Source organism: Arthrobacter sp. NPDC057009, from assembly GCF_042673905.1.
In the GTDB taxonomy this organism is placed as follows: domain Bacteria; phylum Actinomycetota; class Actinomycetes; order Actinomycetales; family Micrococcaceae; genus Arthrobacter.
In genome coordinates this window covers 1-55,322 of the sequence record NZ_JBHUSB010000010.1, presented here as the reverse complement: position 1 = coordinate 55,322, position 55,322 = coordinate 1, and the positions used below count along the sequence as shown (strand labels likewise).

Genomic DNA, 55,322 nt, shown 5'->3' with positions numbered 1-55,322 from the left:
GGCGGGGATGAAGCGCTGCCACATGGCTTCGCGGGCCTGCGGGTCGGGCAGGCCGATGGGGATCACGTAGTCGAACCGCCCGTGCCGCAGGAAGGCGGAGTCGAGCGCGCGGATGAAGTTGGTGGCGCACACCAGCAGGCGGCCCGGCTGCTCGCGGAAGGCCGGGATGATCTTGAGCAGTTCGTTGGTGACGCCCTGCAGCGGCGAGGGCGGGTCGCCGGCGCGCTGGGACGCGATCTCCTCCACCTCGTCGATGAACACCACCGCGTGCTCGAGTTCCGAGATCTCCAGGAAGGTCTCCCGCAGCGCGCCGGCCAGGCCCTTGGGGTCCGAGGCCAGCCGGGACGGAAAGACCTCCACGAACGGCCACTCCAGCCGGGAGGCGATGGCCTTGGCGAACGTGGTCTTGCCGGTGCCCGGCGGCCCGAACAGCACCACGGCCCGCGGCGGCACCACACCGAATTCGTCGGCGAGGTCGGCCTCGGCCAGCGGCAGGACCAGGCGGCGCTCCAGCAGCTCCTTCTCACGGCGCATGCCGGCCACGTTCTCCCACAGGTTCCGGGCGAGGATGCGGCCGCCCAGCTGGCCCAGGGGCTCGAGTTCCTGGCGCTGCACGGGGATGGTGCGCTCGAAATAGCGCAGGTTCTTCTTGAGCACGAAGCCGCGGCTCAGGAAGGCCTCCACCCGGGTCTCCAGCTCGGGCATCAGGGCGGAAAGCTTGTTCAGTCCGTGCGGGGCCATCCGGTTTTCGACGGCGGCCAGCAGCGAGGTGCCGATGCCCCGGCCGCGGAACTCGGGCAGCGTGGCCAGGAAGACGATCCAGCCCTGGTCATGCGCGGCACGGCCGACGGCGGCGCCCACCACCTGCTCGCCCTGCACCGCGACCACGGCGTGGTCCTTTTCGCAGGAGGCCAGCACCTCCGAGAGTGCATAGACAGGCTCGACGTTGGTGGCCTTCAGCGACTCCCAGAGGTGCAGGATGCCGTCCAGGTCCGCGGAGTGGAAGTCCCGGATCCGCCAGTTGGTCATGAGGTATCTCCCGTGGTTCGACGTTGAGCCATTTTTGAGCTGCCTGGTTTTCGGGCTGCTCAGCCGAGCATAGGCGATGGCACGCCGGCACGGGGTTGCAGGTGCGTTGCGTTACGGGGACGCGTCAGCGTGTGGCCGCGTCTGTTGTTGTGCCGTGCGCCATGCCTTGGTTGGCATCCTTGGAGGCGGCGCCCCTGCGGAAATGGTGGGTACGGTGGTGGTCATCCTTGGTGTGCACCACCAGGACCGGGCACTCGGCATGTGCCACGCAGGCGGTGCTTACCGAGCCCAGATGCAGCCCCATGAACCCGCCATGGCCGCGGCGCCCCACCACCAGCATCGCCGCGCCGGCCGACGCCTCCACCAGAGTCGCCGGGGCCGGGCCGCGCACCAGTTCACTGGTCAGCGTTTCAGGGACATCCGGCCCGTACGCCTTCTCGAGGGACTCGGCAAGGACCTTGGCCGCCGAGGCCTCGAACGCCTCGAAATCCGGCGGGATGTACCCGGCATACATTTCCGGGAAGTGCCAGCAGGCCACGGCATGGACATGGGCGCCCAGGCCGGGTGCCAGCCGGGCCGCCAGACGGAGGGCCTCCACCGAGGAGTCCGAACCGTCCACGCCAACAACCACTTTGCCTTCAGCATCCATCGTTGTTCTCCTTTGCAACATCGACTTTGCAACACTGGACTTTGCAATCCGGGCCGGACGCCCCGGTTACGGATAGCGCGGTTACCTCCGCTGCAGCGGCTGCATCTGCATCTGCAATGCGACGCCGGCGGCCGCGGCGTCCCGGAACCGGGCATCGATCTGCACCACGTCCCGGCCTGCCCGCTGCAGCAGGCTGGCCGCCACGCCGGCACGGTAGCCGCTGGCGCAGTGCACCCAAAGGCGGCCATCGGGCAGGTCGCCAAGGCGGTCCAGCAGCTCGTGCAGCGGGACGTTTATGGCACCGGCGAGGTGGGACTTGGTGAACTCGTCTTCACGTCGGACGTCAAGGATGATGTCGCCGTCGGGCTTTTCATGGACGACGGCGGGCCAGCCGGCCCGGGGATAGGAGGCAACCGGAGCGCGCGGGGCGAGTTCGCGGGGTTCTGTTCCCACCGCGGCATCAGGACGGTCGATGCCGATGCGGGAAAGGTCCCGCACTGCGTTTTGCAGGTCTTCGCGGTCACCAACGAGCGTCAGCTTCTCGCCCCACGGCAGGACCCAGCCTAGGTAGGAGCTGAAGCTCCCGCCCGAGCCGTACTCGAAGCTGACGGTGCCCTGCAGGTGGTTGCTGGCGAACAGCATGCGGTGGCGCAGGTCAACCACCCACTCGCCCCTGGCCAGCCGGTCCGTCAGTTCCTCGGCGCCGAGTGACTCCGGCAGGCTGAGGTCAGCCGGCTCGGGGCCGGTCATGTTGATGGGGGCCATGTGCGCGTAATAGGACGGGTAGGCGGACAGATTGGCCATGAGCTCCGCCGCGAAGTGCTCCGGATCGGGGTCCGTCAGTGCGTGGTTGGCTGTCCGCTGCTCCGCGATGGTTGAGGCATCCGCGCGGGTGGCCGGGCCGATCGAACAGAACGAGCCGAACCCGTGGGTGGGGTAGAGCGCGGCATCGGGACCGGCTTCTTCCGCGAGCCGGTGCACGGACGCATACTGGTCCCGTGTCAGGCCGGGGGTGTCTCCGGGGCCGAGGAGATCGGTGCGCCCCACGGAACCGAAGAGCAGGCTCCCGCCCGAGAACACTGCACGGGCACGTCCATCCGTGACGATGTAGGACAGGTGCGTGTGGGTGTGTCCCGGAGTTGCCACGGCCCGGAGGATGAGCCCGCCGATCTGCACTTCCTGCCCGTCCGCCACGGGTTCCCGTTCATAGCCCACCGGATCAGCGGCGTTCACCAGATACTTGGCGCCGTGGGCGCGCGCGAGGATCAGGCCGCCGGTGAGGTAGTCGTTGTGGACGTGGGTTTCGGCCACGTGGGTGATCTGCACCCCGGCCTTCCGTGCGGCCTCCTCGATGCGGTCCGTGTCCCGCTGGGCATCAACCACCAGCCCCACGCGGCCGTCGTGGACCAGGTAGCTGCGGTCCCCTAGCTGCGGGGTTTCGATGACGACGACGTCCATTGATCCGGCCCTTCGGTGCACCGGAGCGGCACCGCCCACCGCGGGCCACACCCCGGATGCCTCAATGGTAGGCCGATTGGGATCAGATGTAGCCCGCTGAACTTGAGTTCCCGGCATTTCTGCGCCGCTTTCCCGGTGGGGCTGGCTGCCGGGCCGGGCCGCGGCGTCGGCGTCCTCAGGGAGAGGAAAGCGGTGCAGAAGAGGCCGGTTATGCGGGCTGTCACAGGGTCAGCCGGCTGCTGGTTTGATGTTCTGGTTGACGTGGAACAGGTTGCCGGGGTCGTATTTGGCCTTCACCTGGGCCAGCCGGGCGTAGTTTCCCGCATAGTTGTCCTCGATGTGGGGCTGGTCGTCGGCATCGAGAAAGTTCACGTAGCCCGCGCCGGCACCATGGGCGTGGAGTTCACTGTGGTAGTCCCGCACCCACTTCGTATTCGCTTCGTTGTCGGCGGGGTCCTCCCACATGCCGGCGATGGCCACTGCGAAGTTGACGTCCCTGTACGGGAAAGCCGTCTCATCCCGGCCAACCCGCTGGGCGGCCCCATTAATCGGGTAGTAGTGGTTGGCCGTCTGGACGCTTGGAATGGCCCTTGCGAACTTCTCGGCAACGCGGATGGCGTCATCATTGAGCTGCGGCAGGAACTCTGCTTTCCAGTAGGCCTGCAGGCCCTTGGGAAGCATCGGGTCGAAAAGTGTGTTGAGGACCGTGTAGGGAAGCGGTCCCACGAAAGAGCCGGCAACGGGTGCTATCTCGAGGAACTTCTGCCAGTGGCGCTCGCCCTCGTCATGGGGGCCGGTCCAGCCGCCCACCAGGACCACCACGGGCTTTCCGTGATACTCCTCCGGCAAGAACGGGACGGGTGGCCCCTGGTGGAAGCCCAGGAACACACCCATGTCCTCAGGTGCCGTGGCGATGTACTCCCGGTAAAACCGGGCCACAGTGTCCGCATGCTCCAGCAGGTAGATGATCACGCCGCCGTAGAGAAGATCTACGGGATGCAGGTTGAACTCAAGCGAAGTCACGACGCCGAAGTTGCCGGTTCCGCCGCGAAGCGCCCAGAAGAGGTCCTCATTTTCCCTTGCGCTGGCGACCACGAAGTTCCCGTCGGCTGTCACAACGTCAGCCGACCTGAGGTTGTCGCACGACAGGCCGTACTTCCGGGCGAGGTACCCGATCCCTCCGCCCAGGGTAAGCCCTGCAACGCCGGTCGATCCGATGATGCCGCCCGTGGTGGCCATGCCGAAGGCGCTTGTTGCATGGTTGAAGTCCGCCCATGTCGTTCCGGCTTCGGCCCGTGCCGTGGACGTGGCAGGGTCCACGCGCACTCCTCGGCAGCCGGCAAAGTCGAGGACGAGGCCGCCGTCGCAGGTCCCAAACCCGGGCGCACTGTGGCCGCCGCCGCGCAGTGCCAGGTCCAAGCCTTGGTCACGCGCGAAATTCACGCCGGCAATGACGTCCGCTACTTGCGACACGCGCAGGATCGCCGCAGGGCGTTTGTCGATCGTTCCGTTGTAGACAGCCCGGGCGTCGTCGTAGTCTGCCTGGTCAGTCGTGATGACTTGGCCCCGCACTTTCTCCTGCAGGGTTTGGAAGGAGCTGCTGTCCATGGGGTACTCCGATTCATCCGGGGCGCTGGTCCCGGGACCTGGTACGCAGCCGGGGTGCGGCGGCGCACGGTTGCTGTGATTGCAGCCGGTGTGGGCGGGCATCATGCAGGGGTAACGGCCAGGACGGTGGCCGTCCACACCGGCAGAGACCGGATGCACCTTGGCAGGCGGCAACGTCGCGCGGTCTGCCGTGGCGTGATTCGGATACGGGGCTGATGCCCGCATCGACGGGTGATGGGCGGGCGGCCCAAAGGGTTACAGCATGGCCAGTAAGGTACTCCTGCCCCAAACAGCGGTCAACATCCGAAACCAAACGGCTTAAGCGCGAACGGACACTTGTGGCCCTTCGGGTTGGGGCCACAAGTGTCCGTTCGCGCTATGTTGCTGGGAGGTGCTGCCTCGCGGGTTAGATCCGGTCCGCGCCGCCCGGGCCGGGGCGGTTGGCGACCACGGGGGACATGCCGGTGAAACCTTCACGGGCCTCGGCGATCTCGTGGATCCGCTTGCGGCAGGCATACCAGCCGGCCACCATGAGCGCGATGGCGATGAGCGTGACCACGAGGGTCAGCGGCGAGTCGATGAAGACCATGACCAGCACGCCGACCAGGAACAGCAGGGACAGGTAGCCGGTGTAGGGGGCACCGAACATCCGGAAGGAGGGGCGCTTGAGCCAGCCCTTGTCCGCCCAGCGCTTGAGCTGGAGCTGGCACAGGACGATGGTGGCCCAGGTGACGATGATGCCTACGGAGGCGATGTTCAGGACGATCTCGAAGGCCTGGGACGGGACGAGGTAGTTCAGCGGAACGCCCAGCAGGGAGACGCCGGCGGTGATGGCGATGCCGCCGTAGGGGACGCCGGCCTTGTTCATGCGCTGGGCGAACTTCGGGGCGGAGCCGGCCACGGACATGGAACGCAGGATCCGGCCGGTGGAGTAAAGGCCGGCGTTGAGCGAGGACAGGGCCGCGGTGAGGACCACGAGGTTCATGATGACGTCCACGCCCTGGATGCCGATGGAGCCGAAGAACGTCACGAAGGGGCTGACACCCTTTTCGTAGGACGTGTAGGGCAGTAGCAGGGCCAGCAGGATGACGGAGCCAACGTAGAAGACGGCGATCCGGAAGACCACGGAGTTGATGGCCTTGGGCATGATCTTTTCCGGGTTTTCGGTTTCGCCGGCGGCGGTGCCGACGAGTTCGATGGAGGCGTAGGCGAACAGGACGCCCTGCATCAGGATGATCATGGGCAGCAGGCCGTTGGGGAAGATGCCGCCGTTGTCGGTGATGAGGCTGAAGCCGACCTCCTGGCCGGCCACCGGGGTACCGAAGATGACGAAGTAGGTGCCAACGATCAGGAACGCGACCAGTGCGGCAACCTTGATCAGGGCGAACCAGAATTCAAGCTCGCCGAAGACCTTGACCGAGACAAGGTTCAGGGCGAGCACCACGACGAGCGCGATCAGCGCCCAGGCCCACTGGGGCACCGCGCCGATCCAGGGGACGTAGTTGCCGAAGAAGTTCATGTACAGCGCTGCGGCGGTGATGTCCACGATGGTGGTGGTGGCCCAGTTGATCCAGTAGAACCAGCCGGAGACGAAGGCCGCCTTCTCGCCGAAGAACTCGCGGGCGTAGGAGACGAACGAGCCCGACGACGGGCGGTGCAGCACCAGTTCACCGAGGGCACGGAGGATGAGGAAGGCGAAGAAACCGCAGACGGCGTACGCGATGACCAGGGACGGTCCGGCGGCGTTGAGCCGGCCGCCGGCGCCGAGGAACAGCCCTGTTCCGATCGCACCGCCGATGGCGATCATCTGGATCTGCCGCGGCTTCAGGCTTTTGTGGTAGCCCTTGTCTTCGGCATGGAGAAGGGTCTCAGTGGCATGCGCCTGGGCCGGGACCGTATGGTCCGTGATGGGTTGGTTACTCATGGGGGTCCTTTGATTTCCTGTTGGGGGAGGAATCTTGCTACTTGCTGAGGTTGGCAAGGCGTTCGGGGCTCAGGAGCTCCTGCAGCTGGGTTTCGGTGAGCAGGCCGTGTTCCAGGACCAGCTCGGCCACGCCGCGGCCGGTGGCCAGGGCTTCCTGCGCGATGGCGGTGGCGGTGGCGTAGCCCAGGTGCGGATTGAGCGCGGTCACCAGGCCGATCGACTGTTCCACGGTGAGGCGGAGCCGTTCGGTGTTGGCGGTGATGCCGGTGACGCAGCGGGCCGTAAGCGTGCGGCAGGCCGCCTCGAGGTGCGAGATGCTCTTGTGCAGGCTGTGCACGATGACCGGTTCGAAGGCGTTGAGCTGGAGCTGCCCGGCCTCGGCGGCCATGGTGATGGTGACGTCGTTGCCGATGACCTCGTAGGCCACCTGGCTGACCACTTCCGGGATCACCGGGTTGATCTTGCCGGGCATGATGGAGGAGCCGGACTGGACGGCAGGCAGGTTGATCTCGCCAAGGCCGGCACGCGGTCCGGAGGACAGCAGGCGGAGGTCGTTGCAGATCTTGGACAGCTTGACGGCCACGCGCTTGAGCACGCCGGAGAGGTGGACGAACGCGCCCACGTCCTGGGTGGCCTCGATGAGGTCGACGGCGGTGACCAGCGGCAGCCCGGTGATCTCGGCAAGGTGGCGGCAGGCGGCCTCTGCATAGCCGGCAGGGGCGTTGAGCCCGGTGCCGATCGCGGTGGCGCCGAGGTTGATCTCGTGGATGAGCAGGTCCGCTTCTGCCAGCCGCTGCCGGTCCTCGCCGATGGTCACGGCATAGGTGCCGAATTCCTGGCCCAGGGTCATGGGAACGGCATCCTGGAGCTGGGTGCGGCCCATTTTCACCACGGTCCGGAACTCCATGGCCTTTTCCGCGAACGCCTCCTCGAGTTCCGCCAGCGCTGAGAGCAGCTCGCGGGCGGCGAAGATCGTGCCGAGTTTCACCGCTGTGGGGTAGACATCGTTGGTGGACTGGCTGAGGTTCACGTGGTCGTTGGGGTGCAGCCGCGCGTAGTCGCCCTTGGGGTGGCCCAGGATTTCCAGGGCGCGGTTGGCGATGACCTCGTTGGCGTTCATGTTCGACGACGTTCCGGCCCCGCCCTGGATCACGTCCACGACGAACTGCTCGCTGAGTTCGCCGTTCATCACATCGGTGCAGGCCTGTTCGATGGCGGCGGCGCGTTCGGCGTCCAGCAGCCCGAGTTCCAGGTTGGTCCGGGCGGCCGCGAGCTTCACGGCGGCAAGGCCGCGGACCAGGTGCATGTTAGTGGAGAGCGGCTGGCCCGTGATGGGAAAGTTTTCCACCGCGCGGAGGGTGTGCACGCCCCAGTAGGCGCTGGCGGGAATGTCTCGGTCACCGAGCAGGTCGTGCTCGGAACGCGTGCCGGACAGGGGTGGGGCATCCGGCAGGGTCTGTGTTTCGGTCATGTGCAGTCCTTAAAGAACGTCGTCGGTCGGGGACAGGAAGGGAAAATCTGCGGCCTGCAGCAGGCCCACGGGGCGGCCACCGCCCAGGACCGCTCCGGTGGCGATGCCCGCAAGGGCGGAGGTGTCGACGTCGAGCGCCTCCAGCGCGCGGACGGTGACGGGCATCCGGGCCCGGTCACCGCCGTCGGAAATCTTGACGGCGACGGCGCGGCCGTCCGGCAGGCCCACCAGCTGGATGCCTTCGAAGCCGTCCTTGGCCAGCGCGCCGGGCAGGAGGCGCATCAGCTCCGTGACGTCGCGGCCCTCGCCGGCCACCATCTCCGGGTGGCGGCGCATGGAATGCGCGACGGCGGCTTCCGGGCTTTCGGCGGCGGCTGCACCGCCGTCGAACATTCCGTCCGGCAGGTCGGCGGAGGCGAGGCGGCCGAAGGCGCGGGCCATGCCCGCAAGAGTCAGGGCGAACAGGGGGGTGCCGCAGCCGTCGGTGCTGATGCCGGCAGGCTCCTCGCCGGTGAGTTCCGTGACGGTTTCGGCGACGAGCTGTTGCAGCGGGTGGGACGGGTCGAGGTAGCCCTGTACCGGCCAGCCGTTGATGACGCAGGTGGCGGCCATGGCGGCGTGTTTGCCGGAGCAGTTCTGTGCCAGCTGGGTGGGCCGGCCCCCGCCGCGCAGCCACTCCTCGCGTTCGCGGACGCCGTAGGGGAGGTCGGTGCTGTTTTCGAGGGCCGCGGGGGTGAGCCCGTGGAGCTCCAGGATGCGGCTGGCGCCGTCGAGGTGCCGGGCCGCACCGGAGTGGCTGGCCGCGGTGAGGGCCAGCAGGTCGGCGGGCAGGTCCAGTCCGGCGCGGACCATGGCCACGGACTGCAGGGGCTTGAGGGAGGACCGGGGGTAGAACGGGGCGCGGGGTTCGCCGGCGGAGAGCAGGGTGCGGCCGCCGGGCGCGGTGGCGACCAGGGAGCCGTAGTGCACGCTTTCGACCATGCCGTTCCGGGTCTGGAAGGCGAGGGGCTCGTGCTTCGGAAGACGTGCAGCGGAGGCTGCGGCATTTGCAGGCGCGGCCGATTGGGGGCTTGCGGGCATGGCGGGGGAGGGCATGGAGTCCTTGGGTGGTGGGTTTGCTGCTGGCGTTTACTGGTTGAGGATCGAATCGAGCGCTTCGCCGACGGCGCGCAGGTGCCCGGCCATCGCGGCGCTTGCGTCTCCCGCGGACCCGGCTTCGATGGCGTCGAGGATGAGTCGGTGCTCGACGTCGGAGGCGTGCTGGCGGTCGGCCACCATGTTAAGCGTTTCGGACTGGTGTGCGAGGGCGTCGCGGATGTCCGCCACCACGCTCTCGAACACCTTGTTGCCGCTGGCGCGGGCGATGGCTGCGTGGAAGGCTGAATCGAGCGCGACCCACGCTTCGGGATCTGTCTCCGCGGCCATGGACGCCATCATGCCGCGAAGGACTTCCAGGTCCTCGGCGGTGCGGCGCTCCGCGGCGAGGCCTGCTGCGGGAACTTCGATATGCGGACGCGCCTCGGTGAGGTCCCGGGCCGAGAACTGGCCGAGGATGAGGTCGTTGGTCACATGGTCGGCCACGACGAACGTTCCCCGTCCGGTCTTGGTCACTGTCAGGCCGAGCGCGGTGCAGGAGCGCAGCGCCTCGCGGATCACGGAACGGCTCACCCCATATTGCGAGGCCAGGGCGGCTTCCGAACTGAGCTTGGCGCCGACGGCCAGCTCGCCGCTTTGGATGTCGCCGCGGATGGCGTTGAAGACAGCTTCGGCCGCGCTGAGGCGGGCCAGCGGAAAGGTGCTGGATCCGGGTTGCTGTCCGGCTGTCCGGCTGTCTGACAGGTTCACGGTTAAGAATATGGCACGGGTCACAGCCGGGTGTCAAACGCCTGCCCTGTGGAGTCCGAAGCCAGCATCACGGGGCCGTCTACGGGGCCGTTCTGGTGCGATTGACCCAGACGGTGCGCAGGCCGGCGCGGGCCGCACCGTGGATGTCCCAGGGGTGCACCGCGACCAGCAGCATGTCATTCTCCTGGACTCCGCACTCCTGGGCTGCGTACCGGTAGGAGGATGGGTGGGGCTTCCATGCCTGTGCGTCCTCGACGGAGAGCACTCGGTCGAACTCTCCCCTGATCCCGCCTGTATCGGCTGCGAAGGAGGCGGCCAAGACGGCCGGTACGTTCGTTCCGATTCTGCTCTTGTGCGGAGGGTGAGTCGGGAGTACCTTGAAGCTAAGCAGCAAAACCGGCACGATCGTTCCTAGTCTTGGAGGAGGGGGAGCCGTGGCCAGCCCCTTTCCCGCCCAGCTCGCAGCGGCCGTGCGCACCCGCCGTGCCGACCTCCGGCTGAGCCAGCAGGACCTGGCCGACATGGCCGGAGTCTCCGAACGCTTCGTCCGCTTCGTAGAGCAGGGCAAGCCGAGCCTCCGCCTGGACACGCTGCTGGCGCTGCTGGATACGCTCGGGCTTGAGCTGCAGCTCGCCACCCGGACCAGTGCGGCAGCCCGCGCGCTGGTGGCACAGGCACTGGTGACCCAGCCGCCGTCGGCCTTTCCGCCGTCGTCCGCCCCGCCGGAAGGTGAAGACCCCGGCGAACGGGAGGACCGGCCGTGAGGCACCGCATCGCGGACATCTACAAGCGGGGTGTGCTGGCTGCTCGGCTGGAACGGCACGACGGCGGCACGAAGTTCAGTTATCTTCCTCCCTATCTGCAGAGCGGCCGCCCCGCCGTGGCGAGCTCGCTTCCGCTGTCACAGGAGCCCGTGCTCTCCGGAGCAGGGGCTGCCCCGCCGTACTTCACTGGCCTGCTGCCGGAGGGCCGGCGGCTGAACGCCTTGCGCCGGTCCATCAAGACCAGCGCCGATGACGACCTCTCGCTGCTCATCGCCGCGGGCGGAAACCCGGTGGGCGACGTCCAGATCGTGGGCCACGGGGAGCCGCTGGACCCGGAGGAGCACGCTGTCGAGGTGGATCCGCGCCGGCCTGTGGATTTCGATGAGCTGCTGGGGGACTCGGGCCTGATCGATCCGGTGGCGCTCGCCGGCGTGCAGGACAAGCTCTCCGCCGGAATGATTTCGATGCCCGTGGCCAGCGCCGGGCGCCGGTTCATCCTCAAGCTCAATGCCCCGGAATTCCCGCACGTGGTGGAGAACGAGTTCATCATGTTCCGCTACGCCGCGAAGCTGAGGATTCCGCTGAGCCGGGTGCAGCTGATGCGCGACGTCGTCGGCCGGCCCGGCCTGCTGGTGGAACGCTTCGACCGCGTGCCGCTGGGGAGCGGCGGCACCAACGATGATGACGCAGTGCAGCGCCTCGCCGTCGAGGACGGCGCCCAGGTGCTGAAGCTGTACCCGGCGGACAAGTACAACGTGGGCTTTGGTACGGTGTGCCATGCGCTCGCCGAATACTGCGCGGCGCCGCTGCCGGCGCTGCGGAACCTCGCCATCCAGGCCGCCTTCGCCCTGCTGAGCGGCAACGGTGACCTGCACGCGAAGAACGTGTCCATAGTGCAGCAGCCGCACGGCGAATGGTCCATCGCGCCCGTCTACGACATCCCCTCCACAGTGGTTTACGGGGACAAGACGCTCGCGCTGACCCTCGGGGGAAAGCGCAGCGGCATCTCCCGCAAGCACTTCCTGGCCTGGGCCACCGGGCTGGGGCTGCCTGAACGCACCGCCGCACAGGCCGTGGACCTGGCCCTGAAGGCCGCCGGCCCGCTGCTCGCGGACCTCGAAGCCGGGACGGCCTTTGCCTCTACCGCTGCCGTTTCAGCGGGCTCCCTTTCAACGGGCGACGGCGGCGCCTCGCCTTTTCCGGACATGGTCACCAGAGCGTGGGTCAAGGAGCTCAAGCACCGGCGGAGGCTGCTGGAGGGATAAGACCCGGAAATCTAGGGTTCCACACCGCCGTCGTACCATCGGAGCACCCGCAGTGCCCGAAGCGTATTCCATCGGCTCGGGCGTCCGTCGCCATCCTCCATGGCGAAGTGGATGCGGCCGGGGTGGGTGTTCTCGAGCAGCCAGGTGCCATCCGGGCGCCGTTTTGAGCGGAGCAGCCCGACGGCCTCGTCAAGGCGGCCGTCCGGAGGTCCGCATGAGTCCTGCAAGTACGCGTCCCGGAAGTAGTCAAGAGCGCGCAGCGCGTCATAGAACCAGCGGGTCGGATAGGAAAACCGGAGCCAGTCCGGATCCACGAGTTCCCCAGTGCTCTTGCGCCGGAGCAGCGCACGTTGCAGCAGGTACTCCTCGCCGCGCTTGCGGGCGGCAATGGATTCCGGAGTGCCGCCGGTGCCCCGCTCATGTTCCAGGAGCCCCTCCAGCACGTTGATGGTGGTTGCAAATGACGAGCGCACGGACCCCCGCTCCGCCTCGCAGTTCCAGCCGCCGTCAGTGAGTTGCTCGCCGAGGAGCCGCTGGACGATGCCGCCGACGTTCTCGCCGAAGTACGCCCCGAGGGCCACTGCCTTGCCATTGATGCAGGGCTCCACCTCGCCCTCAAAGAAGGGTTGGCCGCCCTCCTCCCAGCGGCTGTTCTCCCGAACTTTCCGGACAGCGGCGCGGGCTTCCCCGCTGCCAGGGTCGAGTCCGAGGTCGCGCAGAAGCAGCAGACTGTAGGTCGTGGCGGTCCACGGTTGGCCGGCCTCGGACCCATACGGAACCGGGAAGAACGTGCCGCCGTCCCACTGGCCGTCCTCGCCCTGCAGGGCGAGCAGGCGGGCACCCCAACCTTCCACCGCCACACGGGAACGTTCGGCGCGCACCTCTTCCGCGGGTGCATCCGTCAGGTCGCGCAGGACCTGCCACCGGATCGAAGGGTCGGAATCGAGCAGCCAGTCGAGCACGCTTTTCACCCGGCAGGGGCCGGCAGCTAAAGGTGCTGGATGCCCGCGCGCTGCATGGCGTCCTTGTAGACCTCCACGCTCTTGTTCAGGAGCTCCTCCTGCTTGGCCTCGGAAACGGCAAAGGCCCGCCCGCCGAGCGCGCTGGCCTTATAGATTTTGATGCCGTTGTTCTTGAGTGAGGAATGGTAGGTCTTCTCGAAGAGCGTCAGGAAGGTGGCGGCGTCAGTCCCGTGGGCGATGATGGCCGAGACCCGCCTGTTGATCTTCATGAACTGCCGGAAAGGACGGAGTCCATCGGTCTTTTCCTGGACGCTGAGGGCCGAGGGCATGTCCGGCTCCCGCACCCACGGGTAGGCATTCCACGGCATCACATACCGCGGATCCAGCTCGGCGAGCTCGTAGATCTGGGTGGCCCGGCGGGCGGCCTCGTCGTCGTTGAAATGGGACACGAAACCGGACTCAGTTCCCTTGCCCGGGCTGACCTGGAGGCTGACGATCCGGCATTCGTCCTCGTCATGGACGGGATCGATATAGGGAACGATCGATCCCGGCTTCTTCTCCATGAGTTCATCGCACAGTTGCGTCACTGCCGCGATGTTCGGTTCCTGTAACAGGGCTTTCTTTTCGTCCCAGTCAATCGTCACGATTACTCCCTAGCTGCAGAGCTTCCAAGAATCAGGCGTCTTAGGCCACTCTACGCTTGTGCCGGAGTGGGCGCGCGGGCAATTCCGACGGCGGCAGCCAGGTTACTCGGCCGGCAGCAAGGTTAGAGGTCGAGGCTCCAGTGAACCCGGATGGCCTCTGCGACCGGGCCGGTGCTGACATCGACCTGAAGCGCAACGGGCGCCGTTCCCGTCTCTTCGATGATGGCGTCACGGTACACGCGGCCGCACGACGGGCACAGGGTATAGAGGTCCTCGTCCTCGGGCCACATGGCCAACCCGGCGGGGACAGGTGCGTCACTGCCGCGGTAAACGGGGATGCCCTCCGAGTTGGCCTGGATCAAGCCCTCATTGCCGACGGTGTTGCCGCAGACGCAGGTGATGGTGGTGACATCATGATCGATGACCTGGGCGAATTCAGTGTCCATGTTGACCACTCCGGCGGTGAAGAGAACATCCGTTCTGGTTGTAGCTTATGCCTGCTGCTCCGGTACGGGCAGGGGTCCGCGGGAACGCCTCTCTTCCCAGCGCTGGCCAGAGGGTGCATCCTGTACGTGACACGGTTCCGACAACGAAGTCGGGGAGGCGTTGACCCATGAACGTTAAGATCCGGTCCCTGCGAGTGGCCGGACCGCGCCGCCTTGGGCAGCGGTGGTCCGCCGGGGGGACGTGAGCGCCGATGGACCATACGGCCCCCCATCATCGCCTCAAGATGGTGGTTCACATCGATTCCAACATGGCGCGGGCCTGCATTGAGGTCCGCGGGACCCTGACGCCGGCCAACATCCGGGCACTCTACGTGGTGGCCAAGCGCGCCAGGACGCTGCTGCCTGGCAAGGAGATCGTCCTCGACCTGACTATGGCCCGGGCGACGACGGAGACCATCACCGCGCTCCACGATCCGGTGCAGATCACCGAGCTCAGCGGTGAAGGCACGTCCGACAAGCCATGCCGGCTCAGCATCCTGGATCCCCGGCCAGGTGCCCGCGGGCTTGACCATAAACATCCGGACCATAGGCACGGCGACCACGCCCACGACGGGCACAAACACGCCGACCACAAGCTCACGGATAAGCCCCGCCGCAAGGCACGGGACAAGGAGCCGGCATGAAACCCGGTCGCATGGTGATGCTCGTCCTGGGCACGCTCGCCGCACTCCTTGGCCTTGGCCTGCTTGCCGGTGCTGCAGGCGTTGGCTGGCTCAACTTCCAGCAGCGGGACGAAGGGTACTTCAGCACCCAGTCGCACCGCTTCGATGCGTCATCTTCCGCAATCACCACCACGGGCCTGGACGTCATGGTCACCGGCAGGCTGCCGGACGTCATTCCGGCGGATACCGCCGGCAGCATCCTGCTCCGCGGATCGGCAGCCACGCCCGGCAAGGGGATCTTCATTGGCGTCGCACCCCAGCAGGACGCGGCGCGCTATCTCGAGGGAGTCAAGCGCTCTGAAATCCGGGAACTGAATTTGCGGCCCTTCAGGGTCGACTACAACGAAGTGCCCGGGACCCGGACCCCTGCCCGCCCCGGAGCCCAGGACTTCTGGGTTGCGTCCGCCGAGGGCACCGGTACGCAGGAACTCAAATGGAACATCCTTCCCGGCAGCTGGACCCTGGTGGTCATGAATGCCGACGCCACCGCGCCGGTGTCCGCGGATCTGCAGGCCGGCGTCCGCTCAGACCTGCTCTGGCCGCTGTTCCTCTGGCTGCTCATTGCCGGGATGGTGCTGCTGGTTATCGGGGTGCCACTGATCGTTGCCGGGGCCATGGGGCTGGGGCGGCACGGGCCGCCGCCGCACGTTCCCCCGGGACAGCACCTTCCCCCGGGACAGCATCCTGCCGGACAGTATCCGCCGGGCCAATATCCCGGAACCCCGACGGCGGCACCTCCCGCCGCTGCCGGCGTCACCGGTCCGTTAGCCAGCTCAGCCGTCCCGGGCGGAGGTGAAGGCGCGCGGCAGGGAGGTGCGGGCGTTCCGCCCGGAGCCGGCGGACCTCCGGGCACGCCGCCGGCTTCCTACCCGGCGCCGGGCTATCCGGCCTCGTACCCGGCGCCTGGTTACCCGGCGCCCGGCTCTGCCGCCGGCGGCGGGGACGGCGCACCGCCGCCCGCCGTCGTCGTCGACCAGCTCGAAAACCCGAGGTACCCTGCCCGCCTGACCGGCCACGTGGACCCGGCGCTGTCCCGGTGGATGTGGCTGGTCAAGTGGTTCCTGGCCATCCCGCACCTGATCGTTTTGTTCTTCCTCTGGTTCGCACTGATCGTCACCACGATCGTGGCGTGGTTCGCGATCCTGTTCACCGCCCGCTACCCGCACTCGCTGTTCAACTTCAACGTGGGTGTGCTGCGCTGGAGCTGGCGGGTGTCCTTTTACGCATTCACGGCGATCGGCACGGACCGTTACCCGCCCTTCACGCTGGCCCGCACCGACTACCCGGCCGACTTTGAGGTTGATTATCCCGACCATCTCTCGCGCGGCCTGGTGCTGGTCAAGTCCTGGCTGCTCGCCATCCCGCACCTCCTGATTGTGGGCGTGCTCGCGGGAACCTCACGCACCTGGGTGGCGGCGTCGGACGACGACCTCGCCGGCGCGGGCAGCTACTCGGTGGGCAGCGCCGTCTCCCTGCTCACGCTCCTGGCCTTCATCGCCGGCGTCATCCTGCTGTTCACCGGGAGGTACCTGCGGAGCCTGTTCGACCTGCTGGTCGGGCTCAACCGCTGGGTCTACCGGGTCGCTGCCTACGTGGCGCTGATGCGGGATGAGTATCCTCCGTTCCGCCTGGACATGGGACCCGTCGATCCCGGCGGACCTCCCGCGGCCAGTCCACAAACCACACCAAGGGGCCCATCATGAAACTCACCGTCAATACCTTCGTGAGCCTGGATGGTGTCATGCAGGGCCCGGGCGGCAGGGACGAGGACACCAGCGGCGGCTTCGAATTCGGCGGCTGGCTGGTGCCGCTCTTCGACGATGACCTGGGCAGGATGGTGAACGGGTGGTTCGCCGAAGCCGACGCCATCCTCCTTGGCCGCACCACCTACCAGATGTTCCAGCCGTACTGGGAGCAGGTCACGGACCCGGACGACTCAGTGGCAAAGGCGCTCAACAGCCTGCCCAAGTACGTGGTGTCCTCAACACTCACCGACGCGACCTGGAACAACACCACCATCCTCCCCGCGAACTTCCTCGAGGCCGTTGACGACCTCAAATCCGGCCCGGGACGGGAGTTGCAGGTCCATGGCAGCCACCGGCTGGTCCGCGCCCTGCACGACGCCGGGCTGGTGGACGAATATCGGCTGGTTATCTTCCCCGTGGTGCTGGGACAGGGCAAGCGGCTTTTCGAACCCGGCATCACGCCGTCGGCCTTTACCCTTGCCGGGAGCAAGGCGACGTCGTCGGGTGCTGTCCACCTGACCCTGCTGCCGGCGGCGTTCGGCGCCGCTGACCTGGAGGTGGGGGAGTTCGAGGTGCGCGAGGGCCGCGAGCAGGTCAAGGACTGACGGAAGCCGCATCCAGACGGCGGGTCAGCCCAGTCCGCGCAGGCGCTCCATTTCGCGGCGGTCCTTCTTGGTAGGCCGCCCGGTTCCGCGGTCCCGCTGCGGCAGCCCGAGCGCCGGCGCCACCGGCCGGGGCGGGGTATGGTCCGTGAAACAGTGGGAGGCTGCCTCTGCGCCGACACGCTTGGCAATGAGCCGGCGCACCTCGAGGATGCGCTCATAGCCGGGCTGGCGGACCCGCACGGTGTCGCCGGGCACGAGTGACTGCGAGGCCTTGGCCGGGTTCCCGTTGATGCGCACATGCCCGGCGCGGCATGCGGCGGTGGCGGCGGACCTGGTCTTGTAGGCGCGGATGGCCCACAACCAGGCGTCGACGCGGACGGTGCTCGGGGCTGAAGGAAGGCTGCTCATGATTGCAGCCGAGTATAGCGGGGCGGCAGTGCACCTATCCGCCGGAGACAGCCGAACTTACGTCCGTCGGGCTGTCATATTCCTTATCCGGAATGTTCTGCAGGGCATCGAGGACGTTGCTGTCGGCGCCGGATTCCTTGGCCCGGCTGATAAGGGTTTCCTTGCTGGCGGGGTAGTCGATTCCGCCCAGGAACTTCTGGATCTGAATGGGGTTGGGGGCGTCAGCCATGTCCGTACCTTTCGGCTAGTTGTTGGGTGGTTCCGTTCTCTGCAAGCACGACGTCGAAGGCCTCCACGCGGCGGTCCGTAACCGTGGTGGGGGATTCCAAGTGCACGGCACCCGAAGGAAGGATGCCCGCGCCGCCGAATTTTTCCATCACCCGCCACTGGGCCACCACGTCTTCGCCGCAGTGTTCGGGCGGCAGGCAGGTCCAGAACCGGAAGCCGCCGGCGTCCTCGAGAGCCTGCCTCCGGAACATGGTGCATCCGCCCAGCCATGCCACCTTGTACGGAAGCCATTGCCCGGACCTAAGTCCCAGTTCTGCGCTCACGTGGCTCAGGTTGGCCGCGCTGTGCAGGGGCCAGCGCTGGAAGCCCTCCTCGCCGGGACGGATGCGCTCGGGGGTCACGGGCCCCTGCCACGGTGAGAAGGTAATGGTCTCCTCGGGACGCCGGTCGCCCAGGTAGGAAAGACCCTGAGGGGCCATGCCCACAAAGCCGCACCCCAGGGCATCGAGGGCCTCGCCCATCCTGGCCAGCGCGCCCGGTTCCAGCCACACGTCGTCGTCGAGGAACAGCACCTTGTCCGTCCGGGCCTGCTCCAGGACGAACTGCCGGTGTTCGGCAAGGCCGCGGCGCGGGAGGTGGCGGTGCAGCTCCACGGTGGTGCCTTGGGCACGGAGGACCCGAAGCAGGGTGGCGGCCGGCGGATGCTCCCAGGCCGGCGGCCCGTCTGACTGGTCACTGACCACTACCCGGAAGGCAGGGCCGTCCTGCGCCGCGAGCCCCGCAAGCGTAACCGCAAGTTCGGCAGGCCGGTTGCAGGTGGGGATAAGGACATCCAGCGCGGCATCGCTGATGGTCTGGCTGGAGGCCCAGCTGGCAGAAGTATGGCGATCCATGATCACCGCCTTTCCGAGACGATAAGTCCGTCGCGAACGATGACTCCATTGGGGCGTTGAGTACGTTCAGTCGGATGGTCGGTTACGGTGCACTGGTTCAGATACCCAGGGCTCCTGCTGCCTAAACGGGCTGCGGGCGTGTCGGCCGAAATGGATTGCTTCAGGGTGCCGCAAAAGCAGCGAGAGGTGGGATCTCCTCGCTTTCGCCGGGCGAAAGCCTCGAGATCCCACCTCTCGGCGAGTGAGGGGAGTGTGGCCGCTAAATCTACGCGACCAGGACCGCGGCGGCGGACTCCATGTGTTCGTGGATGGTCTTGCGGGCCAGGGAGGCGTCGCCCGTCTCGATTGCGGCAACAATGTCGTTATGCCGGTCCACGCTCATGTTCCGCACGCCCTTGTCGAGTCCGGCGAACATGATGGACATCCGGATGGACCCTTCCAGGGATTCCCACGAGTGCAGCAGCGTCTCGTTGCCGGTCAGGCGGCACATGGTGCGGTGGAAATCGAGGTCCGATTCGACCCGCTCCTCCATGGTGCCGTGGGTGGCAGCCTCCATGGCCTGGATGGCTGTGCGGAGCGAGCCGATAACGTGCTGGCGGTCCGGCAATTCGCACAGGGTGCGGGCCGCCAGGGATTCCAGCGCTGCCCGGACCGAGTAGATGTCGCGGATTTCCTTGGCGTCCAGGTGGCGCACCGAGAGCCGGCCACGGGCGCCCGCGGAGACGAGGCCTTCCTGCTGAAGCTGCCGGAGGGCCTCCCGGAGCGTCCCGCGGCTGATCTGCAGCATCTCGGACAGCTCGGTTTCCACCAGGTGGCGGCCCGGCTCGAGTGCGCCGCTGGTGATGGCGGTGCGCAACGCGGCCAGCGCCTGCTCGCGGAGGCTTTTCTTTTCCAGTCCCAGAAGGGTTGCTGTGGCCATCGGATTCTCCCCAAGGTCAGAGGTCAACTGTCTACAGCTGCCGTGTTAACAATGATGCCACGGCAGGAGCGGCGGGCCAGCTACCGACCCTGCGCTCCTGCCGTGGCTGCGCTCCAGCGGAGGCTGATTCAGCCGAGTTCGGCGAGCACCTTTGCCACGATGCGCTGAACGGACAGGCCGTAGCGTTCGTGCAGGGTGGGCAGGGCGCCGGCGTCGAGGAATTCGTCGGGCAGGGCCACGGGCACCACACGCTTGCCGAGGCCGGCGGTGACCACTGCCGAGGCGACCGTCTCGAACAGCCCGCCCACCACGCTGTGGTTTTCCAAGGTGACCGCGAGGCGGTCGGTGTTGATCTCGGCCAGGACAGTTTCGGCGTCGAACGGCTTGATCGTAGGGGTGTGGACGACGGCGACGTCCACGTTGTGTGCCTCCAGGGCCTTGGCTGCCTGCAGGGCACGCATGGTCATCAGGCCGCTGGAGACGAAGACGACGTCGTTGCCTCCGCGCAGGACCTTGGCCTTGCCGAGCTCGAAGGTGTAGTCGTACTCGTCCAGGACCGTGGGGACGTTGCCGCGGAGCAGGCGCAGGTAGGTGGGTCCTTCGCTGGCTGCCAGCTGCGGGACGGCCTGTTCGATATCGATGGAGTCACAGGGGTCCACGATGGTCAGGTTGGGCATGCCGCGGAAGATCGCCATGTCCTCGGTGGCCTGGTGGCTGGGGCCGTAGCCGGTGGTGAGGCCGGGAAGGCCGCCCACAATGTTGACGTTCAGGTTGGGTTCGGCCGCGTCGAGGCAGAGGAAGTCGTAGGCGCGGCGGGCGGCGAACACGGAGTACGTCGAGGCGAAGGGGACCAGGCCGGTTTCGGCGAGGCCCGCGGCGGCGCCGAACAGGAGCTGCTCGGCCATGCCCATCTGGAAGAACCGCTCCGGGAAGGCCTGGGCGAAGATGTGCATGTCCGTGTACTTGCCCAGGTCCGCGGTCAGGCCCACGATCCTGTCGTTCTCCTGCGCGGCCTTGACCAGGGCGTGCCCGAACGGCGCGGACGTGGTCTTCTGGCCGGGATCGGCGAAGGACGCAATCATCGCCGAGGTCTTCAGTTTCGGCTTCGCGGCCGTGGTGGTGGTGCTCATCGGGCGGCCTTTCCTTCGTATCCTGCGGTCAGCTGCTCGCGGCAGGTCTGCCATTCGTGTTCTTCGATGCGCATGAAGTGCGCCTTTTCGCGGTCCTCCAGCAGCGGCACGCCGCGGCCCACCTTGGTGTCGCAGAGGATCACGGACGGCCGTCCGCTGGTGTCGGCCTGGGCTGCTGCATTGTCGAATGCTGCGAGCAGTGCGGCGACGTCGTTTCCGTCCACCCGCTGGGTGTACCAGCCGGCGGCTTCCCACTTTTCGGTGATGGGTTCGGTGCGCAGCACGGTGTCGGTCTTGCCGTCGGCCTGCAGGGCGTTGATGTCCACCATGGCGGTCAGGTTGCCGAGCTGGTGGTGGTGGGCGCCCATGGCAGCCTCCCAGGTGGAGCCTTCGTCCAGTTCCCCGTCGGAGAGGAAGTTGAAGACCCGGGACTCAGATCCCTGGTAGCGCAGGCCCAGCGCCATGCCGACGGCGATGGTCAGTCCGTGCCCCAGGGAGCCGCCGGAGATTTCCATGCCGGGGGTGTAGGTGGACATGCCGGACATCGGGAGCCGGGAATCGTCCGAGCCGTAGGTTTCGAGCTCGTCAACGGGGACGATGCCCGCCTCGGCCAGGGCCGCGTAGTGGCCGATCGCGTAGTGCCCGGTGGAGAGCAGGAACCGGTCACGGGCCTCCCAGTGCGGGTCCTCCGCGCGGAAGCGGAGCTGGTCGGCGTACACGACGGCGAGCATGTCCGCGGCTCCCAGCGCCTGGCCCACGTAGCCCTGGCCCTGGACCTCGCCCATGTTCAGGGCGTGATGCCGGATCCGGTACGCCGCGGCACTGACCCGATCCAGGCGTTCTGTGGCTGTTTCCGTGGTCATTTCTTCCTTCTCGGAGAGGTCGCTGGTGTGCAGTTCCTGCGGGATGGCTTCGTTGACGGTGGTCATTAGGCGTTCACCGACTGGGGCGTGCTTTTGGTGATTTCATCAGCCAGCTGGCGTTCCCGCTTGCCCCACGTTTCGCGGGTGGCGACGGCTGCCCAAAGGCCCACTGCCGCGTACAGGCCGAACAGCATTGCCGGGCCCATCCAGCCGAAGCTGACGAACAGAAGGGTGGTGACGAACGGGGTGAAGCCGGAGACCATGGCGGAGATCTGGTAGGCCAGGGAGGCGCCGGAAGCGCGGGTCTTGGCCTGGAACAGCTCGGGGAACCATGCACCCTGTGCTCCTGCGAGGGAGTTCTGGCAGACGGCGTAGGAGATGACGATCGTGGCGATGATGAAGATGAACAGGCCGGTGTTGACCAGCAGGAACATCGGAATGGCGAACAGCAGGGCGAAGGCGCAGGACCAGATGTAGACCGGGCGGCGGCCGACCTTGTCCGTCAGGCGTGCCCAGGCCGCTGTGGCGATGATGCCTACGGCGGAGGCGATGCAGAGGGCCACCAGGGTCTGGGTCTTGTCGGCGAGCTGCTGCGTGTGGAGGTAGGAAATCATGTAGGTGATGGATACGGCATAGCCGGCGGTCTCCGCCACGCGCAGCCCGATGCCCTTCACGATGTTGCGCCAGTCGGTCTTGAGGACCTCGACGATCGGGGACTTCACGATGTCGCCGCTGTCCTTGACCTCGTCAAACACGGGGGACTCGGGAACCTTGGAGCGGATGATCAGGCCCACAACCACCAGCACGATGCTGGCCAGGAAGGGGATGCGCCAGGCGAGCTCGCCGCCGAGGTTCACGCTGACCAGGAACACCAGGTTGGCCAGCAGCAGGCCCACCGGGAAGCCGGCCTGCACGATGCCCGTGTATTTGCCCTTGGCCTTCCACGGTGCGTGCTCGTAGCTCATCAGGATCGCCCCGCCCCATTCGGCGCCAAAGGCCAGGCCCTGCACGATGCGGACGAAAACCAGCAGGGCCGGAGCCAGCAGGCCCACCTGGCTGTAGGTGGGAAGCAGGCCGATCAGGAAGGTCGCGACGCCCATCAGGATGAGGGACGTGACCAGGACAGGCTTGCGGCCTACCTTGTCGCCGAGATGGCCGCCGATGATGCCGCCCAGCGGGCGGGCAGCGAAGCCGACGCCCAGCGTGGCGAAGGCTGCCAGCGTTCCGGTCACCGGGTCGCCCGTGGGGAAGAACGCGGTTCCGAAATAGAGGGCGGCCGCAGTACCGAAGCCAATGAAGTCGTAGGTCTCGATCACGGCGCCGACGCCCGAGCCGATAGCGACACGCTTGGCGTCCTTGGTGCCGTGGACCGGCCCCCGCATGTTCAGAGCTTCGTTGCTCATGGTGGTTCCCTTTCGAAGAGCGGCTGAACCAGGTCCAGCGCTGTCGACTGTTAACAAGATATGTCCAGTGTGACCGACGTCATGCCGACTGTCAACAGTCACCGTCAGGAGTTGACTGTTAACAGTCGAACGCCCTAATGTGGTGGTAATCACTACCGCCTGCCGGGCACGACCAGAGGATCAACGACGATGTTCCATTCCCGACTCGGGTGCTCATCCATCAGCTTCCGCCACCAGGATCTGCCCGCAGCCCTGCGGACCATGGCCGGGCTGGGTTTCAATGAAATCGACCTGGGCGCCCTTCCGGGCGTCTGCGACCACGTTCCGTATGAGCTCGACGCCGACGCCGTCTCGGCGGTGGCCAGCGACGTGGCGGCGTCGGGCCTCCGCGTACGTTCCGTCAACGGGGACATCGGGGACCTCAATGCAGTGCTCGACGCCGGCCGGCAGGCCGAGCGGGACAGGCACCTTGATGCGCTGCTCACCCTCACGGCGAAGACGGGAGCCAAGGCGCTGGTCCTTCCCTGCGGCGCGCTGAACCACGAGCCGGTCCGGAGCCTCGAGGAGGACCTTGACCTCGTCGCGGCGCAGCTGATCCGGGCGGGGGAGCATGCGGCGGAGTTCGGTGTCGAACTCTGGACCGAGTCGCTGCACTTCCTGCGCTTCTGCTGGAATCTGGAGCGCGCCGAACTGCTGGCGCAGCGCCTGGCGGGTTCCGGCGTCGGAATTGTCATGGACTTCAGCCACATCGTCGCCGCAGGCGAGGACCCCCTGGAGTACCTTGCACGGCACAAGGGCCGCATCGCCCATGTGCACCTGCGCGACGCCGTGCCCGGGAACATCAACCTCAGCATCGGCAACGGCCAGGCGGATTTTGCCGCCGGCCTGCGGGCCCTCGCGGCCCAGGGCTACGCCGGGCACTTCAGCCTGGAACTCGAAACCCGGGACGTCACCCACGACGAACGTCCGGCCGCCGCCGCCAAGGCAGCGAGCTTCATCACCGACCTCATCTGATCCACCCACCACAGAAACCACCTAGGAGCATCATGTCCGCCATTCAGCGCACCGCCGTCCTCACCGGAGCCACCTCGGAGCGGGGCATCGGCCTCACCACCGCCCGCCGCTACGCCAGCCAGGGCTGGGCCGTGGTGATCCTGGACCTCGACGGCGAGAAGTCCGCCAAGGTCGCCACCGAAATCGGCAACGAATTCAACGTCCCGGCCTTCGGCTACGAGATCGACGTCGCCAACGAGGAGTCGGTCAACTCCGCCTACAAGGCCGTGGCAGCCGAGGTCAAGAGCGGCTCCCTGCCCGCCGTCGGCGCCCTGGCCAACATCGCCGGCATCACCTCGCCCGTGCCTTTCCTGGAAACCACGCTTGACCTGTGGAACAAGGTCATGGCCGTGAACTCCACCGGCACCTACCTCGTCACCAAGGCCTTCCTGCCGGACATGATCGAGAACGGCTGGGGCCGCATCGTCAACATGTCCTCCGTATCCGCCCAGCGCGGCGGCGGCGTCTTCGGCAAGGTCCCCTACTCCGCTGCCAAGGCCGCCATCCTCGGCTTCACCAAGGCACTCGCCCGCGAGCTGGGGGACTCCGGCGTCACCATTAACGCCATCACCCCGGGCGCCGTGGACACCAACATCCGCGTCGGCAGCACCGACGAGCAGGAAGCCGCCATCAACGCCGGCATCCCGCTGGGCCGCAACGCCACCACCGAGGAAGTGGCTGCCGTCATCACCTTCCTGTCCTCGGAGGAGTCCGCCTACCTGACCGGCACCACCATCGACATCAACGGCGGAAGCCACATGCACTAAGCACCCCAGTACTTCTCCCGACCGCCCAGCAGCATGCCAATCCCGCCGCCCCGCCGCACAGAGAGCCAGCCATGACCAGAATCTTCAACAATCCAGCGGACTTCGCCGAGGAAGCACTCGCCGGCTTCTGCGATCTTCACTCCGGACTGGTCCGCCAGGTTCCCGGCGGCGCCGTGCGCCGCCACCGGCCGGCAGCCCCGAAGGTGGCGGTTCTCGCCGGCGGCGGGTCAGGCCACTACCCGGCCTTCGCCGGGCTCATCGGCCCCGGCTTTGCCGACGGCGCGGTGGTGGGGAACATCTTCACGTCACCCTCCGCGCAGCAGGCCTACGCCGTGGCCAAGGCCGCGGACAGCGGCGCCGGCGTGGTGTTCACCTACGGCAACTACGCCGGCGACGTGATGAACTTCGGCATGGCCAGCGAGCGGCTGGCCGCCGAGGGCATCGCCGTCGAGAACGTCCTGGTGACGGACGACGTCGCCAGCGCCCCGCCGTCGGAAGCGTCCAAGCGCCGCGGCATTGCCGGGGACTTCACGGTCTTCAAGGTCATGGGGGCAGCCGCGGAAGCCGGGGCAGACCTGGCCGAGGTTGTCCGCCTGGGCCGCAAGGCCAACAGCCTCACCCGGACCATCGGCAGCGCCTTTGCCGGCTGCACCTTCCCCGGCGCCGACGCGCCGCTCTTCTCACTGGCTGAGGGACAGATGGGGCTGGGCCTGGGGATCCACGGCGAGCCCGGCCTGTTCGATACGGACCTTCCGCCGGCCGCGGACCTGGGCCGCGAGCTGGTCACCCGTGTGCTGGCCGAAACCCCGGAGGGGGCAGGGCAGCGGATCGCGGTGATCCTCAACGGACTGGGCTCCACCAAGCATGAGGAACTGTTCGTGCTGTGGGGGACCGTTGCACCGCTGCTCCGCGACGCCGGCTACACCCTGGTGCTGCCGGAAGTGGGCGAGCTGGTCACCAGTCTGGACATGGCCGGCGTGTCCCTCACGGTCACCTGGCTGGATGATGAGCTGGAGCCGCTCTGGGCCGCGCCGGCGGAAACGCCGGCGTACCGCCGCGGAATCACCGCGGCACAGTCGGGCAGCATCCTCGCCTCCGAGGCGGCCGACGACGACAGCACCGCCGTCGCCTTCACCGCCACCGCTTCCTCCCGCGGGTATGCAGCCGCGTGCGTCGCCGCACTGGAGTCGGCGCGTGATCTCCTGCATGCGGAGGAGCCGCGGCTGGGCGACATGGATGCGATCGCCGGCGACGGCGACCACGGGCGGGGCATGGTCAGGGGCGTCGACGCAGCCGTGGCCGCCGCCGCGGACGCCCTCGCCCGGGGTGCCGGTGCGGGAGACGTCCTGGCCGCCGCCGGGGATGCCTGGGCGGACCGCGCGGGCGGCACGTCGGGAGTCCTCTGGGGTGCCGGCCTGCGTGCCCTCGGCGAGTCGCTGGGCAACAGCGAAGTTCCGGGAGCCGCCGATCTATCGGCAGCCGTGACCGCGTTTGCCGGCCGCATCACCGGCCTTGGCAAGGCCGAGCTTGGGGACAAGACCATGGTGGATGCGCTGCTTCCGTTCGCCGAAACCCTGGCCCGCCGGGCCGGGGAAGGCGCCAGGGCCGAGGCGGCCTGGGAGGAAGCCGCTGCCGCTTCGACGGCAGCCGCCGCTGCCACCGCCACACTGCGCCCGCTGAAGGGCCGCGCCCGTCCGCTCGCGGAGAAGAGCCTGGGCACTGCTGATCCGGGTGCCACGTCCCTGGCCATGGTCTTCACCGTCCTGGGCAAGCATCTGGCCAGCGAAGCGGCCGTGCCCGCTGCGCGCACCGAAGCGGGGGCCGCGGTATGACCGCCGCAGCAGGCCGCCCCGCACTGCGGATCATCGTCGGCGCCGACGAGGCCGGTGTCGACTACAAGAACCGCATCCTGGAGGATCTCCATGCCGATGCCCGGGTTGCGGAGGTGATGGATATCGGGGTCAACCGCACCGACGAGCCGGACGAGTTCAGCAAGCCATATCCCCATGTCGGCATCACTGCAGGGGAAATGATCCGGGACGGGCACGCGGACCGGGCCATCCTGTTCTGCGGGACCGGGATCGGCGTGGCGATCGCCGCCAACAAGGTGGCGGGCGTGCGGGCAGCCACAGCCCACGACTCCTTCTCGGTGGAGCGGTCCGTGCTCTCCAACAACTGCCAGGTCCTCACCATGGGGCAGCGGGTGGTCGGGCTGGAGCTGGCACGCAGGCTCGCGCGGGAATGGGTGGGTTACACCTTCGACCCCGAGTCGGCGTCGGCCGGAAAGCTGACCGTGCTCAGCGATTACGAGGGGTGCTGAGCACACTTACTCGACGATGACCCGGATCCGCTGCACCGTGTTGTTGCCCATGCCCTGGTAATTCCAGTGCTGCCCCAGCGGCTGCACGGCGCCGGTGGCGTCGGTGGCCCGGCAGGCCAACTCGTGGTGGCCTGGGTCTGCCACCCAGGGCAGGCTCCAGCCGCGCCACGCAAAGGCACCGGCAGGCTTGTCCAGCTGGGCCGGAACCCACTTGCCGTCGATGCCGACCTCCACCTTTGTCACGGCGCCCTCACCGGACCACGCCCGGCCCTGCAGCATGACCGGCCCCCGCGGCAGGTACCTGCGGCGGGTGAAGAAGTCAGGGATGCCCGGCGGAACCATCAGCGACCGGACCCTGATCCGCGAAACCGGAGTGCCGGCGTCGTCCGCGTTGTGCTGGTAGCGGTAGGCGACCGACTGCTGGAAGCCGGTGAACGGCGTCGTGACCACCTGGATGGACTGCAGCCACTTGACGCTGGCCATGCCGTACCACCCGGGGACCACCAGCCGCAGCGGATAGCCATGCTGCGGCGGCAGTTCGTTGCCGTTCATCTTGTAGGCAAGGACGACGTCGGCCCGGGACGCCTCCGAAATCGGCAGGCTGCGCGCGTACTGCTGCCGGACGCCGCCCTGGATTCCGGCGTCGAGGCCCGTGAACACCACCTCGACGGCTTCGGGCTCGACCCCGGCCTGGCCCAGCAGGTATGCCAGCGGCACCCCGGTCCACACCGCCGTTCCCACGCCCTCCAGCGTCCAGGGCTGGCTGAGCGGCCGCGGCCTCAGCAGTGAACGCCCGTTGCCCGCGCACTCCATGGTCACCTGGACGCTGATGGCCGGGTCGCGCTTCAGCGCCGCGAGGCTCAGTTCCATCGCCCGCTCCACAGCCCCGCCGATCCGCAGGTGCCACGCGCCGCTGACCTGCGGAATATCGAAGTGCGTCAGCACATAATGCAGCCCCGGCGGGGTGACGTCCTCGCGCAGGGCCTCGAGCGGCATCGAGTGGTTCCGTACGGCGAGCTGCAGTTCCTCCCTGGTGAGGGGACCGTGGGTGGGTTCGCCGGAATGGGGTGTCAAACCGGACTGCGGTACGGGGCGGGCGGACGGTCGGCGTCGGTAGATCAGCTTGGACATGGCCTTGCGATTCTGCTCGGTGCTGCGGTTTTGTCTGGCGTTGCGGGATGCTGCCAGGGTGCAGCTGCTGTTGGGCGTGCTCCTCCTCACAGGTTTACGCCGCACACATTTGGCCGTCAACCGCCCGCTACAGCTGCGGCAGTTTCACCAGTTCCTCGAGTGCCATCGGGTCCTGCCCGGTGAGCCCGTGGACGTCCGACGTCGCCCCGGCCAGCTCGCCCGCGGCAATCGCCGTGTAGGTGCTGACCCACGCCTCCACCTGCCATGCCGGCGCGCCGTAGGACGCGCGGGAAGCGAACGCCTCCTCAACGGTTTCGTGGTGGTACGTGACTGTCCGGCCGGTGGAGCGGGTGAGCACCTCGGCGGCGTGCGCCAGTGAGATGTCCTCCGGGCCGGTCAGGTCATAGGTGGCCCCGGCGTGGACGGCGGGGTCGCGCAGCACGGCCAGGGCGGCACGGGCAATGTCCTCCCGGGCGACGGCGGCCATCACGCCGTCGCCGGCCGGACCCCGGATGACGCCGTCTTCTCCCGCCAGCATGGGCAGGAAATCCAGGTAGAAGTTGTCCCGCAGGAACGTGAAATCCATCCCGGAGGCCCTGATCCGCTCCTCGGTGGCGTAGTGGTCTCGGCCCAGCGTGAAGGTGCAGTCGGGCGCCGCCCCGAAGAAGGACGTGTACACGATGTGCTGGACGCCGGCCTCCGCCGCGGCGTCCACGAAGGCGTAATGCTGCTGCAGCCGGTCCTCCGCTTCTGCCGCTGACACCATGAACAGCACCTTGACCCCTTCCAGGGCCGGCCGTGAGAGCACCGGGTCCCCGTAGCTGACCGTCGCCGCCGGGGCATCCGTCAGGTCCGGTGCCCGGCGGGGATCACGCACCAGCAGGCGCTGGGAGAACCCGGCGTCGGCCAGCTGCCGGGCCACCATCCCGCCCAGGACCCCGGTGGAGCCGGTGACGGCAAGGTCTGGAAGATCGTTCATGGTGCTCCTAGGCTTCGCGCGTTGCGGGGGACTTGGTCTGGGCCGGGTCCCGTTCGGCGAGGGCTCCGACGGCGGCGTCGATCTTCTTCAGGACGTCCGGTTCGAGGCGGACACCGGCGGCCGCGGCGCTGTCGGCCACCTGTTCGGGCCGGGAGGCGCCGACGATCGCCGATGCTACGTTCGGGTTCTGCAGTACCCAGGCCACGGCCAGCTGCGGCATGGTCAGGCCGGCTTCCTCGGCCACGGGCCGCAGCTCCTGCACGGCGGCGAGGACGTCGTCCCGCATCCAGCGCTGGATCATCTTGGCGCCGCCCTTGTCGTCGGTGGCCCGGCTGCCCTCCGGCAGGGGCTGGCCGGGCAGGTACTTGCCGCTCAGCACGCCCTGCACCATCGGGGACCAGACGATCTGGGAAACACCCAACTCCTCGGACGCCGGGACCACTTCCTCCTCGATGACCCGCCACAGCATGGAGTACTGCGGCTGGTTGGAGATCAGCTGGAAGCCCAGTTCCTTGGCCAGGGCATGGCCGTTGCGCAGCTGCTCGGCGGTCCACTCGCTGACGCCGATGTACAGGGCCTTTCCCTGCCGGACGATATCCGCGAACGCCTGCATGGTTTCCTCAAGCGGCGTTTCGTAGTCGTAGCGGTGCGCCTGGTACAGGTCCACGTAGTCCGTCTGCAGCCGGCTGAGGGAACCGTCAATGGATTCCATGATGTGCTTGCGCGACAGGCCCACGTCGTTCTTGCCTTTGGGGCCAGTGGGACCGAACACCTTCGTGAAGATTTCAACCGACTGCCGGCGTTCGCCCTTGAGCGCTTCGCCCAGGACAGTTTCCGCCGCGGTGTTGGCGTACACGTCAGCCGTGTCGAACGTGCTGATGCCGGCGTCCAATGCCGCCCGCACGCACTGGGTGGCGACGTCGTTCTCCACCTGGGAGCCATGCGTGAGCCAGTTGCCGAACGTGATTTCCGAGATCTTGAAGCCGCTGTTTCCGAGGTATCTGAATTCCATGGGCTTCACGCTAGCGGAGATGGTTGCTCAGGGTAAGGGTCAGGCGCGGGTGCGGACGTCCGGGTGCTGTGCGAGCGACGTCATGGAACCCGTGTCCAGGACAGCTGCGTGTGCGGCAACGGCAGGCTTCCGGGCTGGCCGTGGCGGCTGCGCGGACAGCGCCAGGGCGGACCGGACGGTTTCGCCCTTGCTGGCGTTGCCCTTGCCGGTGTTGCCCGAGCCGGCCGCTTCGGCCGGTACGGCGTCGTGGCGCAGGGCCGATTCCACGAGCGGCGCCACCTGCGTCACGCTGGCCGCGGCCACATCAGGGGGCGGCAAGTCCCGCACCGTGACTTTGACTTCGGGCGCGGCAGCCCGGGCACGCGCCACCGCGCGGGCGTCGGCGGCAGCCACGGCGTCGGCCCAGTCCTTCGCGGGGACGGGCGGCACCGGACGGGCGGCCGTGACCAGGGGGTGGTGGGCGAGGGCGTTGCGGAGCGCCTCCTGGAGGCCGGCGCGGGTCCGCAGCTTCTTCCAGTTGACCGGTTTTCGGGGCTCGCGGACCGGGCGCACCTTGGCGGCCTTGGCCTTTGCGGGCACCGTTTCTGCCTCAGGGGGCAGCGGACTGCCGTCGGCGGCCAGCCGCACGATCTCGACGGTTTCGTTCCTGGGAAGACGGCCGAACAGCGCCATCATGATCAGCACCACAAGGCGTCCGAGTCCCGCAATCACCAGGGTGAGCATGACGCTCACGCACAGGCCGAGGAACATGAGGAAGGCAACGGCCAGGGTGCCAAAAAAGGTCAGGTTCAGTGCAATCGTTGTCGGATCTTCCACTTCACCCTCCTTACTTTTCGGCGTCCAATCCACAAGTGATTACGCCGGAAAACAGCCCCTAACCACCTTACGGACTATTTACTGCCGACATGCCCGCATGACAAGTAGCGGCAACTGTTGTTTCGAAGCTGTTATAGGACGCCGCAGTGCGCTGGCGCGGATAGGCTGTTGCAGCAAGCGAAGCCAAGACTCCAAGGGGTGCCGTGACCGAGCCAGAACCCTTTTCCGGTAACTGCCCGTGCCTGTCCGGCGAGCAGTATTCGGACTGCTGCGGCCGGTTCCACGGCGGTGGGGCGGAGGCTGCCACTGCGGAGCAGCTGATGCGTTCCCGGTACTCCGCATTCGTCCTGCTTGATGCCGGCTACCTCCTGAAAACATGGCACCCCAGCACCCGGCCCGGGGAGCTGGAATTCGATCCGGGCCTGCAATGGCGGCGGCTGGACATCGTGTCCCTCCAACGCGGCGGCCCGCTGGACACGGAAGGCGTGGTGGAGTTCAAGGCTTACTTCCGTCATGACGGCGAGCGCGGTGTCCATCATGAAACCAGCCGCTTCCTCAGGGTGGACCGGCGCTGGTATTACGTGGACGCCGTCGCACTTCACCGGTAGCGGAAGCTGTGATCGCCCTGCCGTGGGCCGGTTCTCCTCGCCCTTCAGTTCTGCCCGCTGCTCAGCGCTCCTCGTAATCTGCCGTAGGGGTAAATCCGGCACGGTCCACCTTGCGGTGGAAGTGCATGCCGGCCATCCCGCCCAGGACGGCGCCCACCAGTGCCACCAGGGCGACCACGACGGCGGCGATGATGCCTGTGGTGGTCACCTGGCCTTCGTTGACCGGAATCCGCGGGAAGCTGTTCAGCTGCGCCAGGATATTGAACTGCTCTCCCGCGATCATGCCGAGCACGGCCACCAGCACAGCGGCAATCACGGCCCAGATCCATACCATGAACCCCTGCTTCGCGCCATTGAACCTGGCCATCCTGCCGGCGACATAGCCGCCGCTGTAGTAGGAAGCAAAGAGGATGACCAGCAGGACGATGATGCCCACAATGCCCACCGTCTGGTTCGACGCGGCCTGGCCCACAGCGGCATTCACGTCAGTGTTCGTCGCAAGCCCCACTGCGGTTCCGGCCGCAGCGACCAGGGCGGTCAGCAGGACGGCCATGCCTGTGGCGGCCAGCCAGCCAAAGAACGCCGAACCGATTTTGATGCCGCCGAACGCCTCCTTTTCGCGCGCCACAGCCATTTCCCGGGTGGCAAAGGCAGGGTCGTCGGAACGAGACCTGTCAGGGGTGCCGTCCGGTTCGGTGTCCGGTGTGTAGTGGCGTTCCGCGTATGGGGCGTCCGGGCCGGTGGTGTTGAGGGCCCGGGTGTGCGTGTCCGCCGCGTCGGCAGGGCTGTTGCCGGCTGCCGAGCGCCGGGACTCGGTGGCGTCGTAGACAGGAGTGGCCTCCGTGGGAGCGTCTGCCCTACTGCGCTCCGGGGTGCCATGACCAGCAGGGTAGGGCTCAGCCGCGCTGTGTTCGGGCCGGTTGGACTCAGGCCTGATCGGTTCGGACGTGCCTGATTCAGAGGACGTGTGCCGGGGGCGTCTGTCCCCGGAACCGATTGTGCTGCTCATCAGCGAACTCGCTTTCATTGAACGGACCCGGGCTCAGGGGCCTGAGCCGGGCAACGCAATGCCGAGGCCAAGGCACTGGCCTCATTTCTAGCTAACTCCGTTCAATGGGCATTAGCAAGGATGCTTAGTATCTTGGTTTTGGCGCGTCTTCCCTTGTCAGAGGCGGTCTTGGGTGGTGCGGAGGCTTCCGCTGGGCGTCAGCGGTAGCCGCGGTGCAGGTTCTCCCGGGTCGATTCCCGGGCTGTCGCGTCGGCGATCCAGGGACCGGTTCCTTCGGACTGGTCCAGCACCCCGGCCTCCAGCCATTGGTAGTCTCCGGCAAGCACCTTGCGCGCGAGGTCGCGGTCGCCGTCGTCGGTATTCCGCCACAGCTGGTCGAAGTATTCGTCCACCCGGACGCGTGCCTGCTCACAGAAGGCGTCGGCCAGTTCAAAGGCCGTGGCGCCCCGCTCAGGAGCGGTCCGGAGCAGCATTTCGGCGCGCGAGCAGCAGGCGGCCATCGCGAAGAGTTCCGCTCCAATGTCGACGATCCGTCCCAGGAAGGCCTGTTTGTGCTCCAGGCGGGCCTGCCAGCGGCCCATGCCGTAGAACGTCTGCCGGGCGAGCCGGCGGGAGGAGCGCTCCACGAAGCGGAGGTGCTTGGCGAGCCGGCCGAACTCACTGTACGACCGCGGATCCATGCCGGCGCCCGCCACCAGCTTGGGCAGCCACTTTGCGTAGAAGCCGGAGGCTCCGACGGCGGCCCGTGCCTTGTCCGAAAGGCTCGCCTCGGCGGAGGCCAGGTCCCCGGCCGCGGCGAGGTGAGCATCCACGGCCTCACGGGCTATCAGCAGCCGCATGATTTCCGACGAGCCCTCGAAGATGCGGTTGATCCGCAGGTCGCGCAGCTGCTGTTCGGCGGGAACGGCACGCTCGCCGCGGGCCTCGAGGGATTCGGCCGTTTCGAAGCCGCGCCCGCCCCGGATCTGCACAAGTTCATCGGCGATCCGGTAGCTGATCTCGGTGGACCACAGTTTGGCCAGGGCGGCCTCGATGCGCACGTCCTTCTGCCCGGCGTCGGCCATTTCCGCGGACAGCTCGAACACGGCGTCGAGGGCGAACGCGGTGGCGGCGATGAACGCGATCTTCTTGCCCACGGCCTCGTGCTTGCCCACCGGGCGGCCCCACTGGGTGCGCGCATTGGACCATTCGCGGGCAATCTTGAGGCTCCACCGGCCCGTTGCCACGCACAGCGCGGGCAGCGAGAGCCTGCCGGTGTTCAGTGTGGTGAGGGCAATCTTCAGGCCCTGGCCTTCCCGGCCCAGCCTGTTGGCGGCCGGCACCCGGACCTTGTGGAAGCGGGTCACTCCATTCTCAATGCCCCGCAGTCCCATGAAGGTGTTGCGGTTCTCGACAGTGATTCCGGGGGAGTCCATTTCCACGACGAAGGCTGTTATTCCGCCCTTGTGCACGGCGCCCGCCGAATCGATGTGGCGCGGCACCACAGCCATTACCACCACGAGCTCGGCGATCACGCCGTTGGTGGTCCAGAGTTTGACGCCGTCCAGAACATACGACTCGCCGTCGGCACTGGGAACTGCGGTGCTGCCCATTCGCGCGGGGTCGCTGCCGACGTCGGGCTCGGTCAGCAGGAACGCGGTGACGGCCCCCGCCGCGCAGCGCGGCAGGTACGTGCGTTTTTGCTGGGGGGTGCCGAACACCTTCACCGGTTCCGGCACGCCGATGGACTGGTGGGCGGAAAGCAGGGCGCCCAGGCTGGGGTGCACGGATCCCAGCAGCGCCAGCGCCCGGCCGTAGTAAACGAGGGACAGGCCCAGGCCGCCGTACTCCTGCGGAATCTTCATGCCGAACACGCCCAGCTCCGCCAGGCCGCGCAGGTATTCGTCGGGGATCTTCGCGTCGCGTTCGATCGTCCGGCCCGACATGGTGCGGCAGTATTCTGTCAGCCGCGCCATGAAGGCCTCGCCGCGTTCCACGTCATCGGGTTTGGCGGCGGGCCAGGGATGGATGAGGCCGAGGTCAAAGCTGCCGAGATAGAGGCCTTTGGCGAAGCTGGGCCTGGTCCACTCGGTTTCGCGTGCTGCCTCGGCAATGGCGCGGGCGTCCTCCGCGGACGCGCCTGCACCGATCTTCTCGGGCGTAACGGGTGTTTCCGATGCGGGGCTGTCCACGGGCGGAACGGTGCCGGTGCCGTCCGTTGCTGTGCTGTTTCCAGCCGTGCTGTCGGGAACCTGGCGTTCAGCCGCCTGGCTGTCGGTGGCGGAGCTCACGGGGCATCTCCTCTGACCGGATGACCGGCTCAAAGCCCTGGGTCCGCCGCGGGTGGAGAACCCTTCAGCTGTCCCTCAATGCTACCCGCGGGTAGGTTCCGGTGCTAGGGGAAGGCTGCCCCTGAAGTTCCGCGGGAAACTCGACTGCAGCGGCGTGGTGCACCAGCCTGTCCCAGGCGTGGTTGATCCCGTGGACGGTCCTGAGCAGCGCCGCGGCGATGGCCAGCCAGGCCAGCCTCCCCACGCCCACCAGGACGAGCGCGGCGAATGCCGCCACCGCCACGAACAAGACAAGCACCAGGGCAAACATCAGCGTTCCGATGAACACCAAGGTGGCCGTCTCCACTGCACTCAAGTCGAACTGCATGCTTCCCCCTGCGCCGTTGCTGCGGATGGATCAGTAGCTTGAGACTAGGGCCAGGGACGAAGCTTCCTCCAGACTCTCAGCCATGCTGTGGCCGCGTTGATACGGGATCGAGACAATACGCCGCCGTAGGTCACGGAGTGATTGCGAAAACCTCATCTGTCACACCAGTAACGTTGCCCGACGGTCAACACGGCCCGCCTGCCGGACCCGCGGGACCCGCGGCACAGGCCGGTTTGTGGCTCTGCGTTAACCTTGTAGTTGGCAGTTTTCGGGTTTCCGCTGCCCAGACCAACCCCCAGCCGCTAAGGAGAGTGTGTGCCCCGGTCCGCGACGTCCTCTGCTGACGCGATCAGCGCAAGGCTCCGGGACCTCGAGCTCCTCACCAAGGGGCCCGCGTGGGCACTCACCCGTTCGGCCCCGTGGGTGATCGCGGTCCTGCAGGCATCCTTTACCCGCGCCCGGCCGCAGCTTCCGCTGGAAGAATTCCATGCCGACGTCGATTCCTTCCTTGAGCAGCTGCGCCGCCAGGACCCGGGGCTGGGCGGCCATGCCAACGGAAAGTCCTTCGGCGATGAGTGGACGCGCAAGCAGTTCCTGACGCGCCGGAACCAGTCGGGGCAGATCGTGTACGAGGTCACCGAGCCGGCGGCCCGCGTGCTGGCCTTCCTGGACAGCCTCTCCAGTGACAGGTCCACGCTCAACGGTTCCCGGCTGGGCACGCTCCTGGGCGACGTGGAGAAGCTCGCCAACGAGACCAACCCGGACCAGAGCGCCCGGCTGGAAGCGCTGGAGGAGGAGATCGGGGAACGGCAGCAGCTGATCCAGGACATCAGCTCCGGTGACTTCGACGGCCTGCTCGATGACGACCAGGCGGTGGAAGCGGCCGGCAACATCCTGGACCTGGCCGCCAGCCTGCCCGCGGACTACAAGAAAATGCGCGACCGGATCGAGGAGCTCGTGGGCGAGCTCCGCAACCAGATCATCGAGGAATCACTGACCAAGGGCGCCACCATGGCCCAGGTTCTCGAGGCGGACAAGCGGCTGCGCCAGAGCCCGGAGGGCAGGACCTTCCGTTCCTTCACCGCCTTCCTCGAGGACCCGCAGCAGCAGCTGCGCTTCCGCTCGGCCATCGGCGAGGTGCTCAGCCGCCAGTTCGCGGACGACCTTTCGCAGGAAGACCGCGAGACGCTGAAAAACCTGGTGGCGGAGCTCCGGCAGCAGCACAGCCAGATCCAGCGCATCTACGGCAAGCTCAGCGAAAGCCTGAACACCTACGTCCAGAGCGACGACTTCCGCCAGTCAGTGCGGCTCCGCAAGGTGCTGCGGGAGGCCGAACAGGCCATCCGGTCCATGCCCTACGAGCGTGAACGTCCGGGCCTGGTCCGCGGACCGGTGCTGTTCAACGCCGGTTTCGAATCGCTCTCCATGGTCAAGCTCTTCGATCCGGACGAGTTCGCTGCCCCGCCCAAACTGGCCGATCCCATCGCCTTCAGCGACTCGGACCGGGTCCGTTCGCCCCGGACCGCCAAAGCCAGGCCGGAGTCGATCCGCGCCGCGGCGGCCGGCGCCTCCACCCTCGCCGAGGCGTGGGAGCAGCTCCCGCCCGAGGAGCAGCACATCAACTCCATCCGTGCGCTCCTCTCGCACGCACTCCACACCGGCGCCGACTTTGACGCGCTGGCCTGGGAGACCCTCGACTTCGAACAGATAGACGGCACCACCCGCAAGGCGTATCTGCCGGTGGTCACGCTCAAGAAGGACTAGCGATGACTGAAGAGATTACGACGGCGGACGCCGGGACGCCGCTGGCCGAGGACGCTCCGTTCGCCGAGCATGGCGAAACCCCGGCAACGCCGGCTGCTTCCCTCGCCGGCGTCAGCCCCCGCGACACGTTCGTGGACGGTGCGGCGCTCTTCCCCGGTGACACCGGCGTGCTTCCCATGAAGGTGCGCCAGGCCCTCGTGAAGCTGCTGAAGGGGCCGTATGTCGACGGCGGACGGGACGAGAAACTCTGGACCACGCTGCTGGACAACCAGCTGATCCTGCGTAGCCGGCTCTCGGAGCTGTTCCTCACGCTGCAGCTGGACCACGAGCGCAAGATTGCAGTGCTGCGTCCCGTCGATCCCGAAGCGATCGGCGGCAGTGCCCGCTCCAGTATCCTGCGCCAGCAGCGCGCCCTGAGCCGGGTGGAAACGATCGTGCTGCTGCGCCTGCGGCTCCTGCTGGACCGCCACGTCACCGCCCAGACGGACCCCACGATCACCCGCGAGGAAATCGCCGAGCTCGTGGCCCACTACCAGCCAGCCGGCCAGCAGGACGCCCTGCGCGACTCGGATGTGGTTAACCGGGCAATCACCAAGCTTCTCGCCCGTCAGCTCCTGCTCACCACGGGCCTGGACGACGTCTACACCATCTCCAACGCCCTGCCCCTGGCCCTCCCGTTCGACAACATAGGCGACATCCCCGCCCAAATCGAAGCCCTGATAGCCGCCACGGCAGACGCCTCAGGGACCGAAGCAATGCTGGAACTCGACGGCGAGACCTCTTCCCCAGACGAGGATGGTGACGAACTTGTTGGTGAGGTAGCGAAAGCCGCATCCACCACGGAGGCGAACGGAACCACCGAAACGGAAGAAGGTGCAGCCAAGTGACTATCGCGAGCATGCTTCCGCTGGGCGACGTCGTCAATCCTGGCCAGATGCGCCTGGCCCAGGTGCAGGTGGTCAACTGGGGCACCTTCCACGGGGCGCACACGATGCACGTGGACCGTAACGGCACGCTGCTGACGGGCAACTCGGGCGTGGGCAAGTCGACGCTGTTCGACGCCATCCTCCGGGTGTTCGACGCCCGGCCGCGCTCCAATGAGGCCGCCGCGCAGCGCTCGGGCGGCGCCGTGGAGGACAAACGGACCACGTTTACGTACATGCGCGGCAAGGTGGGGGACAAGGCCGTCGGCGAGGGTTCGGCCAGCGCGTTCCAGCGTCCCGGGGCCACCTGGTCCGCCGTCGCCCTGACGTTCGACAACGCTGCGGGCACCAGGGTGACGGTGTCGGCGCTGTTCGACCTGCCCAAGAACGGTACGGAATCGAGTGTCGGCAGGTACTACCTGATCGACAACAGGCCGCTGGACCTGTCCGCCATTGAGGACATCGCCGAGAAGCGCTTCACCCGGGCCGCGCTGGAAAACATCTTCCCGGACGCCCAGGTCTTTGACGTGCACAAGGCGTTCGCGGAGCGCTTCCGCCGGCTTCTGGGCATCAATTCGGACCAGGCGCTGCCTTTGCTCCGCGTCATCCAGGCCGGCAAGGGCCTCGGCGGCAGCGTGAACACCTTCTTCCGCGACCAGGTGCTGGACGCTCCGGCCACGCTGGCCGCGGCGGACGACGTCGTGGAGGAATTCAGCAACCTCATGTCCATCCGGCAGCGCCTGGAGGACGTCCGGCAGCAGCGTGACCAGCTGGCTCCGGTCCCCGGCCTGAACAGGGAGTACGCGCAGTCGCTGCTGGACGCGAACCGGCTCCGCGAGCTCGCCGGCGAGGAATTCGAGGCCTACCGCCAGCAGCTCGCTGTTAGCGTGCACGAGAAGACCCTCGCCCGTTTCAAGGCGCTCGCCCAGGCCAAGGCCAAGGAACTTGCAGCCGAACGCGGCGTGCGTGACGGCCTGGCCAAGGAGCTCCGGCAGCTGGAGGCGGAGTACAACAACCAGGGCGGCAACGCCATCTCCTCGATCGAGCAGTCACTGGAGAACGCCCGTGTGGGGCTGAAGCTCCGCCAGCAGGTCGAGGAAGCTGCCCGGCAGGCGCTCACGGACGCCGGCCTGAACCTCGAATGGACCGCGGAGGGCTGGGAGCAGGCCCACGAACAGGCCGCTGCCCGCTCGGCCGAGCTGAAGGACGATTCCGCGGCCCTGCAGGAGCTGCGCTTTGAGGCGTTCGACGCACACGCTGCGAAGAAGCGTGAGCTTGCAGCGGCCGAGCAGGAGCTCGTGTCGCTGAAGACGCGCAAGTCCCTGCTGCCGCCGTCGAGCATTGAAAACCGGGCGGCGATTGCTGCGGCCACGGGCATCCCCGAGGAGCAGATGCCTTTCGGCGGCGAGCTGATCGACCTGGCCGAGGGGCAGGAGCAGTGGCGCCCCGCGGCGGAACGCGCCCTGCGGAACCTGGCCACTACGCTGCTCGTGCCGGGCGAGCACTTCGCAGCGGTCACCCGCTACCTGAACGGCAACACCGTCCGCGGTGCTTTGCGGGCGGTGGACGTGTCCAAGCCGCTCGCCGGGGCGGCGCTCGCGGTGGAGGACGTGGCCGACGGCGACCTGCTGACCAAGCTGGACATTCTCACCACCGGGATCAACGCCGACGCCGGGGAATGGATCCGCGAGCGGATCGCCCTCGACTTCGCCTATCCGTGCGTGGAGAACCCCGACGAGCTGGCGGTGCTGGACAAGGGCCTGAGCCTCGGCGGTGTGGTCAAACGCAACCGGCACACCGTGGAGAAGGATGACCGGTTCACCAGCCGGCAGGATTACGTGCTCGGATTCGACAACGCCTCCAAGCTGGAACTCGTCGCCGGACAGGCGGAGGATCTGCGCCAGGAACTGGCCAAGGCGGCGGAGCTGGCCCAGAGCCGCGAGGAATCGCACCAGGGAATGTCACGGCAGCTCGAGGCCCTGCGCAGGGTGGCCGAGGACAACCGCCCATGGGAACAGGTCTCGGCCGCGGTCGCCGCTGACGAACTTGGCCGCATCGAACAGCGGCTCAGGGACGCCCTCGCCGCCCAGGCCGACCTCGAACCGCTCCGCGCCAACATCGAGACGGTGCGCCAGAAACACCAGTCCAGCACCGAGGCCGCCGCGGTGCTGCAGAGCGAATACAAGGCGCTGGACCAGCAGCTCACCGCCTCCGATGCGATGCTGGAAGCCGCGCGCACCCGCCTGAACCAGGCTCCGCCGTCGGACTCCACCTGCGCGGCGCTGGCGCCGTACTTCGCCGAATTCGGCGACGTCACCGAAATGCATGAGCTGGACAACCTTGCCGGCCGGGTGCGAACCCAGCTGCTCGGCGAGCTGCACGGTGCGGAGTCCCGCGCCCAGGCCACCTCCGAGCGGCTCACTCGGATCTTCGAAGGCTTCGTCCGCGACTGGGGCACCGCCATTTCGGCCGACCACGGCACGTCCATCGGCGCCGTCGGCGAGTTCGAGGCCCGCTACCACGCGATCATCAATGACGGGCTGCCCGCGCAGGAGGCCGAGTTCCGGCAGTTCTTCAACCAGCGCACCCATGAGTCCTTCAGCACGCTGCTCCACCTGCTGGACGAGGAACGCCGGTCCATCACCAGCCGGATCCTGCCGCTGAACGGGATCCTGTCCGAGGTGAACTTCCACGAGGGCAGCTACCTGGAACTCGACATCAAGCAGACCTTGCCCGCCACGGCCAAGCAGTTCAAGGACGCCATCCAGAACGCGCTGAAGACCCGGCATACCCGGCCGGCCAAGGCAGAGACGGCCAAGGCCGAAACTGCCCAGGCGGGCCAGGACGAGGACGCCGAACTGACTGCACGCTACAAGTCGCTGGAGACGCTGGTCAAGCGGCTGGGATCGCAGACCCCCGAGGACCGGCGCTGGCGGGCCGAGGTGCTGGATGTGCGCGGGCACCTGTTCATCCAGTGCAAGGAGCACCGGGAGGTGGACGCGCCGGCTGGGAAGAAGGGCGGCAAACGGACAGAGGTGTTCATGCATGCGGACACCGGTTCGATGTCCGGCGGTGAGCGCCAGCGGTTCACCGCGTTCATCATGGCCGCGGCACTGAGCTACCAGCTGGGCATCGCCGAGCAGGGCTTCACCACGTACGGCACGGTGATGATGGACGAGGCGTTCGTGCTGGCGTCGGAGGAGTTCGCCGGCGCGGGCATCAAGGCACTGCATGAGTTTGGCTTCCAGCTGCTCCTGGCGGCGCCCGAGAACGTCATCGACCTGTCCCGCCACCTGGGCTCGGTCACGGAGATCCTCCGCGACAGGCGCACCAACCGGTCCGGCGTGCTCAGTGCCCCTGTTATTACTCCGAAACCGGGAACAGCAGGGCAGTGGCGGTCCGAGGCCAATCCGGTTGATATCGTGCTGCGGTGAGTAACGCTTTCGTCGCTTTATAACAAATCGATGGATTTATTAAACGGACTCTAGTGTGGGGCTGTTTTGGCGTGCGACTGTGGTGGCTCCACCAGTCTTCGCCAAACGCTTCACAGGGTCATGGACACTCCCATGCGGCGGGCAGAGCAGCCCCTGAGAGCTTGACGGCGTCATTTCGAAAGGCACCATCATGCGCCCTGCGTTCCGCGCCCCCGTTATTACCGCCCTTGCTGCCGCCGCCTTCTCGCTGGCCGGTTGCGGGGCCATGGTTTCGGCAACACCCTCGGCAACCGCACCCGCCGCTTCGTCGTCCGCACCGGCTGCTTCAGCGACGGCATCTGCTGCTTCCGCGTCCTCACCCGCTGCTTCCGCAACGCCATCGGCTTCACCGAGCCCGTCCTCCTCCGCCACTGGCGGTGCCGGCGGTGCTGTCTCACCGGGGACCACGCCGTCGTCCGCGCCGGCGCCCGCCGGGCTGAAGACGTACACCTTCCCGAACGGGCATGTGTCCTTCAAGTACCCGGCCGACTGGAAGGTCGAGCTCTTCACCGGTGCCGGGTCGCCGTCGGAGTCCGCTACCGCCACGGTCATCGACGCCAGCGGCACCAGGCAGGCCACCGTGTACTCCGGAAAGATTGCCGATGGCGTCTCCCACCCGGTGACCCGCACGGTCTTTGAGTCCGCGCCGGTGCCGGGCCTCGCGGCGCAACCGGCACCGGCCGCCCACTACGCGTTCTACGTGGACCGCATGGACGCCAACGCGACCTACCGCATGCACCTGTCGGCCGGAGCACCCAGGTCAGGACAGGAAGCCGCGCTGGACGGCATTATCCGCACCGCGGACGGCGTCATCCTGGCCGACGTCCAGTTCATCGAGAAGCCCTTCGCCAACGACGCCGCGGCCAAGTCCTGGCTTGCGGGCGCGGAGGGGCAGGCGCTCAAGGCGCTGCTGCTGAGCATCTCCTACAGCTGACGCTCTCTCAGCTCCTGCAGCAAATCAGCCAACGCTCCCGCACTGAGGTGCGGGAGCGTTGCGTTGTGGGCGAGGGGATGAGCGTCGGGGAGGCTAGGAGTGCGCGGCCGTGCAGGCGTCGATCTGGGCCTGCACGATCCCGCCGTAGTAGGCCACCAGCTCGTCAAAGTCCCAGCCGTCGAAAAGCCCCAGCGTCCGCACGGTTTCCCCGAAGCCGGTCATCAGCGCGATGACAGTGGACGCATAGCGGCGGTCCGGTGTCGCGTCCCCGATGAGCTTTGCGATGCTGCCAAGGTAGCGTTCGCGCAGTTCGTTCCGCGCCGCCTCTGGATCAGGAGCGTCGTGGACGTTGATCGGAATGATGGCCCAGGGTTCCTGCATGCCGCGTTCCCGGCGCATCAGCACGCGGAAGACGAGAGCGCCGCCGAGCTCGGATGCGGGGACGGTCAGTTCGGTGAGCAGCGATTCGTCCGGCTGCACAGCTGCGAAGAGCTTCGCCTTGGAGATGAAGAGCTTCATCACCAGGGCCGCCGAAACCCCGGCCTCGGCGGCGATGTCCCGGACCGTCACGGCCCGGTAGCCCCGCTCGCCGAACAGCCGCCCCGCCGCGCTGAGGATGGACTCCTGGCTGGGGCTGCTCATGCCGGCACCGGCTCCCCGCCGGCCCGTCGGGCGGTTGCCTGTGCGGGCTGTTCAGCTGAAAGGTCCACGGTCAGGGAGCGGTTGTCGACGGCGAGCTTCCGGGCCACGGCTTGATGAGTCACGGGATGAAGCATAGTCACTATGTAGCGTCCGGCGGCAGGCAGCGGAAGGGTGTACACGCCGCCGTCGTCCGTCCTGGCGGTGGCCACATGCTCGCCGGTGGCGTGCAGCAGCGTCACCACCGCTCCGGCAACGGGCTCACCGCCGACGGCCGCCCGGCCGCCGATTTCCAGCCGCTCGTGGAGGAGGAAATTCTGCTTCAGCGTCCGGCCGTCGAAATCGAAAACCTCCGCCATCGGCGCCCAGCCCGCGGCGTTGGCCACCACGAGGTATTTCCCGGCGCCCGGCAGCGCCACCGAGTAGTTGCCGTCGCTGTCCACGCGGCTCCAGTCCACCGGCTCGCCTTCTGTCCGGAGGACGGTGACGACGGCGGGAGTGAGCGGGCGGTGGTCGGGCGCCAGGACGCGTCCCTGCACCACGAGTTCGGCTGCCGCCGGCACCGCCGGCTTCTCGGCAGCGGTGCGGTGGGCGGCGCGCGGGATGAAGACGGCGGCAAGGACGGAGGCGGCGGACGCCAGTGCGGCCATCCAGAACACGTCCCTGAAAGCCTCAAGCGAGGGGAGTCGGGCGGCGCCGAGCGGTATGGTCACGGAGGTGAGCACGGCGGCGACGGCGGCACTGGAGGTCGCGGTGCCGATGGAACGGACCAGGCTGTTCAGGCCGTTGGCGGACGCGGTCTCCGTGATCGGGACGGCACCCATGATCAGCGTTGGCATGGCGGCATAGGCAATGGCCGTGCCGATGCTCACCACCGTGGAGCCGATGACCACCCACGTGATGGAGTCGTAGAAGAACACCCGGCCCACGTACCCGGCAATCATCACCCCCGCACCCGCCATCAGCGCGGCCCTGCCCCCGAAGCGCCGGATGATGCCGCCGGACACCGGGGCGAACACCACCATGGCCAGGCCGGACGGCACCATGCACAGACCGGCCATGATGACATTTAGTTCAAAGCCGTAGCCGGTGGCGTGCGGAAGCTGCAGCTGCTGGGTGGTGAGGAGCATGTTGGCGAACATGGCGAAGCCGATCAGCAGCGATGCCAGGTTTGTCATCAGGACAGGCCGCCGCGCCGTGGTGCGAAGATCCACCATGGGCTGGCCCACCCTGAGCTCGTAAGGAATCCAGGCGGCCAGCAGGAGCGCCGCGGCGAGGAACAGCAGGAGCACGGGTTCCGAGCCCCAGCCCCAGGCGCCGCCCTTGGAGATGGCCAGCAGCAGCGAACCCAGCGCGGCGGAGAGCACCAGCGCGCCGGCGTAGTCGAAGCGGCCGGGGGTGCGCACCCTGGATTCGGGGACAACGAGCACGACGGCGAGCAGCAGCAGTGTGCCGGCGGCGGCGGAAACCCAGAAGATCGATGTCCAGCCGAGGCTTTCGTAGAGGAGGCCGGCGAGCGGCAGGCCCATGGCACTGCCGATGCCCAGGGTGGCGCTCATCAGTGCCACGGCGGAGCCCATCTTTTCCTTGGGCAGTTCGTCGCGCATGATGCTGATGCCTACGGGGATCAGGGAGGCGGAGAACCCCTGAAGTGCCCGCCCGATGATCAGCCACAGGAACGTGCCGCCCAGGGCGGCCATGACCGAGCCCGCCACCATGATGGCCAGGCACGCAACCATCATTTTCCGCTTGCCGTACATGTCCGCGCTGCGGGACACGATCGGCGTGGCGACGGCGCTCGCGAGGAGCGTCGCCGTCACCAGCCAGGATGCGTCGTCCGCAGTAACCGCCAGGATCCGCGGAAAATCTGGCAGCAGCGGCACCACCAGGGTCTGCATGAGGGCCACGAGTGTGCCGCTGAGCGCCAGGACCGCGGTGATGGCGGAGGGGCTGCGGGCCGGCTTCGGGGCGGGAGGAGCTGTCATGTGGGCAGGCCTTTGCGGGGACGTCGGGCCCTATAAAGGGTGAACGGGCGTTTACTCCTTCAAAGTGAACCACCGTTCACCCTTTCCCTGCAAGACGCTTGCAGCTAGTCTGGCCACTGCGCGCAATTACGTGATGCAAAGCTTTCGTAATCTTCGGAAGGATAGGCTAGCCTTACTTAGGTTCGCTTCATTCACCTAAGGAGTTCCGTGACTTCCCCCCTCTTCTCCGGCCGGCAGGCTGTTACCGGCGGCCCTGCTGCCGGCACCACCCGCCGCTCCCTGTTCAAGACCGCCGGCAAGGCCACCGCTGTCCTTGCCGCTGCGGCGCTTTCCCTGACCGCATGCTCCACCGGGCCGGCGTCGTCCTCCGCGGACACCGGATCCACGGCTTCCGCGAGCGCGCAGTTCCCGGTGACCATCAAGAACGTCTTCGGCGAAACCACCATCGAGGAACAGCCCAAGCGCGTTGTCACCGTCTCGTGGGTCAATGACGACATCGCCCTCGCGCTCGGCGTGGTTCCCGTCGGCGTCCCGAAGAACGAGTGGGGCAACAACGACAAGGGCTCCACCCCGTGGAAGGACGCTGCCCTCGAGAAGCTGGGCGCCTCCTTCGGCAGCGACAAGGCCCCGGTCCAGTTCTCCGAGGCCGACGGCATCAACTTCACCGAGATCGCCAAGCTCAACCCGGACGTCATCCTGGCCGCCTACTCCGGCCTCGAAGCCGCGGACTACAAGAAGCTCACCGAAATTGCGCCCGTCGTGGCCCAGCCTGAGCTCGCCTACGGCACTCCGTGGCAGGAAGCCACCACCCTGATCGGCAAGGCCCTCGGCAAGACCGCCGAAGCGGAGAAGCTCGTTGCCGACACCGAGGCCACCATCAAGGCCGAGGCCGCCAAGTACCCGCAGATCACGGGCAAGTCCTTCATCTACGGCAACCTGGAGCCGGCCAAGGGCGACGGCGTGAACGTCTACCTCGCAGCGGACAACCGCCCGCGCTTCCTGACCGAGATCGGCATGAAGCCGGCCGCCATTGTGGAGGAGAAGTCCAAGGGCTCCAAGGAGTTCTTCACAGCGTGGTCCGCCGAGAAGGCCAACGAGCTGGAATCCGACGTCTTTGTGACCTGGGTTCCGGATGCCAAGACCAAGGACCAGATCATCAAGGATCCCCTGCTGAGCCAGATCCCGGCCGTCAAGAAGGGCGCCCTGGTTGCCGACTCGGACAACACCCTGACGCTGGCGATCTCCGCGTCGTCCCCGCTGAGCCTGCCGTGGGCCCTGGACAAGTTCCTGCCGCAGCTCGCAGCCGGCGCTGACGCAGCCGCCAAGTAGTTCCCAGCCATGACATCAAGCACGACGGCGGCCTCCTCCGGGAAGCGCGAACGGACACTTGTGGCCCCTGTGGCCGCACCTGTTGGGCCACAACTGTCCGCTCGCGCCCAGCCTGCACGCAAGGTCCGCGGGCCGCGCGCTGCCTGGCTGGTGGTTGCCGTCGTCGTGCTTGCTGTTGTCTGCGGAGCCTCACTCGCCGTGGGCGCCCGCGGCCTGTCCCTCGAAACCGTGTGGCAGGCGCTGACCGAGTTCAACCCGGCGGACGGCGACCACGCCGTGGTCCACGCCCGGATCCCGAGGACCATACTGGGCCTGCTGGCAGGTGCGGCGCTGGGCCTGGCGGGGGCGGCGATGCAGGGCGTGGCCCGCAACCCGCTGGCCGACCCGGGCATCATCGGCATCAACGCCGGCGCCGCGCTGGCCGTGGTCACCGGGATCTATGTCTTCGGTATCTCCTCGCTGACCGGCTACATTTGGTTCGCCTTCATCGGCGCCGCCGCGGCCGCCGTCGTCGTTTACCTCATCGCCTCCATGGGCCGGGACGGCGCGACGCCGGTCAAGCTCGCCCTGGCGGGCGCCGCCCTCAGCGCCGGGCTGTTCTCCCTGATGAACGTCATCCTGGTTTCCAGCCAGGACACCCTGGACCGCTTCCGCTTCTGGCAGGTGGGCGGCATTGCCGGGCGTGACTGGTCCGTGCTGCTGCCCGGCCTGCCGTTCCTCGCCGCCGGGGCACTGATCGTGCTCCTGGCCGGACGGGTCCTCAACAGCCTGGCACTCGGCGACGATGTGGCCCGGGGCCTGGGCCAGAACGTCGGCCTGGCCCGGGCCGTCACCGCGCTGGGCATCGTCCTGCTGTGCGGGTCGGCGACGGCGCTGGCCGGGCCCATTGGGTTCGTCGGCCTCGTTGTCCCGCACGCGGTGCGCTTCCTGACCGGGCCCGACTACCGCTGGATCCTGCCGTTCTCCGCGGTGCTGGCACCGGCACTGCTGCTGGTGTCCGACGTCGTCGGACGCGTAATCCTGCTTCCCGGCGAGGTCCCGGCCGGCATCATGACCGCCCTTATCGGCGCCCCGGTCTTCGTCTGGCTGGTCCGCCGCGGGAAGGGTGCGGGACTGTGACCTTCGATTTGAACACCAGGATGCGCGAACGTACAGATAAGGCCCCAAATGAGCCCGGTCCGGGGCCACAAGTGTCCGTTCGCGCTTCGAACCGGCGAACCAAACTGAATCGTACAGCGGTGCTGGCTGCCGGCGTCGTGCTTCTTTTGGCTGCCAGCATCCTGCTGGGAAGCTACACCGTCACCATCCCCGACTTCTTCAAAATCCTCACCGCCCACCTCACGGGCGGCGAGAAGATCCCCGGCGCCAGCTTCATCGTGATGGAAGCCAAGCTGCCGCGCGCTGTCATCGGCACGCTGATCGGCCTGGCGTTCGGACTCTCCGGTGCGCTGTTCCAGACCATGCTGCGCAACCCGCTGGCCAGCCCGGATGTGATCGGCATCAGCTACGGGGCCAGCGCGGCGGCGGTCCTGGCCATCGTGGTTTTCGGGGCCTCCGGTGCCGTGGTGTCCGGCGCTGCCCTGGGTGGCGCAATGGCCGTGGCGGCACTGATCTACGGAATTTCCCGCAGCGGCTCTCTGGGCACCGGCGGCGGCAGCCGCGGGAACGTCGCCGGCAGCCGCCTCATCCTCGCCGGCGTCGGCATCGCCGCCGCGCTGCACGCCATGGTCAGCTTCCTCATGACCCGGGCCGATATCCGCACCGCCGCCGAAGCGCTGATCTGGATCAACGGCTCGCTCAACTCCGCCAGCTGGGACCGCGCGGGGGTGCTGGTCCTGACGCTGCTGGTCCTGGTTCCGGTCGCCGGCCTGCTGGCCGGACCGCTGCGCATCCTCGAACTGGGGGACGACGCCGCAGCCGGACTTGGCATCCGCGTCGGTGCCACCCGGCTGGGACTGGTGCTCACCGCCGTCGCGCTGGCGGCAGTGGCGACGGCGGCCGCCGGGCCGGTAGCGTTCGTCGCCTTCCTTGCCGGCCCCATCGCGCGCCGCTTCACCGGCCGTTCCAGCCTCCCGGCGTCGGCCCTGGTGGGCGCCCTGATCGTCCTGGCGGCGGACTACTTCGCCGCCAACATCGCCCCGCTGCTGCTGGACGGCACCGTCCTGCCCGTCGGTGTGGTCACGGGCGCACTCGGCGCCCCGTTCCTGCTGTGGCTCCTGGTCACGTCCAACCGAAAGGATGCCTGATGGCTGTTCTGCAAGCCCGGGACCTCACGCTGCAGTACGACCAGCGGCGGGTCGTGGAAAACCTCACGGCGGAGATCCCCGAGGGCAGGGTGACCATGATCGTGGGCGCCAACGCCTGCGGCAAATCCACGCTGCTGCGCGGCCTGTCCCGCCTCCTCAAGCCGGCCGGCGGTACAGTCACGCTCGACGGCAAGGACATCCACTCCCGCCCGGCGCGTGAGCTGGCCCGCACCCTCGGCCTGCTGCCACAGCATCCGATGGCGCCGGACGGCATCACCGTCCGCGACCTGGTGGGCCGCGGACGGTACCCGCACCAGGGCTTCTTCCGCAGCTGGTCGGAGAAGGACGACGCCGCGGTGCAGCGTGCGCTGGAAGCCACCGAAACGCTGGAGCTCGCCGGGCGGAACGTCGACGAACTTTCCGGCGGCCAGCGCCAGCGCGTGTGGATCGCCATGGCGCTCGCCCAGGAAACGGAGGTGCTGCTGCTTGATGAGCCCACCACCTACCTGGACCTCGCCCACCAGGTTGAGGTGCTGGACCTGGTCACCGACCTGAACCGGCAGCGCGGCACCACCGTGGCGATCGTGCTGCACGACCTCAACCTCGCCGCGCGGTACGCGGACCATGTCATCGCCCTGAAGGCCGGGCGGATCGTGGCAGAGGGCACGTCGTCCAGCGTGATCACCGAGGAACTGGTCCGGCATGTCTTCGGACTGGAATCCCGGGTGGTGCCGGATCCGGTGTCCGGCACTCCGCTGATCATCCCGCTCGGCAGGCACCACGCAGACCCAAAAGTTCCGACGACGACCCTGGAGATTGCTTCATGAGTGCAGTACATAACGGTCCCGCCCGCACCTCCAGCACGGACCGTCCGGGGATCGCCACCGAGCCGATGACCCTGGCGTTCGATGTCACCGTCTCCGCGGTGCAGGAGCTCAGCCCGAACTTCCGGCGCGTGACGTTGGGTGGCTACTCCCTGCGCGACTTCGGCGTCAACGGAGACAGCCTGGATCTGCGCATCAAACTCATGATCCCCTCGCTGGCGCCGGACGGCACCCGGCTTCCGCTGCCGAAGTTCCGGATGGAGGAGAGCGGCTGGTACCAGGAGTGGCTGGCCATGGACCCCGCCACCCGCGGCTCCATGCGGACCTACACCGTCCGGCAGGCCCGGCTGGACGCCGTGTACCCGGAGATCGATGTCGATTTCGTCATGCACTTCGACGCCGAGGGCAACGGCGGTCCCGCGGCGAACTGGGCGCTGACGGCCAAACCGGGCGACGCCCTCACCCTGATCGGGCCGAACAACCGCGCGGCACAATGCGCCACCGCGGAAACGTACTCGGGTGTCGAATGGCGCCCCGGCCTGGCCGGACGCGTGCTCCTCGCCGGTGACGAGACGGCCGTCCCCGCCATCAGCGCCATTCTGGAAAGCCTGCCCGACTACATGACAGGGCATGCTTTCCTGGAAGTGCCGGAGGCCGGGGACTTCCTGGACCTGCAAACAGCAGCCGACGTCGAAATCACCTGGCTGGCACGCGGCGCCTCGATCGGCAGGTCCCGTCCGCACGGTGAGCTCCTCCAGGAAGCGGTGCGGTCGGCTGTCCCCGTGCCCGGCTGGGTGGGCATCAAGTCCGCCGAAGCCGCCGGCCCGGAGCCCGACGACGTGAACGTGGACCAGGAGATCCTTTGGGAAACCCCGGCGCGCCTCGATGCCGCCACCGTGAGCGCCACGAAAAACCCGGACAAGCCCGCCGGGGCGCTGCCGTTCTACGCATGGATCGCCGGGGAAGCCGGGGTTATCAAGGAGATGCGGCGCTACCTGGTGCGCGACGTCGGCATCGACCGGAAGCAGGTGGCCTTCATGGGGTACTGGCGGCAGGGTAAAGCCGAGCTCTGAGTCTCCGAGTTCCGGGCCGCCGGCACAGACGCTCCCTCACCTCCCGTCGCCTGAACCCCGGCGCTTCCTCAGCTCCTGCCGCCTGAACCACGACGCTCTGTCACTTCCTGCTGCCTGAACCCGGACGCTCTGTCACTTCCTGCCGCTTGAACCACCACGCTCCCTCAGCTCCTGCCGTCTGAGCCCCGACGCTTCCGCACCTCGAATGCGTTGGGAGGGCCCGCCGTCGTTCATCTGGGGTTTCCCTGGGTGTTGCTGTGCGTGTGTATCTTGTCCGGGTGGGTGTCTCTCCATTGCTTCCTGACCGGGGAAGGCGGCGCGTATTCGTTGCCTTGGGGGACTCCTTTACGGAAGGCGTGGGCGACCGGAGCTCCAAGCTGCCCAACGGAGTGCGCGGTTGGGCTGACCGGGTGGCGGAGAAACTCGCCAAGGCAGAACCCGGCTGGCACTACGCCAATCTCGCCATCAGGAGCAAGCGCCTGCGCCACATCGTGGACGAACAGCTGGAGCAGGCACTGGCCATGGAGCCCACGCTCATCACCCTCTACGCCGGCGGGAACGACATCCTGGACTTCGGCACGGACATGGACCAGCTGCTGGCCCAATATGAGGAATTGGTGGCACGGCTGGCAGCCACGGGCGCCACCCTGGTGCTGTTCACAGGCTTCGATGTCAAGGTATCCGCCGTGCTTGAACCGCTGAAGAAGCGGAACACCCTGTATAACCGGCGGGTCCGGCAGCTAGCCGCCAAATACGGGGCCGTCCTCGTGGACTACTGGTGCTTCGAGGCCTTCCACGATCGCAGGATGTGGGACACCGACCGGCTGCACATGTCCAAGGCCGGCCACAAGTACCTCGCGGCCCAGGTCCTCGACCATTTGGGCGTGCCGCACAAAATCAGCCTGAGGGAGTGGGAGCCGCCGGCCAGGGTGACGCTCCGCGACTGGGAGCGGCGGCAGCGGCGCTGGGTGAAAGACTGGGTGCTGCCGCTGTTTGGCCGCAAGCTTCGAGGCGTCACGCTGGGCGACAACCTTAGTCCCCGCTGGCCCCAGCCAGTGAAGGTGCCGCGCAAAGGCGGGCTGAAAAAGCTGATGGAGCCGCCGGCCTCCTAGCCATCCGGTTTTAGTCCGGCGGGTTCAGCCCGGCCGGTTCTAGTCCAGCAGGTTCTCGAACCCCGGTGCAGTGCGGTTGGCGGCAAATTCCATGACGTCGAAGTCGGCAACGCCATGCACGTTGAACGGATCCTTGGCCAACGACTCATCGAGTGTGTTCCGGTCAGCCTTGGAAAGCAGCACGCCGCCCGTGCGCGGAACCTTGCGGCCGGCGGCGATGAAGATGCCTTCGTCGAATGCATCCTTCAGCCAGTCCACGTGGGCGTCCAGGTGCTGGTCCACGACCTCTTGGGCAACTTTGTAAGTCAGGGAAACTACGTACATGACCGCCAGCCTACCGCCACCGCCCTGGCCGCCCGGCTGGCCGCCGCCGGACCGTGCCTTGAACCGTCAAGCGTCAGTTCTCCTAGGATGGAGTAATGACCGAACCGCGCTGGCTCAACGCCAATGAACGCCGGGCATGGCTTGCCCTTCTCAGCATCAACACCATGCTGCCCGCGTCGCTCGATACCCAGCTGCATGCCGCCGGAAAGGTGTCGCTGTTCGACTACAACGTGCTGGCGATGCTCTCCGAAGCCGAAGGACGGTTCCTGCCGATGAGCGAGCTGGCCGCACGGACCAGCGCCTCCCTCTCCCGGCTGTCCCACGTGGTCACTAAACTCCAGAACCGCGGCTGGGTGGAACGCCGGCCGCATCCCGGCGATGCCCGCGTCACCACCGCACACCTCACCGAACAGGGCATGGCCACGATCGTGGAACTGGCACCAGGCCACGTCGAATCCGTCCGCTCGCTGTTCCTGGACGCCCTGAGCGAGCGTGATGTTGCTGACCTCGCCCGGATCGGCGAAAAGATCGTGGCCCGCCTGGACAGCAATCACTGGATCCTCCGCGAGCGGCAGCAGTAGCGCCAAGGAGCAGTAGCCTCCGGGAACCGCCGCCGGTACCAGCCCGTCTTGGTTGCTCCCGGCAACGGGTGGCAGACTTGCTTCCATGGATTTCACGGCCCGGTACGTTGCCCTCGGAGATTCCTTCACGGAGGGCGTGGGCGACGACGACCCGACGCGGCCCAACGGTGTCCGCGGCTGGGCTGACCGCGTGGCGGAGCAGCTGGCTGCGGCCGACCCGGGCTTCGGCTACGCCAACCTGGCGATCCGTGGCCGCAAGCTGCGCCAGATCCTGGCCGAGCAGGTGGACGCCGCCATCGCTCTTAACCCAACGCTGGTGTCCCTCTATGCCGGCGCCAACGACATCCTCCGGCCCAAGATCGACATCGACGACCTGCTCGTGGACTACGAGAAGGCCGTTGAAAAGCTCACGGCGACCGGCGCCACGGTGGTGCTGTTCACCGGTTTCGACGCGCGGGGCTCCAAGGTTTTTGGCACGATGCGGGGCCGGACAGCCATCTACAACGAGCTGGTACGCGGGATCGCCGGTGACCACGGCGCCCTGCTGGTGGACTACTGGCGCTTCAACGAATACTACGACTGGGGCATGTGGGCCCGGGACCGGATGCACATGTCAGCAGCCGGCCACGCAAACATGGCCAAGCGCGTCCTGACGGTCCTCGAACACGAGCACTCCATCGAGGTTCCGCCCATGACTCCCGTCCCCGAACTCAGCAAGGCGGAGGCACTGCGGGCCAACGCCCGTTGGGTCCGGGAATTCGCCGGGCCATGGGTAGTCCGCCGGGTCACGGGCAAGTCCTCCGGTGACAACCTGAAGCCCAGGTACGCCCAGCTCACCCGGCTCTAGCGGGCGATACCGGACGTGGCTGCGGCGCGTTGGCCCGCCGTCGGACGTCTTTTACCCTGCGGGAACCTGCGGTGGCAAACCCGCCGAAAACCGGGAAGCTTGGCAGCTGGCCCGGAAGTTTGGCAGCCGACGGCGCCGGGGGCTTTATACACCCTTTCCCGACGGATTGGTCTTTAATTCGCGTGTCTCGTAGACTTGATTGGCGCTAGGTGGCGCGGAGCGTGTGCAATTGCTCCGGTCTGCGGCGGCTGTAGTCAGTATTCACAGTCCCTTCAGGCCGGTAGTTAGGGGCTCAAGTTGCGTGCATTCCTGTATTCGCCCAGTATCCCGGGACTTCGCAGTGGCCTCCATTGCCAAGTGTCCGTGGCTCATCGCATTCCGCCGCAGTGACCCGGTTCGCCGGTGTTTGCGACCTGCGGAATGTGTGAAGCTGGATGCGGACGTCGCCTGCCGCACGGTGAAGCAGAACTCTGCCCGCCGTTTCATTTATTTTTTCAGAGGAGAGTCGTCATGGCAGCACACTGCCAGGTGACCGGAGCCGAGCCGGGCTTTGGACACAGCATTTCGCACTCGCACCGCCGCAACAAGCGCCGGTTCGACCCGAACATTCAGAAGAAGCGCTACTGGGTTCCGTCCCTGCGCCGTAATGTCACTCTGCAGGTCTCTGCAAAGGGCATCAAGACCATCGACGTACGCGGCATCGACGTTGTCGTCGCCGACATCCTGGCACGAGGAGTGAAGCTCTAGTGGCAAAGGACAAGGACGTACGTCCGATCATCAAGCTCAAGTCGACCGCGGGCACGGGTTACACCTACGTAACCCGCAAGAACCGTCGTAACGATCCGGACCGCCTGGTCCTGAAGAAGTACGACCCCAAGATCCGCCAGCACGTCGAATTCCGAGAGGAGCGCTAAACACATGGCTAAGAAGTCCAAGATTGCTCGCAACGAGCAGCGCAAGGTCATCGTTGAGCGTTACGCTGCAAAGCGCCTCGAGCTGAAGAAGACCCTGGTTGACCCGAACGCGACTGACGAAGCACGCGAAGCTGCACGCCTCGGCCTGCAGAAGCTGCCCCGCAACGCCTCCCCGATCCGTCTGCGCAACCGCGACATCATCGACGGCCGTCCGCGCGGTACCTTCCAGAAGTTCGGTATTTCCCGTGTTCGCTTCCGCGACATGGCCCACAAGGGCGAGCTTCCGGGCATCACCAAGTCTTCCTGGTAATCCAGCATCGCTGATTCCAGCAGCTTGAGGAGGGCCGGCAACCATTTGGTTGCCGGCCCTCCTGTGCGTTTAACGGCTCTTCGTGCCGGGGGCAAGCAGGCGTGACGCACCACACAGAACTGAATTACGACGGCGGCGGGCGCCTTTTCTGCGTATCTCACCTTCTGGCCCGCGGAATCTAGCGGTTTTGGCCGCCCGGGAGCCGCGTTTTTGGTTGGGTTGCGGTGGGGGTGGGGTGGGTGTATTGTTTTCTGAGTCGCCGCGAGGGAGGCCAGCGAGGAGCTGGTAACCGGGCGGCGGATCCCCTTTCAAAATAGCCTGGAAATGGTTCGCTTTTTGTGGTGTGCCGTTGTGGGTGGGGCTGGTTTGTTTGCCGGTGTGGGTTCTGGGAACAGGATTTGCGTCGGGGAGTGAAACCGGGTAAGTTTGAAAAGTTGCTCCGGAGCGATCCTGAATGTTGGTTTGGGTGGTGCCGGGTGTGTCTGTTGTTTGAGAACTCAATAGTGTGCCAAGTTTATTGATACCGATTTTTTATTGATTGGTTGAATTGCCGGGCCGCCCACCCCCGTGGTGTGGTCTGGTGTTTTGGCTGGTTTCAAATTTTGTGCAGCCGGGTGTGGTGTTATTTCCACCTGTCCTGGTTGTGTCTGTTTTACTTCAACGGAGAGTTTGATCCTGGCTCAGGATGAACGCTGGCGGCGTGCTTAACACATGCAAGTCGAACGATGATC

54 protein-coding genes and 1 rRNA gene (1 of these 55 running past the window's edge) are annotated in these 55,322 nt (G+C 67.2%); 26 read left to right on the top strand and 29 right to left on the bottom strand.

Translation table 11 applies throughout. The features are described from left to right. The 9 genes from ACFTR6_RS12245 to ACFTR6_RS12205 form a co-directional block, all read right to left on the bottom strand. Positions 1–1,029, bottom strand: the 5' portion of a protein-coding gene (locus ACFTR6_RS12245) for an ATP-binding protein (RefSeq protein ID WP_076799588.1). 297 nt of this gene lie to the left of the window's left edge; 1,029 of the gene's 1,326 nt are visible here — the first part of the coding sequence; the start codon lies at positions 1,027–1,029; its stop codon lies beyond the left edge, outside the window. Positions 1,030–1,153: 124 nt separating this feature from the next. Continuing rightward, positions 1,154–1,678 carry a universal stress protein gene (locus tag ACFTR6_RS12240; protein ID WP_377958117.1) on the bottom strand — a complete coding sequence of 175 codons (525 nt, stop codon included), beginning with the start codon at positions 1,676–1,678 and terminating at the stop codon, positions 1,154–1,156. An 81-nt stretch (positions 1,679–1,759) separates the two neighbouring features. Continuing rightward, entirely contained in the window at positions 1,760–3,136 is a 1,377-nt protein-coding gene (locus ACFTR6_RS12235; RefSeq protein ID WP_377958116.1) for a rhodanese-like domain-containing protein, read from the bottom strand. Positions 3,137–3,364: 228 nt separating this feature from the next. After that, a complete protein-coding gene (locus ACFTR6_RS12230) occupies positions 3,365–4,744 on the bottom strand; it encodes an FAD-binding oxidoreductase (protein WP_377958115.1) in 1,380 nt (459 codons plus the stop codon). A gap of 406 nt (positions 4,745–5,150) precedes the next feature. Then, positions 5,151–6,668, bottom strand: a complete 1,518-nt coding sequence (locus ACFTR6_RS12225) for an amino acid permease (protein ID WP_076799592.1) — start codon at positions 6,666–6,668, stop codon at positions 5,151–5,153. Positions 6,669–6,705: 37 nt separating this feature from the next. Further along, complete coding sequence (locus tag ACFTR6_RS12220; RefSeq protein WP_076799594.1) at positions 6,706–8,139, bottom strand: aspartate ammonia-lyase; 1,434 nt, start codon at positions 8,137–8,139, stop codon at positions 6,706–6,708. Between the two features lie 9 nt (positions 8,140–8,148). After that, positions 8,149–9,234 carry an asparaginase gene (locus ACFTR6_RS12215; protein WP_377958114.1) on the bottom strand — a complete coding sequence of 362 codons (1,086 nt, stop codon included), beginning with the start codon at positions 9,232–9,234 and terminating at the stop codon, positions 8,149–8,151. Between the two features lie 33 nt (positions 9,235–9,267). Then, positions 9,268–9,984: a FadR/GntR family transcriptional regulator gene (locus ACFTR6_RS12210; RefSeq protein ID WP_377958113.1), complete on the bottom strand. Its 717-nt coding sequence runs from the start codon at positions 9,982–9,984 to the stop codon at positions 9,268–9,270. 79 nt (positions 9,985–10,063) lie between these two features. Then, a complete protein-coding gene (locus ACFTR6_RS12205; RefSeq protein ID WP_377958112.1) occupies positions 10,064–10,303 on the bottom strand; it encodes an HAD-IA family hydrolase in 240 nt (79 codons plus the stop codon). A 115-nt stretch (positions 10,304–10,418) separates the two neighbouring features. Between ACFTR6_RS12205 and ACFTR6_RS12200 the strand changes: the two genes are divergently transcribed. Then, positions 10,419–10,748 (top strand): type II toxin-antitoxin system Y4mF family antitoxin, encoded by a 330-nt coding sequence (locus tag ACFTR6_RS12200; RefSeq protein ID WP_087872827.1) that lies wholly within the window; start codon positions 10,419–10,421, stop codon positions 10,746–10,748. Then, on the top strand, positions 10,745–12,013 hold the full coding sequence (locus ACFTR6_RS12195; protein ID WP_377958111.1) for a type II toxin-antitoxin system HipA family toxin: 1,269 nt from the start codon (positions 10,745–10,747) through the stop codon (positions 12,011–12,013). The genes ACFTR6_RS12200 and ACFTR6_RS12195 overlap by 4 nt, the downstream gene beginning before the upstream one ends. An 11-nt stretch (positions 12,014–12,024) precedes the next feature. Here the strand turns inward: ACFTR6_RS12195 and ACFTR6_RS12190 are convergent, their stop codons facing one another. The 3 genes from ACFTR6_RS12190 to ACFTR6_RS12180 form a co-directional block, all read right to left on the bottom strand. Next, positions 12,025–12,975, bottom strand: a complete 951-nt coding sequence (locus ACFTR6_RS12190; protein ID WP_377958110.1) for a hypothetical protein — start codon at positions 12,973–12,975, stop codon at positions 12,025–12,027. A 26-nt stretch (positions 12,976–13,001) separates the two neighbouring features. Continuing rightward, positions 13,002–13,619, bottom strand: a complete 618-nt coding sequence (locus tag ACFTR6_RS12185) for a uracil-DNA glycosylase (protein ID WP_076799605.1) — start codon at positions 13,617–13,619, stop codon at positions 13,002–13,004. Positions 13,620–13,741: 122 nt separating this feature from the next. Then, positions 13,742–14,065 carry a hypothetical protein gene (locus ACFTR6_RS12180; protein WP_377958109.1) on the bottom strand — a complete coding sequence of 108 codons (324 nt, stop codon included), beginning with the start codon at positions 14,063–14,065 and terminating at the stop codon, positions 13,742–13,744. A gap of 284 nt (positions 14,066–14,349) precedes the next feature. Between ACFTR6_RS12180 and ACFTR6_RS12175 the strand changes: the two genes are divergently transcribed. The 3 genes from ACFTR6_RS12175 to ACFTR6_RS12165 are packed head-to-tail and all read left to right on the top strand — an operon-like array spanning position 14,350 to position 17,137. Further along, complete coding sequence (locus ACFTR6_RS12175; RefSeq protein WP_377958108.1) at positions 14,350–14,748, top strand: hypothetical protein; 399 nt, start codon at positions 14,350–14,352, stop codon at positions 14,746–14,748. Beyond that, on the top strand, positions 14,745–16,490 hold the full coding sequence (locus tag ACFTR6_RS12170) for a DUF4389 domain-containing protein (protein ID WP_377958107.1): 1,746 nt from the start codon (positions 14,745–14,747) through the stop codon (positions 16,488–16,490). Before ACFTR6_RS12175 ends, ACFTR6_RS12170 begins: the two co-directional genes overlap by 4 nt. Then, on the top strand, positions 16,487–17,137 hold the full coding sequence (locus tag ACFTR6_RS12165) for a dihydrofolate reductase family protein (RefSeq protein ID WP_377958106.1): 651 nt from the start codon (positions 16,487–16,489) through the stop codon (positions 17,135–17,137). The genes ACFTR6_RS12170 and ACFTR6_RS12165 overlap by 4 nt, the downstream gene beginning before the upstream one ends. 24 nt (positions 17,138–17,161) lie before the next feature. On the opposite strand, the gene ACFTR6_RS12160 is transcribed toward ACFTR6_RS12165, so the two are convergent. The 7 genes from ACFTR6_RS12160 to ACFTR6_RS12130 form a co-directional block, all read right to left on the bottom strand. After that, positions 17,162–17,545: an RNA-binding S4 domain-containing protein gene (locus tag ACFTR6_RS12160; protein ID WP_087872834.1), complete on the bottom strand. Its 384-nt coding sequence runs from the start codon at positions 17,543–17,545 to the stop codon at positions 17,162–17,164. A gap of 34 nt (positions 17,546–17,579) precedes the next feature. Further along, positions 17,580–17,774, bottom strand: coding sequence for a DUF2795 domain-containing protein (locus ACFTR6_RS12155; protein ID WP_076799614.1), 195 nt, complete (start codon positions 17,772–17,774; stop codon positions 17,580–17,582). Continuing rightward, positions 17,767–18,666, bottom strand: coding sequence for a glycosyltransferase family 2 protein (locus ACFTR6_RS12150; protein ID WP_377958105.1), 900 nt, complete (start codon positions 18,664–18,666; stop codon positions 17,767–17,769). The genes ACFTR6_RS12155 and ACFTR6_RS12150 overlap by 8 nt, the downstream gene beginning before the upstream one ends. Before the next feature lie 265 nt (positions 18,667–18,931). Further along, complete coding sequence (locus ACFTR6_RS12145; RefSeq protein WP_087872835.1) at positions 18,932–19,585, bottom strand: GntR family transcriptional regulator; 654 nt, start codon at positions 19,583–19,585, stop codon at positions 18,932–18,934. A 128-nt stretch (positions 19,586–19,713) separates the two neighbouring features. Beyond that, positions 19,714–20,715: a transketolase family protein gene (locus tag ACFTR6_RS12140; protein WP_087872836.1), complete on the bottom strand. Its 1,002-nt coding sequence runs from the start codon at positions 20,713–20,715 to the stop codon at positions 19,714–19,716. Next, entirely contained in the window at positions 20,712–21,578 is an 867-nt protein-coding gene (locus ACFTR6_RS12135) for a transketolase (RefSeq protein WP_076803669.1), read from the bottom strand. Before ACFTR6_RS12135 ends, ACFTR6_RS12140 begins: the two co-directional genes overlap by 4 nt. A gap of 65 nt (positions 21,579–21,643) precedes the next feature. After that, positions 21,644–22,981 (bottom strand): MFS transporter, encoded by a 1,338-nt coding sequence (locus ACFTR6_RS12130; protein WP_076799617.1) that lies wholly within the window; start codon positions 22,979–22,981, stop codon positions 21,644–21,646. Between the two features lie 189 nt (positions 22,982–23,170). On the opposite strand from ACFTR6_RS12130, the gene ACFTR6_RS12125 reads away from it, so the two are divergent. From ACFTR6_RS12125 to ACFTR6_RS12110, 4 genes are all read left to right on the top strand, one after another. After that, positions 23,171–23,995 carry a sugar phosphate isomerase/epimerase family protein gene (locus tag ACFTR6_RS12125; RefSeq protein WP_377958104.1) on the top strand — a complete coding sequence of 275 codons (825 nt, stop codon included), beginning with the start codon at positions 23,171–23,173 and terminating at the stop codon, positions 23,993–23,995. 32 nt (positions 23,996–24,027) lie between these two features. After that, positions 24,028–24,801: an SDR family NAD(P)-dependent oxidoreductase gene (locus tag ACFTR6_RS12120; protein ID WP_377958103.1), complete on the top strand. Its 774-nt coding sequence runs from the start codon at positions 24,028–24,030 to the stop codon at positions 24,799–24,801. A 71-nt stretch (positions 24,802–24,872) separates the two neighbouring features. Then, on the top strand, positions 24,873–26,633 hold the full coding sequence (locus ACFTR6_RS12115) for a dihydroxyacetone kinase family protein (RefSeq protein ID WP_377958102.1): 1,761 nt from the start codon (positions 24,873–24,875) through the stop codon (positions 26,631–26,633). Continuing rightward, the gene (locus tag ACFTR6_RS12110; RefSeq protein WP_172411671.1) at positions 26,630–27,121 is read left to right on the top strand and encodes a ribose-5-phosphate isomerase; all 492 of its coding nucleotides are present in this window, start codon (positions 26,630–26,632) and stop codon (positions 27,119–27,121) included. Before ACFTR6_RS12115 ends, ACFTR6_RS12110 begins: the two co-directional genes overlap by 4 nt. Positions 27,122–27,127: 6 nt before the next feature. Here the strand turns inward: ACFTR6_RS12110 and ACFTR6_RS12105 are convergent, their stop codons facing one another. From ACFTR6_RS12105 to ACFTR6_RS12090, 4 genes are all read right to left on the bottom strand, one after another. Continuing rightward, the gene (locus ACFTR6_RS12105; protein ID WP_076799623.1) at positions 27,128–28,252 is read right to left on the bottom strand and encodes a sulfite oxidase; all 1,125 of its coding nucleotides are present in this window, start codon (positions 28,250–28,252) and stop codon (positions 27,128–27,130) included. Between the two features lie 127 nt (positions 28,253–28,379). Beyond that, the gene (locus tag ACFTR6_RS12100; RefSeq protein WP_377958101.1) at positions 28,380–29,231 is read right to left on the bottom strand and encodes an SDR family oxidoreductase; all 852 of its coding nucleotides are present in this window, start codon (positions 29,229–29,231) and stop codon (positions 28,380–28,382) included. A 7-nt stretch (positions 29,232–29,238) separates the two neighbouring features. After that, a complete protein-coding gene (locus tag ACFTR6_RS12095) occupies positions 29,239–30,243 on the bottom strand; it encodes an aldo/keto reductase family protein (RefSeq protein ID WP_377958100.1) in 1,005 nt (334 codons plus the stop codon). A 39-nt stretch (positions 30,244–30,282) separates the two neighbouring features. Beyond that, positions 30,283–31,059, bottom strand: coding sequence for a hypothetical protein (locus tag ACFTR6_RS12090; RefSeq protein WP_377958099.1), 777 nt, complete (start codon positions 31,057–31,059; stop codon positions 30,283–30,285). A 203-nt stretch (positions 31,060–31,262) separates the two neighbouring features. On the opposite strand from ACFTR6_RS12090, the gene ACFTR6_RS12085 reads away from it, so the two are divergent. Continuing rightward, positions 31,263–31,667: a YchJ family protein gene (locus tag ACFTR6_RS12085; RefSeq protein WP_377958098.1), complete on the top strand. Its 405-nt coding sequence runs from the start codon at positions 31,263–31,265 to the stop codon at positions 31,665–31,667. Positions 31,668–31,728: 61 nt separating this feature from the next. Here the strand turns inward: ACFTR6_RS12085 and ACFTR6_RS12080 are convergent, their stop codons facing one another. The 3 genes from ACFTR6_RS12080 to ACFTR6_RS12070 form a co-directional block, all read right to left on the bottom strand. Continuing rightward, on the bottom strand, positions 31,729–32,676 hold the full coding sequence (locus ACFTR6_RS12080) for a TIGR04086 family membrane protein (RefSeq protein WP_377958097.1): 948 nt from the start codon (positions 32,674–32,676) through the stop codon (positions 31,729–31,731). 197 nt (positions 32,677–32,873) lie between these two features. After that, a complete protein-coding gene (locus ACFTR6_RS12075; RefSeq protein WP_377958192.1) occupies positions 32,874–34,847 on the bottom strand; it encodes an acyl-CoA dehydrogenase family protein in 1,974 nt (657 codons plus the stop codon). 163 nt (positions 34,848–35,010) lie between these two features. Beyond that, entirely contained in the window at positions 35,011–35,313 is a 303-nt protein-coding gene (locus ACFTR6_RS12070) for a hypothetical protein (RefSeq protein ID WP_076799632.1), read from the bottom strand. 315 nt (positions 35,314–35,628) lie between these two features. Here ACFTR6_RS12070 and ACFTR6_RS12065 point away from each other — a divergent pair, with 315 nt between their 5' ends. The 4 genes from ACFTR6_RS12065 to ACFTR6_RS12050 all read left to right on the top strand — a co-directional run bounded on the left by ACFTR6_RS12065 (position 35,629) and on the right by ACFTR6_RS12050 (position 42,407). Continuing rightward, positions 35,629–37,077 carry a DUF3375 family protein gene (locus ACFTR6_RS12065; RefSeq protein ID WP_377958096.1) on the top strand — a complete coding sequence of 483 codons (1,449 nt, stop codon included), beginning with the start codon at positions 35,629–35,631 and terminating at the stop codon, positions 37,075–37,077. A 2-nt stretch (positions 37,078–37,079) separates the two neighbouring features. Continuing rightward, positions 37,080–37,964 (top strand): DUF4194 domain-containing protein, encoded by an 885-nt coding sequence (locus ACFTR6_RS12060; RefSeq protein WP_377958095.1) that lies wholly within the window; start codon positions 37,080–37,082, stop codon positions 37,962–37,964. Continuing rightward, on the top strand, positions 37,961–41,434 hold the full coding sequence (locus ACFTR6_RS12055; protein WP_377958094.1) for an ATP-binding protein: 3,474 nt from the start codon (positions 37,961–37,963) through the stop codon (positions 41,432–41,434). The genes ACFTR6_RS12060 and ACFTR6_RS12055 overlap by 4 nt, the downstream gene beginning before the upstream one ends. A gap of 190 nt (positions 41,435–41,624) precedes the next feature. Next, a complete protein-coding gene (locus ACFTR6_RS12050) occupies positions 41,625–42,407 on the top strand; it encodes a hypothetical protein (RefSeq protein WP_076799640.1) in 783 nt (260 codons plus the stop codon). A 93-nt stretch (positions 42,408–42,500) separates the two neighbouring features. On the opposite strand, the gene ACFTR6_RS12045 is transcribed toward ACFTR6_RS12050, so the two are convergent. Together ACFTR6_RS12045 and ACFTR6_RS12040 are read right to left on the bottom strand one after the other, a co-directional pair. Then, positions 42,501–43,049, bottom strand: a complete 549-nt coding sequence (locus tag ACFTR6_RS12045) for a TetR family transcriptional regulator (RefSeq protein ID WP_377958093.1) — start codon at positions 43,047–43,049, stop codon at positions 42,501–42,503. Then, a complete protein-coding gene (locus ACFTR6_RS12040) occupies positions 43,046–45,031 on the bottom strand; it encodes an MFS transporter (protein WP_377958092.1) in 1,986 nt (661 codons plus the stop codon). Before ACFTR6_RS12040 ends, ACFTR6_RS12045 begins: the two co-directional genes overlap by 4 nt. Before the next feature lie 207 nt (positions 45,032–45,238). Between ACFTR6_RS12040 and ACFTR6_RS12035 the strand changes: the two genes are divergently transcribed. The 6 genes from ACFTR6_RS12035 (at position 45,239) to ACFTR6_RS12010 (ending at position 51,615) form a co-directional block, all read left to right on the top strand. Further along, positions 45,239–46,360 carry an iron-siderophore ABC transporter substrate-binding protein gene (locus ACFTR6_RS12035; RefSeq protein ID WP_377958091.1) on the top strand — a complete coding sequence of 374 codons (1,122 nt, stop codon included), beginning with the start codon at positions 45,239–45,241 and terminating at the stop codon, positions 46,358–46,360. Between the two features lie 9 nt (positions 46,361–46,369). Then, entirely contained in the window at positions 46,370–47,479 is a 1,110-nt protein-coding gene (locus ACFTR6_RS12030) for a FecCD family ABC transporter permease (RefSeq protein ID WP_377958090.1), read from the top strand. Positions 47,480–47,499: 20 nt separating this feature from the next. Beyond that, positions 47,500–48,606, top strand: coding sequence for a FecCD family ABC transporter permease (locus tag ACFTR6_RS12025; RefSeq protein WP_377958191.1), 1,107 nt, complete (start codon positions 47,500–47,502; stop codon positions 48,604–48,606). After that, a complete protein-coding gene (locus ACFTR6_RS12020) occupies positions 48,606–49,433 on the top strand; it encodes an ABC transporter ATP-binding protein (protein ID WP_076799649.1) in 828 nt (275 codons plus the stop codon). Before ACFTR6_RS12025 ends, ACFTR6_RS12020 begins: the two co-directional genes overlap by 1 nt. Continuing rightward, positions 49,430–50,503, top strand: coding sequence for a siderophore-interacting protein (locus ACFTR6_RS12015; protein WP_377958089.1), 1,074 nt, complete (start codon positions 49,430–49,432; stop codon positions 50,501–50,503). Before ACFTR6_RS12020 ends, ACFTR6_RS12015 begins: the two co-directional genes overlap by 4 nt. Positions 50,504–50,781: 278 nt before the next feature. Then, positions 50,782–51,615, top strand: coding sequence for an SGNH/GDSL hydrolase family protein (locus ACFTR6_RS12010; protein WP_377958190.1), 834 nt, complete (start codon positions 50,782–50,784; stop codon positions 51,613–51,615). A gap of 39 nt (positions 51,616–51,654) precedes the next feature. Here the strand turns inward: ACFTR6_RS12010 and ACFTR6_RS12005 are convergent, their stop codons facing one another. Continuing rightward, positions 51,655–51,939, bottom strand: a complete 285-nt coding sequence (locus ACFTR6_RS12005) for a YciI family protein (protein ID WP_377958088.1) — start codon at positions 51,937–51,939, stop codon at positions 51,655–51,657. Between the two features lie 95 nt (positions 51,940–52,034). On the opposite strand from ACFTR6_RS12005, the gene ACFTR6_RS12000 reads away from it, so the two are divergent. The 6 genes from ACFTR6_RS12000 to ACFTR6_RS11975 form a co-directional block, all read left to right on the top strand. After that, positions 52,035–52,520: a MarR family winged helix-turn-helix transcriptional regulator gene (locus ACFTR6_RS12000; RefSeq protein WP_076799655.1), complete on the top strand. Its 486-nt coding sequence runs from the start codon at positions 52,035–52,037 to the stop codon at positions 52,518–52,520. Positions 52,521–52,605: 85 nt separating this feature from the next. Further along, complete coding sequence (locus ACFTR6_RS11995; protein ID WP_076799657.1) at positions 52,606–53,367, top strand: SGNH/GDSL hydrolase family protein; 762 nt, start codon at positions 52,606–52,608, stop codon at positions 53,365–53,367. Between the two features lie 510 nt (positions 53,368–53,877). After that, positions 53,878–54,114 carry a 50S ribosomal protein L28 gene (rpmB, locus tag ACFTR6_RS11990; RefSeq protein ID WP_003798559.1) on the top strand — a complete coding sequence of 79 codons (237 nt, stop codon included), beginning with the start codon at positions 53,878–53,880 and terminating at the stop codon, positions 54,112–54,114. Further along, positions 54,114–54,281: a 50S ribosomal protein L33 gene (gene rpmG, locus ACFTR6_RS11985; RefSeq protein WP_003798558.1), complete on the top strand. Its 168-nt coding sequence runs from the start codon at positions 54,114–54,116 to the stop codon at positions 54,279–54,281. The genes rpmB and rpmG overlap by 1 nt, the downstream gene beginning before the upstream one ends. A gap of 4 nt (positions 54,282–54,285) precedes the next feature. Then, complete coding sequence (gene rpsN, locus ACFTR6_RS11980; RefSeq protein WP_076799658.1) at positions 54,286–54,591, top strand: 30S ribosomal protein S14; 306 nt, start codon at positions 54,286–54,288, stop codon at positions 54,589–54,591. 657 nt (positions 54,592–55,248) lie between these two features. Further along, positions 55,249–55,322: ribosomal RNA gene (locus ACFTR6_RS11975) — 16S ribosomal RNA — on the top strand; the annotation flags it as partial.

What these genes read in the sequence shown, in the direction of transcription:
- ACFTR6_RS12080 (WP_377958097.1), bottom strand. Translation starts at nt 32,676, where the DNA reads ATGAGCAGCACAATCGGTTCCGGGGACAGACGCCCCCGGCACACGTCC.
- ACFTR6_RS12165 (WP_377958106.1), top strand. Translation starts at nt 16,487, where the DNA reads ATGAAACTCACCGTCAATACCTTCGTGAGCCTGGATGGTGTCATGCAG.
- ACFTR6_RS12130 (WP_076799617.1), bottom strand. Translation starts at nt 22,981, where the DNA reads ATGAGCAACGAAGCTCTGAACATGCGGGGGCCGGTCCACGGCACCAAG.
- ACFTR6_RS12000 (WP_076799655.1), top strand. Translation starts at nt 52,035, where the DNA reads ATGACCGAACCGCGCTGGCTCAACGCCAATGAACGCCGGGCATGGCTT.
- ACFTR6_RS12105 (WP_076799623.1), bottom strand. Translation starts at nt 28,252, where the DNA reads ATGTCCAAGCTGATCTACCGACGCCGACCGTCCGCCCGCCCCGTACCG.
- ACFTR6_RS12005 (WP_377958088.1), bottom strand. Translation starts at nt 51,939, where the DNA reads ATGTACGTAGTTTCCCTGACTTACAAAGTTGCCCAAGAGGTCGTGGAC.
- rpmB (WP_003798559.1), top strand. Translation starts at nt 53,878, where the DNA reads ATGGCAGCACACTGCCAGGTGACCGGAGCCGAGCCGGGCTTTGGACAC.
- ACFTR6_RS12115 (WP_377958102.1), top strand. Translation starts at nt 24,873, where the DNA reads ATGACCAGAATCTTCAACAATCCAGCGGACTTCGCCGAGGAAGCACTC.
- ACFTR6_RS12040 (WP_377958092.1), bottom strand. Translation starts at nt 45,031, where the DNA reads ATGACAGCTCCTCCCGCCCCGAAGCCGGCCCGCAGCCCCTCCGCCATC.
- rpsN (WP_076799658.1), top strand. Translation starts at nt 54,286, where the DNA reads ATGGCTAAGAAGTCCAAGATTGCTCGCAACGAGCAGCGCAAGGTCATC.
- ACFTR6_RS12225 (WP_076799592.1), bottom strand. Translation starts at nt 6,668, where the DNA reads ATGAGTAACCAACCCATCACGGACCATACGGTCCCGGCCCAGGCGCAT.
- ACFTR6_RS12145 (WP_087872835.1), bottom strand. Translation starts at nt 19,585, where the DNA reads ATGGCCACAGCAACCCTTCTGGGACTGGAAAAGAAAAGCCTCCGCGAG.
- ACFTR6_RS12025 (WP_377958191.1), top strand. Translation starts at nt 47,500, where the DNA reads ATGCGCGAACGTACAGATAAGGCCCCAAATGAGCCCGGTCCGGGGCCA.
- ACFTR6_RS11995 (WP_076799657.1), top strand. Translation starts at nt 52,606, where the DNA reads ATGGATTTCACGGCCCGGTACGTTGCCCTCGGAGATTCCTTCACGGAG.
- ACFTR6_RS12050 (WP_076799640.1), top strand. Translation starts at nt 41,625, where the DNA reads ATGCGCCCTGCGTTCCGCGCCCCCGTTATTACCGCCCTTGCTGCCGCC.
- ACFTR6_RS12155 (WP_076799614.1), bottom strand. Translation starts at nt 17,774, where the DNA reads ATGGCTGACGCCCCCAACCCCATTCAGATCCAGAAGTTCCTGGGCGGA.
- ACFTR6_RS12015 (WP_377958089.1), top strand. Translation starts at nt 49,430, where the DNA reads ATGAGTGCAGTACATAACGGTCCCGCCCGCACCTCCAGCACGGACCGT.
- ACFTR6_RS12020 (WP_076799649.1), top strand. Translation starts at nt 48,606, where the DNA reads ATGGCTGTTCTGCAAGCCCGGGACCTCACGCTGCAGTACGACCAGCGG.
- ACFTR6_RS12220 (WP_076799594.1), bottom strand. Translation starts at nt 8,139, where the DNA reads ATGACCGAAACACAGACCCTGCCGGATGCCCCACCCCTGTCCGGCACG.
- ACFTR6_RS12095 (WP_377958100.1), bottom strand. Translation starts at nt 30,243, where the DNA reads ATGGAATTCAGATACCTCGGAAACAGCGGCTTCAAGATCTCGGAAATC.
- ACFTR6_RS12235 (WP_377958116.1), bottom strand. Translation starts at nt 3,136, where the DNA reads ATGGACGTCGTCGTCATCGAAACCCCGCAGCTAGGGGACCGCAGCTAC.
- ACFTR6_RS12100 (WP_377958101.1), bottom strand. Translation starts at nt 29,231, where the DNA reads ATGAACGATCTTCCAGACCTTGCCGTCACCGGCTCCACCGGGGTCCTG.
- ACFTR6_RS12060 (WP_377958095.1), top strand. Translation starts at nt 37,080, where the DNA reads ATGACTGAAGAGATTACGACGGCGGACGCCGGGACGCCGCTGGCCGAG.
- ACFTR6_RS12175 (WP_377958108.1), top strand. Translation starts at nt 14,350, where the DNA reads ATGGTGGTTCACATCGATTCCAACATGGCGCGGGCCTGCATTGAGGTC.
- ACFTR6_RS12045 (WP_377958093.1), bottom strand. Translation starts at nt 43,049, where the DNA reads ATGAGCAGCCCCAGCCAGGAGTCCATCCTCAGCGCGGCGGGGCGGCTG.
- ACFTR6_RS12030 (WP_377958090.1), top strand. Translation starts at nt 46,370, where the DNA reads ATGACATCAAGCACGACGGCGGCCTCCTCCGGGAAGCGCGAACGGACA.
- ACFTR6_RS12160 (WP_087872834.1), bottom strand. Translation starts at nt 17,545, where the DNA reads ATGAGCAGCCTTCCTTCAGCCCCGAGCACCGTCCGCGTCGACGCCTGG.
- ACFTR6_RS12230 (WP_377958115.1), bottom strand. Translation starts at nt 4,744, where the DNA reads ATGGACAGCAGCTCCTTCCAAACCCTGCAGGAGAAAGTGCGGGGCCAA.
- ACFTR6_RS12240 (WP_377958117.1), bottom strand. Translation starts at nt 1,678, where the DNA reads ATGGATGCTGAAGGCAAAGTGGTTGTTGGCGTGGACGGTTCGGACTCC.
- ACFTR6_RS12140 (WP_087872836.1), bottom strand. Translation starts at nt 20,715, where the DNA reads ATGAGCACCACCACCACGGCCGCGAAGCCGAAACTGAAGACCTCGGCG.
- ACFTR6_RS12180 (WP_377958109.1), bottom strand. Translation starts at nt 14,065, where the DNA reads ATGGACACTGAATTCGCCCAGGTCATCGATCATGATGTCACCACCATC.
- ACFTR6_RS12070 (WP_076799632.1), bottom strand. Translation starts at nt 35,313, where the DNA reads ATGCAGTTCGACTTGAGTGCAGTGGAGACGGCCACCTTGGTGTTCATC.
- ACFTR6_RS12120 (WP_377958103.1), top strand. Translation starts at nt 24,028, where the DNA reads ATGTCCGCCATTCAGCGCACCGCCGTCCTCACCGGAGCCACCTCGGAG.
- ACFTR6_RS12135 (WP_076803669.1), bottom strand. Translation starts at nt 21,578, where the DNA reads ATGACCACGGAAACAGCCACAGAACGCCTGGATCGGGTCAGTGCCGCG.
- ACFTR6_RS12170 (WP_377958107.1), top strand. Translation starts at nt 14,745, where the DNA reads ATGAAACCCGGTCGCATGGTGATGCTCGTCCTGGGCACGCTCGCCGCA.
- ACFTR6_RS12150 (WP_377958105.1), bottom strand. Translation starts at nt 18,666, where the DNA reads ATGGATCGCCATACTTCTGCCAGCTGGGCCTCCAGCCAGACCATCAGC.
- ACFTR6_RS12215 (WP_377958114.1), bottom strand. Translation starts at nt 9,234, where the DNA reads ATGCCCTCCCCCGCCATGCCCGCAAGCCCCCAATCGGCCGCGCCTGCA.
- ACFTR6_RS12125 (WP_377958104.1), top strand. Translation starts at nt 23,171, where the DNA reads ATGTTCCATTCCCGACTCGGGTGCTCATCCATCAGCTTCCGCCACCAG.
- ACFTR6_RS12110 (WP_172411671.1), top strand. Translation starts at nt 26,630, where the DNA reads ATGACCGCCGCAGCAGGCCGCCCCGCACTGCGGATCATCGTCGGCGCC.